Annotated in this window: 51 protein-coding genes (1 of these 51 cut by a window edge); 22 read left to right on the plus strand and 29 right to left on the minus strand. The window is 71.9% G+C overall.

Annotated elements, in window-relative coordinates:
• Positions 1–164: 164 nt before the first annotated feature.
• From ACZ5SK_RS21135 to ACZ5SK_RS21145, 3 genes are read right to left on the minus strand one after another with little or no spacing between them, the layout of a single operon-like run.
• Positions 165–2,126 carry an ABC transporter permease/substrate-binding protein gene (locus ACZ5SK_RS21135; protein WP_334579737.1) on the minus strand — a complete coding sequence of 654 codons (1,962 nt, stop codon included), beginning with the start codon at positions 2,124–2,126 and terminating at the stop codon, positions 165–167.
• Positions 2,116–3,729, minus strand: a complete 1,614-nt coding sequence (locus ACZ5SK_RS21140) for a sugar ABC transporter ATP-binding protein (protein WP_361700696.1) — start codon at positions 3,727–3,729, stop codon at positions 2,116–2,118. The genes ACZ5SK_RS21135 and ACZ5SK_RS21140 overlap by 11 nt, the downstream gene beginning before the upstream one ends.
• Positions 3,726–4,742, minus strand: a complete 1,017-nt coding sequence (locus ACZ5SK_RS21145) for a LacI family DNA-binding transcriptional regulator (protein ID WP_361700693.1) — start codon at positions 4,740–4,742, stop codon at positions 3,726–3,728. The genes ACZ5SK_RS21140 and ACZ5SK_RS21145 overlap by 4 nt, the downstream gene beginning before the upstream one ends.
• Positions 4,743–4,994: 252 nt before the next feature.
• Between ACZ5SK_RS21145 and ACZ5SK_RS21150 the strand changes: the two genes are divergently transcribed.
• From ACZ5SK_RS21150 to ACZ5SK_RS21160, 3 genes are all read left to right on the plus strand, one after another.
• The gene (locus tag ACZ5SK_RS21150; RefSeq protein WP_319676982.1) at positions 4,995–5,288 is read left to right on the plus strand and encodes a hypothetical protein; all 294 of its coding nucleotides are present in this window, start codon (positions 4,995–4,997) and stop codon (positions 5,286–5,288) included.
• A 99-nt stretch (positions 5,289–5,387) separates the two neighbouring features.
• A complete protein-coding gene (recD2, locus tag ACZ5SK_RS21155; protein ID WP_334579740.1) occupies positions 5,388–7,643 on the plus strand; it encodes an SF1B family DNA helicase RecD2 in 2,256 nt (751 codons plus the stop codon).
• Positions 7,644–7,944: 301 nt separating this feature from the next.
• Positions 7,945–9,234, plus strand: a complete 1,290-nt coding sequence (locus ACZ5SK_RS21160; protein WP_319676980.1) for a citrate synthase — start codon at positions 7,945–7,947, stop codon at positions 9,232–9,234.
• A 761-nt stretch (positions 9,235–9,995) separates the two neighbouring features.
• Here ACZ5SK_RS21160 and ACZ5SK_RS21165 read toward each other — a convergent pair.
• Complete coding sequence (locus ACZ5SK_RS21165; protein WP_334579741.1) at positions 9,996–12,239, minus strand: heavy metal translocating P-type ATPase; 2,244 nt, start codon at positions 12,237–12,239, stop codon at positions 9,996–9,998.
• Positions 12,240–12,334: 95 nt separating this feature from the next.
• Positions 12,335–12,574, minus strand: a complete 240-nt coding sequence (locus tag ACZ5SK_RS21170) for a heavy-metal-associated domain-containing protein (protein ID WP_334579742.1) — start codon at positions 12,572–12,574, stop codon at positions 12,335–12,337.
• Positions 12,575–12,770: 196 nt separating this feature from the next.
• Between ACZ5SK_RS21170 and ACZ5SK_RS21175 the strand changes: the two genes are divergently transcribed.
• On the plus strand, positions 12,771–13,814 hold the full coding sequence (locus ACZ5SK_RS21175; protein WP_361701136.1) for a zinc-dependent alcohol dehydrogenase family protein: 1,044 nt from the start codon (positions 12,771–12,773) through the stop codon (positions 13,812–13,814).
• A gap of 36 nt (positions 13,815–13,850) precedes the next feature.
• Here ACZ5SK_RS21175 and ACZ5SK_RS21180 read toward each other — a convergent pair whose 3' ends face one another.
• The 3 genes from ACZ5SK_RS21180 to ACZ5SK_RS21190 form a co-directional block, all read right to left on the minus strand.
• A complete protein-coding gene (locus tag ACZ5SK_RS21180) occupies positions 13,851–14,051 on the minus strand; it encodes a helix-turn-helix transcriptional regulator (protein ID WP_334579744.1) in 201 nt (66 codons plus the stop codon).
• Between the two features lie 336 nt (positions 14,052–14,387).
• Complete coding sequence (locus ACZ5SK_RS21185; RefSeq protein WP_334579745.1) at positions 14,388–15,347, minus strand: helix-turn-helix domain-containing protein; 960 nt, start codon at positions 15,345–15,347, stop codon at positions 14,388–14,390.
• Between the two features lie 105 nt (positions 15,348–15,452).
• The gene (locus ACZ5SK_RS21190; RefSeq protein WP_334579746.1) at positions 15,453–16,019 is read right to left on the minus strand and encodes a class I SAM-dependent methyltransferase; all 567 of its coding nucleotides are present in this window, start codon (positions 16,017–16,019) and stop codon (positions 15,453–15,455) included.
• Positions 16,020–16,163: 144 nt separating this feature from the next.
• Between ACZ5SK_RS21190 and ACZ5SK_RS21195 the strand changes: the two genes are divergently transcribed.
• Both ACZ5SK_RS21195 and ACZ5SK_RS21200 read left to right on the plus strand, forming a co-directional pair.
• On the plus strand, positions 16,164–17,456 hold the full coding sequence (locus ACZ5SK_RS21195; RefSeq protein ID WP_361700686.1) for a sensor histidine kinase: 1,293 nt from the start codon (positions 16,164–16,166) through the stop codon (positions 17,454–17,456).
• 53 nt (positions 17,457–17,509) lie between these two features.
• On the plus strand, positions 17,510–18,169 hold the full coding sequence (locus ACZ5SK_RS21200; RefSeq protein WP_334579748.1) for a response regulator transcription factor: 660 nt from the start codon (positions 17,510–17,512) through the stop codon (positions 18,167–18,169).
• Here the strand turns inward: ACZ5SK_RS21200 and ACZ5SK_RS21205 are convergent.
• The gene (locus tag ACZ5SK_RS21205) at positions 18,136–18,639 is read right to left on the minus strand and encodes a hypothetical protein (RefSeq protein ID WP_334579749.1); all 504 of its coding nucleotides are present in this window, start codon (positions 18,637–18,639) and stop codon (positions 18,136–18,138) included. The genes ACZ5SK_RS21200 and ACZ5SK_RS21205 overlap by 34 nt on opposite strands.
• Before the next feature lie 89 nt (positions 18,640–18,728).
• The gene (locus ACZ5SK_RS21210; protein ID WP_334579750.1) at positions 18,729–19,646 is read right to left on the minus strand and encodes a sugar phosphate isomerase/epimerase family protein; all 918 of its coding nucleotides are present in this window, start codon (positions 19,644–19,646) and stop codon (positions 18,729–18,731) included.
• Between the two features lie 177 nt (positions 19,647–19,823).
• On the opposite strand from ACZ5SK_RS21210, the gene iolC reads away from it, so the two are divergent.
• Genes iolC through mmsA form a run of 5 tightly spaced genes read left to right on the plus strand, consistent with a single transcriptional unit; the run spans position 19,824 to position 25,962 of the window.
• On the plus strand, positions 19,824–20,774 hold the full coding sequence (gene iolC / locus ACZ5SK_RS21215) for a 5-dehydro-2-deoxygluconokinase (protein ID WP_468157524.1): 951 nt from the start codon (positions 19,824–19,826) through the stop codon (positions 20,772–20,774).
• A 50-nt stretch (positions 20,775–20,824) separates the two neighbouring features.
• A complete protein-coding gene (locus ACZ5SK_RS21220) occupies positions 20,825–21,736 on the plus strand; it encodes a Cgl0159 family (beta/alpha)8-fold protein (RefSeq protein WP_334579752.1) in 912 nt (303 codons plus the stop codon).
• 7 nt (positions 21,737–21,743) lie between these two features.
• On the plus strand, positions 21,744–22,571 hold the full coding sequence (gene iolB / locus ACZ5SK_RS21225) for a 5-deoxy-glucuronate isomerase (protein ID WP_334579753.1): 828 nt from the start codon (positions 21,744–21,746) through the stop codon (positions 22,569–22,571).
• Entirely contained in the window at positions 22,568–24,445 is a 1,878-nt protein-coding gene (gene iolD, locus ACZ5SK_RS21230) for a 3D-(3,5/4)-trihydroxycyclohexane-1,2-dione acylhydrolase (decyclizing) (protein WP_334579754.1), read from the plus strand. Before iolB ends, iolD begins: the two co-directional genes overlap by 4 nt.
• A gap of 14 nt (positions 24,446–24,459) precedes the next feature.
• Positions 24,460–25,962 carry a CoA-acylating methylmalonate-semialdehyde dehydrogenase gene (mmsA, locus tag ACZ5SK_RS21235; RefSeq protein ID WP_468576430.1) on the plus strand — a complete coding sequence of 501 codons (1,503 nt, stop codon included), beginning with the start codon at positions 24,460–24,462 and terminating at the stop codon, positions 25,960–25,962.
• A 56-nt stretch (positions 25,963–26,018) separates the two neighbouring features.
• Here the strand turns inward: mmsA and ACZ5SK_RS21240 are convergent, their stop codons facing one another.
• Positions 26,019–26,852 carry an SCO4651 family lipoprotein gene (locus ACZ5SK_RS21240; RefSeq protein WP_468157527.1) on the minus strand — a complete coding sequence of 278 codons (834 nt, stop codon included), beginning with the start codon at positions 26,850–26,852 and terminating at the stop codon, positions 26,019–26,021.
• Positions 26,853–27,080: 228 nt separating this feature from the next.
• Here ACZ5SK_RS21240 and ACZ5SK_RS21245 point away from each other — a divergent pair, with 228 nt between their 5' ends.
• From ACZ5SK_RS21245 to ACZ5SK_RS21255, 3 genes are all read left to right on the plus strand, one after another.
• The gene (locus tag ACZ5SK_RS21245; protein WP_361700676.1) at positions 27,081–29,732 is read left to right on the plus strand and encodes a CocE/NonD family hydrolase; all 2,652 of its coding nucleotides are present in this window, start codon (positions 27,081–27,083) and stop codon (positions 29,730–29,732) included.
• Entirely contained in the window at positions 29,729–30,583 is an 855-nt protein-coding gene (locus tag ACZ5SK_RS21250; RefSeq protein ID WP_334579758.1) for an ABC transporter permease, read from the plus strand. Before ACZ5SK_RS21245 ends, ACZ5SK_RS21250 begins: the two co-directional genes overlap by 4 nt.
• Before the next feature lie 141 nt (positions 30,584–30,724).
• Positions 30,725–32,227, plus strand: a complete 1,503-nt coding sequence (locus tag ACZ5SK_RS21255) for a vWA domain-containing protein (protein WP_468576432.1) — start codon at positions 30,725–30,727, stop codon at positions 32,225–32,227.
• An 82-nt stretch (positions 32,228–32,309) separates the two neighbouring features.
• On the opposite strand, the gene ACZ5SK_RS21260 is transcribed toward ACZ5SK_RS21255, so the two are convergent.
• The 3 genes from ACZ5SK_RS21260 to ACZ5SK_RS21270 form a co-directional block, all read right to left on the minus strand.
• Entirely contained in the window at positions 32,310–32,714 is a 405-nt protein-coding gene (locus ACZ5SK_RS21260; protein WP_334579760.1) for a rodlin, read from the minus strand.
• Between the two features lie 128 nt (positions 32,715–32,842).
• Positions 32,843–33,874, minus strand: a complete 1,032-nt coding sequence (locus tag ACZ5SK_RS21265; RefSeq protein WP_361700670.1) for an LCP family protein — start codon at positions 33,872–33,874, stop codon at positions 32,843–32,845.
• A gap of 107 nt (positions 33,875–33,981) precedes the next feature.
• On the minus strand, positions 33,982–34,389 hold the full coding sequence (locus tag ACZ5SK_RS21270; protein ID WP_361700667.1) for a rodlin: 408 nt from the start codon (positions 34,387–34,389) through the stop codon (positions 33,982–33,984).
• A 286-nt stretch (positions 34,390–34,675) separates the two neighbouring features.
• Between ACZ5SK_RS21270 and ACZ5SK_RS21275 the strand changes: the two genes are divergently transcribed.
• Positions 34,676–34,906, plus strand: a complete 231-nt coding sequence (locus ACZ5SK_RS21275; protein WP_334579763.1) for a chaplin — start codon at positions 34,676–34,678, stop codon at positions 34,904–34,906.
• A gap of 391 nt (positions 34,907–35,297) precedes the next feature.
• Here ACZ5SK_RS21275 and ACZ5SK_RS21280 read toward each other — a convergent pair whose 3' ends face one another.
• Together ACZ5SK_RS21280 and ACZ5SK_RS21285 are read right to left on the minus strand one after the other, a co-directional pair.
• Entirely contained in the window at positions 35,298–36,542 is a 1,245-nt protein-coding gene (locus tag ACZ5SK_RS21280) for an FAD-dependent oxidoreductase (RefSeq protein WP_334579764.1), read from the minus strand.
• On the minus strand, positions 36,542–37,903 hold the full coding sequence (locus tag ACZ5SK_RS21285; RefSeq protein WP_334579765.1) for a carboxylate--amine ligase: 1,362 nt from the start codon (positions 37,901–37,903) through the stop codon (positions 36,542–36,544). Before ACZ5SK_RS21285 ends, ACZ5SK_RS21280 begins: the two co-directional genes overlap by 1 nt.
• A gap of 162 nt (positions 37,904–38,065) precedes the next feature.
• Between ACZ5SK_RS21285 and ACZ5SK_RS21290 the strand changes: the two genes are divergently transcribed.
• Complete coding sequence (locus ACZ5SK_RS21290) at positions 38,066–39,484, plus strand: glycoside hydrolase family 26 protein (protein WP_361700660.1); 1,419 nt, start codon at positions 38,066–38,068, stop codon at positions 39,482–39,484.
• A gap of 28 nt (positions 39,485–39,512) precedes the next feature.
• Here ACZ5SK_RS21290 and ACZ5SK_RS21295 read toward each other — a convergent pair whose 3' ends face one another.
• The 9 genes from ACZ5SK_RS21295 to ACZ5SK_RS21335 all read right to left on the minus strand — a co-directional run bounded on the left by ACZ5SK_RS21295 (position 39,513) and on the right by ACZ5SK_RS21335 (position 50,311).
• Positions 39,513–40,628, minus strand: a complete 1,116-nt coding sequence (locus ACZ5SK_RS21295) for a GNAT family N-acetyltransferase (RefSeq protein ID WP_361700657.1) — start codon at positions 40,626–40,628, stop codon at positions 39,513–39,515.
• Entirely contained in the window at positions 40,625–41,272 is a 648-nt protein-coding gene (locus ACZ5SK_RS21300) for a YveK family protein (RefSeq protein ID WP_334579768.1), read from the minus strand. Before ACZ5SK_RS21300 ends, ACZ5SK_RS21295 begins: the two co-directional genes overlap by 4 nt.
• Entirely contained in the window at positions 41,269–42,435 is a 1,167-nt protein-coding gene (locus tag ACZ5SK_RS21305) for a glycosyltransferase (RefSeq protein WP_334579769.1), read from the minus strand. The genes ACZ5SK_RS21300 and ACZ5SK_RS21305 overlap by 4 nt, the downstream gene beginning before the upstream one ends.
• A complete protein-coding gene (locus ACZ5SK_RS21310; protein ID WP_334579770.1) occupies positions 42,432–43,172 on the minus strand; it encodes a polysaccharide deacetylase family protein in 741 nt (246 codons plus the stop codon). Before ACZ5SK_RS21310 ends, ACZ5SK_RS21305 begins: the two co-directional genes overlap by 4 nt.
• Positions 43,159–44,886: a lipid II flippase MurJ gene (locus ACZ5SK_RS21315; RefSeq protein ID WP_361701130.1), complete on the minus strand. Its 1,728-nt coding sequence runs from the start codon at positions 44,884–44,886 to the stop codon at positions 43,159–43,161. The genes ACZ5SK_RS21310 and ACZ5SK_RS21315 overlap by 14 nt, the downstream gene beginning before the upstream one ends.
• A gap of 326 nt (positions 44,887–45,212) precedes the next feature.
• Positions 45,213–46,535 carry an O-antigen ligase family protein gene (locus tag ACZ5SK_RS21320; RefSeq protein ID WP_334579772.1) on the minus strand — a complete coding sequence of 441 codons (1,323 nt, stop codon included), beginning with the start codon at positions 46,533–46,535 and terminating at the stop codon, positions 45,213–45,215.
• A gap of 7 nt (positions 46,536–46,542) precedes the next feature.
• Positions 46,543–47,958: an exopolysaccharide biosynthesis polyprenyl glycosylphosphotransferase gene (locus ACZ5SK_RS21325; RefSeq protein ID WP_361700652.1), complete on the minus strand. Its 1,416-nt coding sequence runs from the start codon at positions 47,956–47,958 to the stop codon at positions 46,543–46,545.
• A complete protein-coding gene (locus ACZ5SK_RS21330) occupies positions 47,955–49,130 on the minus strand; it encodes a glycosyltransferase (protein WP_334579774.1) in 1,176 nt (391 codons plus the stop codon). The genes ACZ5SK_RS21325 and ACZ5SK_RS21330 overlap by 4 nt, the downstream gene beginning before the upstream one ends.
• Before the next feature lie 53 nt (positions 49,131–49,183).
• Positions 49,184–50,311 (minus strand): DUF3344 domain-containing protein, encoded by a 1,128-nt coding sequence (locus tag ACZ5SK_RS21335; protein ID WP_361700648.1) that lies wholly within the window; start codon positions 50,309–50,311, stop codon positions 49,184–49,186.
• A gap of 285 nt (positions 50,312–50,596) precedes the next feature.
• Here ACZ5SK_RS21335 and ACZ5SK_RS21340 point away from each other — a divergent pair, with 285 nt between their 5' ends.
• The 6 genes from ACZ5SK_RS21340 (at position 50,597) to ACZ5SK_RS21365 (ending at position 54,448) form a co-directional block, all read left to right on the plus strand.
• Complete coding sequence (locus tag ACZ5SK_RS21340; protein ID WP_334579776.1) at positions 50,597–50,836, plus strand: chaplin; 240 nt, start codon at positions 50,597–50,599, stop codon at positions 50,834–50,836.
• A gap of 303 nt (positions 50,837–51,139) precedes the next feature.
• Positions 51,140–51,436: a hypothetical protein gene (locus ACZ5SK_RS21345; protein WP_334579777.1), complete on the plus strand. Its 297-nt coding sequence runs from the start codon at positions 51,140–51,142 to the stop codon at positions 51,434–51,436.
• Positions 51,437–51,604: 168 nt separating this feature from the next.
• Positions 51,605–52,105 carry a DUF5949 family protein gene (locus tag ACZ5SK_RS21350; protein WP_361700645.1) on the plus strand — a complete coding sequence of 167 codons (501 nt, stop codon included), beginning with the start codon at positions 51,605–51,607 and terminating at the stop codon, positions 52,103–52,105.
• Positions 52,105–52,737: a vitamin K epoxide reductase family protein gene (locus ACZ5SK_RS21355; protein WP_361701127.1), complete on the plus strand. Its 633-nt coding sequence runs from the start codon at positions 52,105–52,107 to the stop codon at positions 52,735–52,737. The genes ACZ5SK_RS21350 and ACZ5SK_RS21355 overlap by 1 nt, the downstream gene beginning before the upstream one ends.
• Before the next feature lie 306 nt (positions 52,738–53,043).
• Positions 53,044–53,598: a tyrosinase family oxidase copper chaperone gene (locus tag ACZ5SK_RS21360; RefSeq protein WP_334579779.1), complete on the plus strand. Its 555-nt coding sequence runs from the start codon at positions 53,044–53,046 to the stop codon at positions 53,596–53,598.
• Positions 53,582–54,448: a tyrosinase family protein gene (locus tag ACZ5SK_RS21365; RefSeq protein WP_334579780.1), complete on the plus strand. Its 867-nt coding sequence runs from the start codon at positions 53,582–53,584 to the stop codon at positions 54,446–54,448. Before ACZ5SK_RS21360 ends, ACZ5SK_RS21365 begins: the two co-directional genes overlap by 17 nt.
• An 87-nt stretch (positions 54,449–54,535) precedes the next feature.
• Here ACZ5SK_RS21365 and ACZ5SK_RS21370 read toward each other — a convergent pair whose 3' ends face one another.
• The 4 genes from ACZ5SK_RS21370 to ACZ5SK_RS21385 form a co-directional block, all read right to left on the minus strand.
• Positions 54,536–54,856: a chaplin gene (locus ACZ5SK_RS21370; protein WP_334579781.1), complete on the minus strand. Its 321-nt coding sequence runs from the start codon at positions 54,854–54,856 to the stop codon at positions 54,536–54,538.
• A 141-nt stretch (positions 54,857–54,997) separates the two neighbouring features.
• Positions 54,998–55,276, minus strand: a complete 279-nt coding sequence (locus ACZ5SK_RS21375) for an acyl carrier protein (RefSeq protein WP_468576437.1) — start codon at positions 55,274–55,276, stop codon at positions 54,998–55,000.
• Positions 55,273–56,343 (minus strand): HAD-IIIC family phosphatase, encoded by a 1,071-nt coding sequence (locus tag ACZ5SK_RS21380; RefSeq protein WP_334579783.1) that lies wholly within the window; start codon positions 56,341–56,343, stop codon positions 55,273–55,275. The genes ACZ5SK_RS21375 and ACZ5SK_RS21380 overlap by 4 nt, the downstream gene beginning before the upstream one ends.
• Positions 56,340–56,469 carry the 3' portion of a GNAT family N-acetyltransferase gene (locus ACZ5SK_RS21385; RefSeq protein ID WP_468157538.1) on the minus strand. 1,640 nt of this gene lie beyond the right edge of the window, so the window shows 130 of its 1,770 coding nt (coding positions 1,641–1,770); its start codon lies off the right edge, out of view; it ends in the stop codon at positions 56,340–56,342. Before ACZ5SK_RS21385 ends, ACZ5SK_RS21380 begins: the two co-directional genes overlap by 4 nt.

Consider the following 56,469-nt stretch of genomic DNA (forward strand, 5'->3'; position numbering starts at 1 on the left):
GCCGGTCCCGGAGGCCGGACCCGGGGGTCGGTGCCGGACCCGGCCCCCGGCCCCCGGCCCCCGGCCGCCGAACCCCGGCCGCCGGACCCCGGCCGCCGAACCCCCGGCGCCGGACCCGCACGCCAGCCCCTGGCCCCCGGCCCGGCCCCCGCCCCCGCCGAATGTCAGCCGCTGAACCCGTTCACGTTTTCCTTCGTGACCACCTTCACCGGTACCTTCACCGTCTGCTCGACCTTCTTGCCCTGCAGCGCCTTCAGCGCGTTGTCCACCGCGATCCTGCCCAGCTGGGACGGCTGCTGCGCCACGGACGCGTACAGCGTGCCCTGTTCAACGGCCTTGAGACCGTCGGGGGTTCCGTCGAAGCCGACGACCTGGACCGACTTGCCGGCCTTGGAGCCGAGCGCCTTGATCGCGCCGAGCGCCATCTCGTCGTTGGCGGCGATGACGCCCTGGACGTCCGGGTGGGCCTGGAGCAGGTTCGACATCACGTCGAGTCCCTTGGTGCGGTCGAAGTCGGCCGGCTGCTGGGCCACGACCTGGATGCCGGGGTAGGCCTTCAGCCCCTTGGCGAAACCTTCCGCCCGCTCCCGCGCCGCCGACGTGCCCGCCTGGCCCTGCAAAATCACGATCTTGCCGGCGCCGCCCAGCTTCTCGGCGACCGTCTTGGCGGCGAGCTCGCCGCCCGCCACGTTGTCGGAGGCGACGAGCGCGTCCACCGTGGCCTTGTTGACGCCCCGGTCGACCGCGATGACCGGGATCTTCGCCTTGTCGGCGGCCTTCACCGAGTTGCTCGCCGCGTCCGAGTCCACCGGGTTGACGATGATGGAGTCGTAGCCGGAACTGGTGAAGTTCTGCAGCTGGTTGGCCTGCTGCGAGGCGTCGTTCTGCGCGTCGGTGACGGTCAGGTCCACGCCCAGCTTCTTCGCCTCGGCCTTCGCGCCCGACTGGATCTGCACGAAGAACGGGTTGTTGAGGGTGGACAGGGCGAGCCCGACCTTCGGGTTCGCGGTCGACGAGCTGCCGCTGTGCAGGAAGGAGGTCGCGCCGACGATCGCCACGGTGACCACGGCCGCGAGACCGTACGTCGCCGCCTGCTTCCCCTTGCCGCCGCCGATGCCGACCCCGGCGCCGGCCGCCGCCGGGCTCGCCCCCGCCTTGCGGCGCAGGGTGTCGAGCAGCACGGCCAGCGCGATGACGACACCGATGACGACCTGCTGCCAGAACGCGGAGACGGACAGCAGGTTCAGGCCGTTGCGCAGCACCGCCAGGATCAGCGCGCCGATCAGGGTGCCCGACGCCTTGCCCGTGCCCCCGGCGAGGGAGGCGCCGCCGATGACGACCGCGGCGATCGCGTCCAGCTCGTAGCCGTCGGCCGCCTGCGGCTGCGCGGAGGACAGCCGGGAGGCGAGCACGATGCCCGCCGCGGCGGCGAACACACCGGACAGCGCGTAGATCGCGAGCTTCTGCCGCTTCACCCGCAGACCGGAGAGGCGGGCCGCCTCCTCGTTGCCGCCGATGGCGTACATCGAACGGCCGATGTACGTCCGGCCGAGCACGAACGCGGCGATCAGGCCCATGACGACCATGACCAGCACCGGCACCGGCAGCCAGCCGCCGAGCGTGTCGCCGAGGTGCGAGACGGAGTCGGGGAAGGCGATCGGCGAGCCCTCGGAGATCACCAGCGACAGACCGCGCCCCACCGACAGCATCGCGAGCGTCGCGATGAACGGCGGCAGCTTGCCGTAGGCGATGAGGAAACCGTTCACCAGACCGGCCGCGACACCGGTGGCGACGGCCAGGACCACCGCTATGACCACCGGCACGCCCTGCTGCGTGGCGCTCCACGCCAGCACGGTCGCCGACAGCGCCGCCACCGAGCCGACCGACAGGTCGATGCCCGCCGAGACGATCACGAAGGTCACGCCGAAGGCGAGGATGGCGGTCACGGCCGCCTGGACACCCACGTTGAGCAGGTTGTCCGTGGTCAGGAAGTCGCCCGACAGCGCCGACATGGCGATGACGAGGACGATCAGCGCGGTCAGCGCGCCGTTGTCGAGCAGCAGACGGCGGACCGCCGCGGCGCCGCCACCGGCGCCCGTCGTGCTCAGATGCGTGTCAGCGGCCACGGCCGGCCTCCACTTCAGTGGTCGGAGGGGTGTCAGGGGTGTCAGGGGTGTCAGTGGCACTGGAGGTGCCGGGGGTACTGGAGGTGCCGGGGGTACTGGAGGTGCCGGGAGTGCTGGGGGTGCTCACGGCCAGGGCCATCACGGCGTCCTGGGTCGCGTCCTGCGCCGACAGCTCGCCGGCGATCCGGCCCTGGGCCATCACCAGCACCCGGTCGCTCATGCCGAGCACCTCGGGCAGATCGCTGGAGATCATCAGGACGGCGGCCCCGGCGGCCGTCAGCTCGTTGATCAGCTGGTAGATCTCGACCTTCGCGCCGACGTCGATGCCGCGTGTCGGCTCGTCGAGGATCAGCACCCTGGTGTCGGCCAGCAGCCACTTGCCGATGACGACCTTCTGCTGGTTGCCGCCGGACAGGGTGCGCACCTGCTGGCCGAGCCCGGCCATCCGCACGCCGAGCTGTTCGGCGATCCGCGCCGCCGCCTCGTGCTGGCCCTTGAGGTCGACGAGTCCGCCACGGGTCGCGGTCCGCATGGTCACGAGCCCGAGGTTCTCCTCGACCGACTGGTCGAGCACCAGCCCCTGGCCCTTGCGGTCCTCGGGCACGAGCCCGATCCCGGCGGCCATCGCGGCCGGCACGTCATACCCGGGCAGCCGGTCGCCCCCGACCCGCACGGCTCCCCGGTCGTACGGGTCCGCCCCGAACACGGCCCGTACCACTTCGGTACGGCCCGCGCCGACGAGCCCGGCGATGCCGACGACCTCACCGGCGTGCACCTCGAAGCTGACGTCGTGGAAGACGCCGTCCCGCGTCAGCCCCTCGACGGACAGCAGCGCGGCCCCCGTCCCGGCGCGCTCCCTCGGATACTGCTGCTCGATGGAGCGGCCCACCATGAGCCGCACGAGCTCGTCCTCGGGCGTCGAGGCGGGCACCTGGCCGACCGACTTCCCGTCCCGGATGACCGTGACCCGGTCGCCGAGGGCGGCGATCTCCTCCAGGTGATGCGTGATGAAGACGATGCCGACGCCGTCCTCGCGCAGCCTGCGCACGATGGCGAAGAGTTTCTCGACCTCCTCGGAGGTCAGCACGGCGGTCGGCTCGTCCATGATCAGCACGCGCGCGTTCAGGCTGAGCGCCTTGGCGATCTCGACCATCTGCAGCCAGGCGATGCCGAGTTCACGCACCCGCGCGCGGGGCGACACGTTCACCCCGACCCGCTCCAGCAGGACGGCGGCGTCCGCCTCCATCTTCTTCCGGTCGATCATCCCGAAGCGGCGCGGCTGCCGTCCCAGGAAGATGTTCTCGGCGACCGTCAGATCGGGTACGAGGTTGAACTCCTGGTAGATGGTGGCGATGCCGAGGCGCTCGGAGTCCTGCGCGCCATGGATGCGCACCTCCTCGCCGCCGGCCAGGATCCGCCCGGCGTCGGGCCTGTAGGCGCCGGAGAGCATCTTGATGAGGGTGCTCTTGCCCGCGCCGTTCTCACCGAGCAGCACATGCACCTCGCCCCGGCGCAGGTCGAAGTCGACGCCGTCGAGCGCGACCACCCCGGGGAAGGACTTGCGTATGCCTTCGATGCGCAGCAACTCGTCCGCGTTGCTCACGTCTGGCTCCTGTTCGTTACGGGGGACTCGCCGCACGAGCGGCGTACGACGAGACGGGCGGCGAAGGTGACGGACTGCGGGGGGCGTCCCTCGATGCGGTCGACCAGGGCCCGTACGGCGGCCCGGCCCAGCTCGCCCGTGGGCTGGGCGATGGCGGTGACCGGCGGATCGGTGTGCACGAACCACGGGATGTCGTCGAACGCGGCCAGCGCGAGATCCTGCGGAACCCGCAGCCCACGCGCGCGTACGGCGTCCAGTGCGCCCAGTGCCATCAGGTTGTCGGCCGCGAAGACGACCTCGGGCGGCTCGGGCAGGTCGAGGAAGCCCTCGGTGACCCGGCGTCCGCTCTCGGCCTGGAAGTCGCCCTGCCCTATGTAGGCGTCCGGGAGGGGAAGCCCGTACTCGGCCATGGCGGCCCGGAAGGCCTCCACGCGCTCGCTGCCGGTGGTGGTGGCGGCGGGGCCCGCGATGATGGCGAGCCTGCGGTGCCCGAGCCCGTGCAGATGCGCCACGAGGTCGCGCACGGCGGTCCGGCCGTCGGCCCGTACGACCGGCACGTCGACGCCCGGGATCCACCGGTCGACGAACACCATCGGCGTCCCCGCGCGCGCGGCGTCCAGCATCAGCGGGGAGCCGCCGTCCGTGGGGGAGACCAGCAGGCCGTCGATCCGGCGGTCCAGCAGGGTCCGTACGTGATGGTCCTGAAGGTCGGGCCGCTCGTCGGCGTTGCCGATGATGACGCTGTACCCGAGCGCGCGGGCCTCCTCCTCGACGGAGCGGGCCAGCTCGGTGAAGTAAGGGTTCATCACGTCGCTGATGACCAGACCGAGGGTGCGGGTCTGGTCGGTGCGCAGCGACCGGGCGACGGCGTTCGGGCGGTAGCCCAGCGTCTCGACGGCGGTCAGCACGCGCGTGCGTGCGTCCTCGCTGACCGACGGATGGTCGTTCAGGACGCGCGACACCGTGGCGACGGAGACCCCCGCCTCGGCAGCGACGTCCTTGATGCTCGCCATCGCCGCTCCACCTCCTCGTGGACTCGGTTCATGAACGTCATGAAGTTGTGGAATCGATTACATCGACGTGTATGGAGGATTGGAATCGATTACATGGGGGTTAATCAAGCCTCAGGCGTGGCTGAAACCGGATCGTGATGAACGCCCCGGCGAAGCGATCTAGGCTTCCCCTGTCCGTCACGGGTGGCATGCCCGTGCCAATCAACAGGGGAGATTTCAGTTATGCGCGTTGGGCGGATACTCGGTGCGTCCATGGGTGCGGCCGCCCTGGTCGGGACCTCGTTCGTGGCCGCCACCCCCGCGGCGGCGGCGGGCTGCACGGCCAAGGCCCTCGAGACCGTGATCATTCGGTCCACGACCAGCACCAGCGGCACGGCCCTCGCCCAGATCAACAAGGGTTCGAGCGCGTCGGCGTCCTGCTTGGACTACTTCGGCACCTCCTCGTACGAGAAGTGCGGCATCGTCAGCAAGCGCTGGGTGAAGGTCACGAGGAGCGGTGTCACCGGCTATGTGGTCGGCACCTGCGTGATTCTCGACCAGGTCTGACCGAACTCCCGGCGCCGAGCCCCCCGGCACCGAGCCTCCGGCCGCCGACAGGATCGGCCGCGGGGCGGGCCTGTCGGTGCCGGGCGGTACCGTCGGATCATGACCGATCAGGCGGGGGCCTCCCAGGCGGGAGAACGGCGACTGGCCACCCTCGAAGGCGTGCTCGAACGCATCACGTACGCCAATGAGGACAACGGCTACACGGTCGCCCGGGTCGACACCGGCAGAGGCGCCGGCGACCTTCTCACGGTCGTCGGCGCGCTGCTCGGCGCGCAGGTGGGGGAGTCCCTGCGCATGGAGGGCCGCTGGGGCTCGCACCCCCAGTACGGCAAGCAGTTCACCGTCGAGAACTACACGACCGTGCTGCCCGCCACCGTCCAGGGCATTCGTCGCTACCTGGGATCCGGCCTGGTCAAGGGCATCGGCCCGGTCTTCGCGGACCGCATCACGCAGCACTTCGGCGTGGACACCCTGACGGTCATCGAGGAGGAGCCGAAGCGCCTGATCGAGGTGCCCGGCCTCGGCCCGAAGCGCACCAAGAAGATCGCCGACGCCTGGGAGGAACAGAAGGCGATCAAGGAGGTCATGCTCTTCCTCCAGACCGTCGAGGTGTCCACCTCCATCGCCGTGCGCATCTACAAGAAGTACGGCGACGCCTCCATCTCCGTGGTGAAGAACCAGCCGTACCGGCTGGCGGCCGACGTCTGGGGCATCGGGTTCCTGACCGCCGACAAGATCGCCCAGTCCGTCGGCATTCCGCACGACAGCCCGGAGCGCGTCAAGGCGGGCCTGCAGTACGCGCTGTCCCAGGCCACCGACCAGGGCCACTGCTACCTCCCCGAGGAGCGGCTGATCGCCGACGCGGTGAAGCTGCTGCAGGTCGACACCGGCCTCGTCATCGAGTGCCTGGCCGCTCTCGCGACTCCCCCGGAGGAGGGCGAGGACCCCGGGGTCGTCCGGGAGAAGGTCCCGGCGCCGGACGGCGGGGAGCCCGTCACGGCCGTCTACCTGGTCCCCTTCCACCGTGCCGAACTCTCCCTCTCCGCCCAGCTGTTGCGCCTGCTGCGCACCGGCGAGGACCGGATGCCGGCCTTCCGTGACGTGGCCTGGGACAAGGCGCTGGCCTGGCTGAGGACCCGTACGAAGGCCGAGCTCGCGCCCGAGCAGGAGGCCGCCGTCAGGCTGGCGCTGACCGAGAAGGTCGCCGTGCTCACCGGCGGCCCGGGCTGCGGCAAGTCCTTCACCGTGCGGTCGATCGTGGAGCTGGCCCGCGCGAGGAAGGCCAAGGTGGTGCTGGCGGCCCCCACCGGCCGCGCCGCCAAGCGCCTGGCCGAGCTGACCGGCGCGGAGGCCTCCACCGTCCACCGTCTGCTGGAGCTCAAGCCCGGCGGCGACGCCGCCTACGACCGCGACCGCCCGCTGGACGCCGACCTGGTGGTCGTCGACGAGGCGTCGATGCTGGACCTGCTGCTGGCCAACAAGCTGGTCAAGGCCGTGCCTCCGGGCGCGCACCTGCTCTTCGTCGGGGACGTCGACCAGCTCCCCAGCGTCGGCGCGGGCGAGGTGCTGCGCGACCTGCTCGCCGACGGCAGCCCCGTCCCGGCCGTGCGCCTCACGCGCGTGTTCCGCCAGGCCCAGCAGTCGGGCGTGGTGACCAACGCGCACCGGATCAACGCCGGGCAGCATCCGGTCACTGACGGCATGAAGGACTTCTTCCTGTTCGTCGAGGACGACACGGAGGAGGCGGGCCGCCTCACGGTGGACGTGGCGGCCCGTCGCATTCCGGCCAAGTTCGGTCTCGACCCGCGCCGGGACGTGCAGGTCCTGGCGCCCATGCACCGCGGTCCGGCAGGCGCCGGCGCCCTCAACGGCCTGCTCCAGCAGGCCGTCACGCCCGGCCGCCCCGACGTTCCCGAGAAGCGGTTCGGCGGCCGGGTCTTCCGCGTCGGCGACAAGGTCACCCAGATCCGCAACAATTACGACAAGGGGAAGAACGGTGTCTTCAACGGCACCGTGGGCGTGGTCACCTCGCTCGATCCGGTCGACCAACGCCTCACCGTGCTGACCGACGAGGACGAGGAGGTTCCGTACGAGTTCGACGAACTGGACGAACTGGCCCATGCGTACGCGGTGACGATCCACCGTTCACAGGGAAGTGAATATCCCGCCGTGGTGATCCCCGTCACCACGGGAGCATGGATGATGCTCCAGCGGAACCTTTTGTATACGGCCGTCACCCGCGCGAAGAAGCTGGTCGTGCTCGTCGGGTCACGCAAGGCGATCGGCCAGGCGGTGCGCACGGTGTCCGCGGGCCGCCGCTGCACGGCCCTGGACTTCCGGCTCGCCGGGCAGTGAGCGGGCGGGCGCCGGGTAGTGAGGCTTGTGCGGGTCGGGGTGGGCTTGTCGGGTCGGTGTGGGCTGGTGGGGCCGGTCAATGAGCGGTGGCCACAAAAAATGATCGATCAAATGAGTCACAAAGGTCACAGGGCTCTTCCACAACCGTGACCAAGGCGTCAGGATGGGCTAGTTGGCGGCACTGAGTGCCGCCGATAAGCCCAATGGTCGACCCCGAGTGCACTCTCCTGCGCCAAATGGGGGATGGTAGAGACAGTCAGGGCAACCTCGAAGAAGAGGCACAACGTCGGTGAGGGATGACGTGAGCGACAACTCTGTAGTACTGCGGTACGGCGACGGCGAGTACACCTACCCGGTGATCGACAGCACCGTCGGCGACAAGGGCTTCGACATCGGGAAGCTTCGCGCCCAGACTGGTCTGGTGACCCTGGACAGCGGCTACGGCAACACCGCCGCCTATAAATCCGCCATCACCTACCTTGACGGCGAACAGGGCATCCTCCGGTACCGCGGCTACCCGATCGAGCAGCTGGCCGAGCGTTCGACCTTCCTCGAGGTCGCCTACCTGCTGATCAACGGCGAGCTGCCGACCGTCGACGAGCTCACCGTCTTCAAGAACGACATCACGCAGCACACCCTGCTGCACGAGGACGTCAAGAACTTCTACCGCGGCTTCCCGCGCGACGCGCACCCGATGGCGATGCTGTCGTCGGTCGTCTCGGCGCTGTCCACGTTCTACCAGGACAGCCACAACCCGTTCGACGAGAAGCAGCGCAACCTCTCCACGATCCGGCTGCTCGCCAAGCTTCCGACGATCGCGGCGTACGCCTACAAGAAGTCGATCGGCCACCCGTTCGTCTACCCGCGCAACGACCTCGGCTACGTCGAGAACTTCCTGCGCATGACGTTCTCGGTGCCGGCGCAGGAGTACGTCCCCGACCCGGTCGTCGTCTCGGCGCTCGACAAGCTGCTGATCCTGCACGCGGACCACGAGCAGAACTGTTCGACGTCCACGGTCCGCCTGGTCGGCTCCTCGCAGGCGAACATGTTCGCGTCGATCTCGGCCGGCATCAACGCCCTGTGGGGCCCGCTGCACGGCGGCGCCAACCAGTCCGTCCTGGAGATGCTGGAGGGCATCCAGGCGAACGGCGGCGACGTCGACTCCTTCATCCGCAAGGTGAAGAACAAGGAAGAGGGCGTCCGCCTGATGGGCTTCGGCCACCGGGTGTACAAGTCCTTCGACCCGCGCGCGAAGATCATCAAGGCGGCGGCGCACGACGTCCTCTCGGCCCTCGGCAAGTCCGACGAGCTGCTGGACATCGCGCTGAAGCTGGAGGAGCACGCGCTCTCCGACGACTACTTCGTCTCGCGCAACCTCTACCCGAACGTCGACTTCTACACCGGCCTGATCTACCGGGCCATGGGCTTCCCGACCGAGATGTTCACGGTCCTCTTCGCCCTGGGCCGCCTCCCGGGCTGGATCGCCCAGTGGCACGAGATGATCAAGGAGCCCGGCTCCCGCATCGGCCGCCCGCGCCAGATCTACACCGGCGTGGTGGAGCGCGACTTCGTGCCGGTCGAGCAGCGCTGACACCTGCCGCTGGGGGCGCCGCGTCACGGGGTGCCCGTCACTTGGTTTTCCGACTGCCCGGGATCTGCGTCCCGGGCAGTCGCATGTGCGGGTCCTGGGGTGCGTGTCAGGGTGCGGATGGGTGGGGGCTGGTCGCGCAGTTCCCCGCGCCCCTGAGGCCGGGACGGCCGGCCCGTCTCAAGGGCTCCCGCGTGCGGGCATACGGAAGGCGCCCCGGCGCCAGTCCCCCCACGGGCCGACGACCAGGGCGCCTTCCCATGTCCCGGTGCGGATTCCCCCCACGGGATCCGGCCGGGCGTTGTGAGGACAGCGCCTGAATTCGCTGTTTTCGTAACCATCTTCGGTTGTCGTGCCTGCGGTGAGCAGAACGAGCAGAACTCGCCGTACCACCGTTGTGTGCGATCTGCCGGGACAGCGCACGCTGGGAGGGCCGCTCAAAGCTTCCCGGTGTACTGCCCCGGCAACGCATCTCTGAGGAAGTCCCCCAAGACATCCCCAGATGTCAGGTCACGCCCCCCAAGACGCTTCCTGACATCGTCAACTTAGACCTTCGAGCCCCTTCGATGGTTACGTTCGCATCACTGTGATCTGTGTCTCTTGCATATGTCCGTTAAATGCGCAAGAGACCGGATACAGCGATCGGGGCCCATGCGTAAGGATGATGCGCGAGCCTTGTGAAGAGCTTATGTGAGGCTCGCGCAGGACTCCAGGGGGTCTCTCCTAAAGGCGCGGTATTAGTCGTACGACTCGTTACTCCGCGGTTACTTGAAGGCGCGCAGCCGAAGGCTGTTCGTCACGACGAAAACCGACGAGAACGCCATCGCCGCCCCCGCGATCATCGGGTTCAGCAGTCCGGCCGCGGCCAGCGGCAGCGCGGCCACGTTGTAGCCGAACGCCCACACCAGGTTGCCCTTGATCGTCGTCAGGGTCCGCCGGGACAGCCGGATCGCGTCAGCGGCCACCCGTAGATCCCCGCGTACCAGGGTCAGGTCGCTCGCCTCGATCGCCGCGTCCGTGCCCGTCCCCATGGCCAGCCCCAGGTCGGCGGTGGCGAGCGCCGCCGCGTCGTTGACCCCGTCCCCGACCATCGCGACGACCCGGCCTTCGCCCTGCAGCTCCCGCACGACGTCGACCTTGTCCTCGGGCAGCACCTCGGCGATCACCCGATCGATCCCGACGGCCTCGGCGACCGCCTCCGCGACCGCCCGGTTGTCCCCGGTCAGCAGCACCGGAGTGAGCCCCAGCGCCCGCAGCTCCCGCACCGCCTGCGCGCTGGTCTCCTTCACCGCGTCGGCGACCGCGAGCACTCCGCGCGCCTCGCCGTCCCACCCCACGAGGACGGCCGTACGACCGCCCCGCTCGGCCTCGTCCTTGGCGCGCGCCAACGCGTCCGGGACGGTCTCGAAGAGGCGCCCCACGGCGACCTCCCGGCCCGCCACCCGGCCCCGCACACCCCGCCCGGGCACGTTCTCGAACCGCTCGGCCGCCGGCAGCTCCCCGACCCGCTCCTCGGCGCCGGCCGCCACCGCCCGCGCGAGCGGATGCTCGGAGGCGTGCTCCAGGCCGCCCGCGAGCCGCAGCAGCTCCTGCTCGTCGGTGCCGTCGACGACCGTCACGTCCTGGAGCGTCATGCGTCCCGTGGTGACGGTCCCGGTCTTGTCGAGGACGACCGTGTCGACGCGGCGCGTGGACTCCAGCACCTCGGGGCCCTTGATCAGGATGCCGAGCTGCGCGCCGCGGCCGGTGCCGACCATGAGCGCGGTCGGCGTGGCGAGCCCGAGCGCGCAGGGGCAGGCGATGATCAGGACGGCGACGGCCGCGGTGAACGCGGCGGCCGTGTCACCGGTGGCGACGAGCCAGCCGCCGAAGGTGGCGAGCGCGATCAGCAGCACCACCGGCACGAAGATCCCGGAGATCCGGTCGGCCAGCCGCTGCACCTCGGCCTTGCCGGTCTGCGCCTCCTCGACCAGTTGCGCCATGCGCGCGAGCCGGGTGTCCGCGCCGATCCGGGCGGCCTCGACGACCAGCCGGCCGCCGGCGTTCACGGTGGCCCCGGTGACGGCGTCGCCCGGTCCGACGTCGACCGGCACCGACTCGCCGGTCAGCATCGAGGCGTCCACGGCGGACACGCCCTCCACGACCGTCCCGTCGGTGGCGACCTTCTCCCCGGGCCGCACCACGAACCGGTCCCCGACCGCCAGCCGGTCGACGGGAATCCGCACTTCCCTGCCGTCCCGCAGTACGGCCACGTCCTTCGCGCCCAGCTCCATCAGCGCCCGCAGGGCCGCCCCGGCGCGCCGCTTGGAGCGGGCCTCCAGGTAGCGGCCGAGCAGGATGAAGGCGGTGACGCCGGCGGCGACCTCCAGATAGATCGCCGACGCGCCGTCCGTACGGGAGACCGTGAGCTCGAAGGGGTGGCGCATGCCGGGCATGCCCGCGTCGCCGAAGAACAGCGCCCACAGCGACCAGCCGAGCGCGGCCAGCGTGCCGACGGAGACCAGCGTGTCCATGGTGGCCGCGCCGTGCCGCAGATTCGTCCAGGCGGCCTTGTGCAGCGGGCCGCCGCCCCAGACGACCGCGGGCGCCGCGAGCGTCAGCGAGAGCCACTGCCAGTTGTCGAACTGCAGCGACGGGACCATCGCGAGCAGCACGACGGGCGCGGCGAGCAGCACGCAGACGAGCAGCCGGTGCCGCAGGGAGGCGAGTTCGGGATCCTGTGGGGCGTCGTTGGGGACCGGTTCCGGCGCGCGCACCGGCGCGGGCTCCTCGGCCGTGTAGCCGGTCTTCACGACGGTCGCGATCAGCTCGGCGACCTGGATCCCCGCCGGGTAGCTGACCTTGGCCTTCTCCGTCGCGTAGTTGACCGTCGCGGTGACGCCGTCCATGCGGTTGAGCTTCTTCTCGACGCGGGCCGCGCAGGAGGCGCAGGTCATCCCGCCGATGAGCAGTTCGACCTCGGAGGTCGAAGCGGCTATCGGCGTCTGTGCGGTGGCGGTGCTGGTCATGTCCGTACTCCAGGAAGCGGACCGGACCGTACGGAACCAGTATCAGCTGGTCGGCACGGCCCGGTGGGTGGAGGAAGGGGGGTGTCGAGGGTGCCTCAGGCCTGGCCGACCAGCTCGAAGCCGGCCTCGTCGACGGCGGCGCGGACGGCCTCCTCGTCGAGCGTGCCGACGGAGACGACCGTGACCTCGCCGGTCGAGGCGACGGCCTGCACCGAGGTGACCCCGGAGAGCTCGGAGAGCTCGCCGGAGACGGCGCCCTCGCAGTGGCCACAGCTCATGCCGCTCACCTTGTAGACGGTGGTGACGGAGCCCGGGGTGTCGGTTTGCGCGGTCATGTCGTTCTCCTCGTTGCTGCGCAGGCGGTAGCGGCAGGTGGGGCGGGGGGCTCTTTGAGGGCCTCCCGTCAACCAACACTATACCCCTAGGGGGTATTTCCCAAGGAGGGTCGGCCGTGTCGACGGGCGCGACCGGCGACGATGTACCCGAACAACCGGGCGGAACCCGCGGACGAGAACGGCGATGGGAGCGCAGATGCGAGCGGTGGTCTTCGAGCAATACGGTGAACCCGCCGAAGTGCGTGACCTGCCCGACCCCCGACCGGCTCCCCACGGCGTGGTCGTGCGCGTGGAAGCCACCGGTCTGTGCCGCAGCGACTGGCACGGCTGGATGGGCCACGACCCGGACATCGCACTCCCGCACGTGCCGGGACACGAACTCGCCGGCGTGGTCGAGTCGGTCGGCGCTCGCGTCAGCGGGTGGCAGCCCGGTGACAGGGTCACCGCCCCCTTCGTGTGCGCCTGCGGAACCTGCGGCGCCTGTGCCGCCGGCGACCATCAGGTGTGCGAGCGCCAGACCCAGCCCGGCTTCACGCACTGGGGCTCCTTCGCCCAGTACGTGGCCCTGGACCACGCCGACGTGAACCTCGTCGCGATCCCCGACGACCTGTCGTACGCCACCGCCGCCTCCCTGGGCTGCCGGTTCGCCACCGCGTTCCGGGGGGTCGTGCAGCAGGGCCGGGTCGCCGCGGGGGAGTGGGTGGCGGTGCACGGCTGCGGGGGCGTGGGCCTGTCGGCGGTGATGATCGCGGCGGCCTCGGGAGCGCGGGTGATCGCCGTGGACGTCTCCCCGACGGCGCTGGACCTGGCACGGAAGTTCGGCGCGGCGGGGTGCGTGGACGGGGCGCGGGTGCCGGACACGGCGGAGGCGGTCCGCGAGCTGACCGGAGGCGGCGCCCACCTCTCCCTCGACGCCCTCGGCTCCCCCGCCACCAGCGCCGCCTCGGTCAACGGCCTGCGCCGCCGGGGCCGGCACGTCCAGGTCGGCCTGCTTCCCTCGACGGACGGCACGACCCCCGTCCCGCTGGCCCGCGCCATCGCCCTGGAACTGGAGATCCTGGGCAGCCACGGCATGGCCGCGCACGCCTACCCGCGGATGCTGGAGCTGGTCCGCACAGGGGTGCTGCGCCCCGACCTCCTGGTGACGTCGAAGATCCCCCTGGGCGCCGCCCCGGACGCGCTGGCGGCGCTGGGGACGGCGCCCGGAGCGGGGGTGACGGTCATCGAACCGTGGAGCTGAGGGCCGACCGCCGTCCCTGGGTCCTCCCGGTGGAGGTCAGTCGAGTCTGCGGCCCCGGTTGCCCGGCCGGGAGGCGACCCAGGCGCGGACGGTGTCGGCGTACCAGAAGGGCTTGCCGCCCTCGACGCGGTCGGGCGGGGGCAGCAGTCCGTGCTTGCGGTAGGACCGTACGGTGTCCGGCTGCACCCTGATGTGAGCCGCGATCTCTTTGTAGGACCAGAGCCTTCGGTCGGTCATGAGCTGCACCTCCCTGCGCGCGAGGGGGCGGCGGCCGGGAGGCCGCCCGGGGGAGCCCGGCGCGCGCTGGCGATCACCAAGCCTGTGCCCCGTGAACGACGCTCGGTGACGGTGAGGAAGTGGCTGTTGACCATGTGTGACGCAAGACCCGCGTACACGGGACATGTGTGACGAGAAAGGGGTTTTTGTGACACGAGTGACGCAAAGGCGTACGTGGTGCCCGTCGACAGGGGTCGGGCCGGCCCCGCTGCGACAGGCCCGGCCCGACCCCGTTCCCCGCCGTCCCCCCGGAGCAGCCGGAGCAACCGGATCAACTGGCAGGACCCCAGCGTGTATTCAGCCGGCGTGCCCGGTCTTGGAAAAATGCGCACCCGGTCCGGACCAATCGTCGTGCGGGGCCGGCAGGACCAGACTCGTCGCCTCGCCGCTCACCCGGTCCGCCACCGGCGACACCGCCGCGGGGAGCCGCCTGGCCTGCGTGAACTCCCTGGGGGTGCATCCCGTCATCGCCTTGAACTCGCCGCTGAGATGGGCCTGGTCGTAGAAGCCGCAGAGCGCCGCGGTCTCCGCCGCGCTCTGCCCCTGCGCGAGCAGCCGACGGGCGCGTTGCAGGCGCAGCACGCGGGCCGCCGCCTTGGGGCCGAGGCCGATCTGCTCCCGGAAACGGCTCTCCAGCTGCCGTACGCTCCAGCCGACCTCCTCGGCCAGCCGCGGAACCGGCATCACGCCGTCCGTGCGCACCAGCAGCGACCAGGCCCGCGCCACCCGCTGCGAACACGGCGTCCCGGCCTGCTGCCAGCGGCCGAACACCTCGTCGAGCAACGCGAACCGCCGCTCCCAGCTCGGCAACGCGGCCAGCGCACCGGCGAGTTCACCGAGGGGCGAGCCCAGGGCGTGCGGCAACTCGTCCGGGTCCACGGTGCGGTTGACGAGCTCGTACTGCGGGGTGCCGAACAGCGTGAACGCGGCCCACGGCGCGAGCAACACCTCGATGCCCGACATCCGCCCCCCGTGCTCACCCACGGCCGGCGTGGTCGTGGGCCCGCAGTACAGGGACACCAACGTGTCCGGGGGCCGCCCCGCACGCGTGATGCGAACGGGCTCCCCGAACCCCAACAGCAGGGTCGAGGCCCCGATCGGCGTCTCCAGCCGTCGGCGGGGCCGATTCATCGCAAGCCGGACCCCGCGATAACTCATCACCCCGGGCCGCAGCCGGGGATGGGGCAGGGCGAGGGCGAACTCCCAGGACCCGCCGGTCCCTTGTCCCGCCCGTATGTGCACGGCGCTGGCAACCATGGGCCCCCATGCTAGGAGCGGCGAGCGCGGTTCCCCAGGGGCGCGGCGCCGACGCGCGCGGTGGGGCCCCGGTCGTGGCCCTCGCGCGCGTGGGTCTGCTTCGGGTCAGGGCTTTCGGGTGGCCCGGTGCACGAAGGCGGGCGGCAGGTTCGGCCACACCACCCTCGAACGCTCCAACCGGCCGAAACGGCAGGCGAGTTCGGCGGTGAAGTGACGGGCGGGCGGAGTCCAGGCCGCATGCAGATACGCGAAGGTGGTGAACCGGCCCCCGGGCGCGAGGACTTCGGTCACGGCGTCCAGGATGCGCCCGCGCTGTTCCCTCGGCATGACCGTCCACGGCAGCCCGGAGACCACCGCGTCGACCGGTTCGCCCACCGCGGCGGCCAGCTCGGCGGCCGAACCCTGCACCACGGTCAGCCGTGTGTCACGGCGGGTGTCCGACAGCCGGGCCGCGAGCACCGGGTTGAGCTCGACCGCGACGACCCGTGCGTCGGGCGCGAGCCGGGCGAGGATGGCATCGGTGAACACCCCGGTCCCCGGGCCGAGTTCGGCAACGATCCGGGCCCGTTCCAGACCGATGCCTTCGGTCATCGCGTGCGCCAGCCGCCGTGAACTGGCCGCCACGGCCCCGGTCATGAGGGGCCGCCTGAGGAACTCGGTGGTGATCGACATGGCGGCCATGCTGGAAGTGCCGCGGGGAGCCGCGCGTCCTATCCCCGGCCGGTGCGTGTACGACCGCGGGAGGACCCCGTGACGCCCCGCAGGACGATGTGGGGGAGCGGGCCCCGGCCGTAGCGTGAGGTGGTGCATCGGCTGATGGAGACCCTGCCCCGCTTGCGCCGCGGCCACCCGTGGCTGACGGACCTCCTGCTGGTCGTGCTGGTGGCCGTGCCCCCGGTGATCCGCCCGCAGCCGGGCTGGCGGCCGGTCTGGGTGCAGGCGGGCGTGTACGTGGCTCTGGTACTGCCTCTGCTGTGGCGCCGCCGTCGGCCGGTGCTCGTCGCGGCGTTGGTGACGGCGGCGTTCTGGGCGCAGTTTCTCGGGCAGGTGTGGGGACAGGAGCCGGGACGCGGCACCGTCGCCCTGGCCGCGGTCCTGGCCACCCTCACCGTGCGTGGCCTGCGCCGCGCCGCCGCCGCGACGGTCCTCTGCGCCGCTGTCTGCGTACTGCTGTGGATTCCCGCGTGGCAGCGGGACTACGGGGGCCAGGGCGCCCGCGGCGCCTGGCTCACCCCGCTCGCGGTGGGGCTTCTGCTGGCCGGGGCCTGGGTGTTCGGCGAGTACGTGCGGGCCCGGCGCGCCTATGTCGCCGAGTTCGAGCGGCGGGCCGCGCTGGCCGAGTCGGAGCGCATCGCCCTGGCCCGGGTCGCCGTCGCCGAGGAGCGGGCGCGCATCGCCCGCGAGATCCACGACGTCCTCGCGCACAGCATGAGCGTGATGGTGTTGAACGCCGAGGGCGGCAGGCTGATGCGGCATGTCGACCCCGCTGTCGTCGACCGCACGCTCGGCGTCATCAGCGCGACCGGCCGTGAGGCCCTGGGTGAACTGCGCCGGCTCCTGGAGGTGCTGCGCACACCCGTCGAGGACGCCTCGGCCGCCGGCCCCGGCCCTGGCCCCTATCCAGGACGGGCCACCGAGTCCGCCGAGTCCGTCGGGTCCACCGAGTCCCTCTCGGCCGATCTGCGGCGGCTGGTCGGGCGCCTCAACACGAGTGGTACGCGCGCCCGGCTGGACCTTCGCGGAGAGCGCGGCGGCCTTCCGGCGGATCTCACCGTGCAGACGTACCGCATCGTGCAGGAGGCCCTCACCAACGTCGTCAAGCACGCGTCGCCGGACGCCACGATCCGCATACGGGTCGACACCGGGACCCAGGGGCCCGGGCGGCTGGTCCGCGTCCGAGTGGAGAACTCGGCCGGAGCCGGAGGAGGAGCCGCCGCCGTAGAGCACCCCGCGCCGCTGCTCTCCTGCGGTCACGGACTCACCGGCATGCGCGAACGCGCCGCCCTGTACGGCGGGAGCGTCGACGCCGGGCCCACGCCCGACGGCGGCTACCGGGTCGCCGCCACCCTGTGCCTCACCCGGCCCGAGCCCACCACGGCGACCTCATGACCGACCCGGCCCCGACCCCGGCCCCGCCTCCGACGCCGTCTTCGCCTTCGTCATTGTCCCGAGTGCTGATCTGCGACGACCAGGAGCTGATCCGGATGGGGCTGCGCATGGTCGTCGACAGCCAGCCCGACCTCACCGTGGTCGGCGAGGCCGCCGACGGCGACGCGGCGATCGCGGGCGTGGCCGCCCTGCGGCCGGACCTCGTCCTGATGGACGTACGCATGCCCGGTCTGGACGGGCTCGCCGCGACCGAGCAGCTGTGCGCGCAGCCCCATGCGCCCCGGATCCTCGTCGTCACCACCTTCGACCTCGACGAGTACGCCTACGCGGCGCTGCGGGCCGGCGCCAGCGGCTTCCTCGTCAAGGACGCCCCCGCCGAGGAGATCCTGGTGACCGTCCGGGCGGTGCTGCGGGGCGATGTCATGGTGGCGCCCTCGCTCACCCGGCGCCTGGTCGAACGGTTCGTGCTGAACGCCCCCGCGTCCGTGCCCGCCCAGCGCGGCCGCCTGGCGGCGCTCACCGAGCGGGAACGAGAGGTCCTCGCCCTGGTCGCCCGGGGACTGGCCAATGGTGAGATCGCCGACAGCCTCTTCGTCGGGGAGACGACCGTCAAGACCCACCTCGGCCGCGTCCTGACCAAACTCGGCCTCCGTGACCGTGTCCACGCGGTGATCTTCGCCTACGAGAGCGGACTGGTACGGGTCGGGGACTGACCGGCGCCGGGGTCCAGCAGCCGGCGGATGCGCTCGTACTCGGCGGCCATCTCCGGTGTGGCGAGGAAGTCGTCGAGATCGGCGGAGACCTCGTAGTCGACGTCCTCGATGGAACGGATCGCGAGTTCGTAGAGCTCGCCGCGCAGGTTCTGCTCCAGGTAGCTCTGCCAATGCTCCAACGCGCTGATGACGGTGAGGATTTTGGTGTCCAGACCGTCTTCGACCAGGATGCCGTCGTAGACCGTCGCCAGCTTGTCGTGCAGCTCGGCGGCGCTGATCGTCAGGACGTCTCCGCAGACGGCGGCGAGTGTGGCCTGGGCCTCTTCGGTGAGTTCGTCCTCGGCCGCATCGCGGAGCAGCTCCGGCCGCACCAGACGAGTGACCGTTTCCTCTCCGAAGGCACGAACGCCGTCCTCGGTGGCTTCGACGATCAACTGGTGTATGTCCGCTTCGAGTTCGCTGTAGTTCACGCCCGCAGCCTAGGCAGTCGGGGCGTGTCCGGCGGATCGGGCGTCGCTGTTTTTCTCGCGACCCGATCCGCCGGACAGGCCCCGGGCGGCTACGCCCCGCAGGAGCGGAGGAACGCCCGGGTCCGCTGGGCGATCGGCAACGGCTTGTCCGGCTCGCACGGGTACATGTCCTGCTCGACGATCGCGAACAGATCGACGTCCAGCTTCTGGGCCGCCTGAAGGACGGGCCCGAGCGCCGGCACGCCCGCGGGCGGCTCGCACATCACGCCCCGCGCCACCGCCGGCCCGAACGGCACCTGGTTCGCCCGCACGTCGGCGAGGATCTCCGGGTCGACCTGCTTGAGGTGCAGGTATCCGATCCGCTCCCCGTACGTCTCGATCAGCTTGACGCTGTCGCCGCCGCAGTACGCGTAGTGCCCGGTGTCCAGGCACAGCGACACCAGGTCGGAGTCCGTGCCGTCCAGGAACCGGACGACGTTCTCCTCGCTGTCGATGTGGGTGTCGGCGTGCGGGTGGACGACGATCTGCAGCCCGTACCGCTCCCGCACCTCCTTGCCCAGCCGTTCGGTCAGCGAGGTCAGGTTGCGCCACTGCTCGGGCGTCAGCGTGTCCGGCTCCAGCACCTCACCGGTCTTGTCGTCCCGCCAGAAGGACGGGATGACGACGAGGTGCCTGGCGCCCATGGCCTGGGCGAGCACCGCGTTGTCCGCGACGTGCGCCCAGGTCTTGTCCCAGACGGCCTCGCCGTGGTGCAGCCCGGTGAAGACCGTGCCCGCCGACACCTTCAGGCCACGCCTCGACGTCTCCTCGGTGAGGACTGCGGGATCGGTCGGCAGGTACCCGTAGGGGCCGAGCTCGATCCACTCGTAGCCGGACTGCGCGACCTCGTCGAGGAAGCGCCGCCAGGGAACCTGGGCGGGATCGTCCGGGAACCAGACGCCCCAGCTGTCGGGGGCCGAACCGACCCGGATACGGGAAAGTGAGGACTGAGGTGACAACGACGTCATGGGCGTCAGGGTGCGGTCTCCCCGAAGGGGGTGTCAAGGGCTGGTCCGAATGTCTGGACAAAACATTGACAGGGTCGGTCGACCGGGGCTACAAAGCCGTGAGAGCCGATACGGGGACGTGGGCCGGGACGCGCCACGAGCGGCGTCACGGGGCCGAGCCGATACGAAGGGAACTCGATGGCGTACGACCTGATCACCATGGGGCGGATAGGAGTGGACCTCTATCCGTTGCAGACGGGCGTCCCACTCCCGCAGGTCACGTCCTTCGGGAAGTTCCTGGGGGGATCGGCCACCAACGTCGCCGTCGCCGCAGCGCGGCTCGGCCGGGACACGGCGGTGATCTCCCGTACCGGCGACGACCCCTTCGGCGTCTACCTGCACGAGGCGCTGCGCGGCTTCGGCGTCGACGACCGCTGGGTCACCTCGGTGCCCGGCCTGCCGACGCCCGTCACCTTCTGCGAGGTCTTCCCGCCGGACGACTTCCCGCTGTACTTCTACCGGCAGCCCAAGGCGCCGGACCTGGAGATCGACGCCCATGAGCTCGACCTCGACGCGGTCCGCGAGACCCGCGTCTTCTGGGTCACCGGCACCGGCCTGAGCGAGGAGCCGAGCCGTACGGCGACCCTCGCCGCCCTCGCCCACCGGGCCAAGGCCGCCACCACGGTCTTCGACCTCGACTGGCGGCCGATGTTCTGGTCCGACCCGGACGCGGCCCGCCCGTTCTACGCCGAGGCCCTGAAACACACCACCGTCGCCGTCGGCAACCTCGACGAGGTGGAGGTCGCCACCGGTGTGCGCGAGCCCCAGGCGGCCGCGCAGGCACTGCTGGACGCGGGCGTCGATCTCGCCGTCGTCAAGCAGGGACCCAAGGGCGTCCTGGCCGTCAACAGCAAGGGCGAGTCCGCCGAGGTCCCGCCGCTGCCGGTGACCGTGCTCAACGGTCTCGGCGCCGGTGACGCGTTCGGCGGCTCGCTGTGCCACGGCCTGCTGGAGGGCTGGGACCTGGAGAAGATCATGCGTCATGCCAACGCCGCCGGCGCCATCGTCGCCTCCCGGCTGGAGTGCTCCTCCGCGATGCCGACGCCCGTCGAGATCGAGGACGCGATCGCCGCCGGAGCGGTCCTGTGAAGCGGCGTCGTGGGGCGACGGACGAGACCGACGACACGGGGTGTGCGGGCATGACGGTGGGACCCCGCCGGAGCGACCTGCCGACGGTGGACGTCGCCGAGCTCGTCCGGCTGCGCACACGGCACCCCGAGGCCATCGCCGAGGCGGCCGCCCGCCGCCCGCGCAGGGCGCTCCTCAACGACTCCGGCCGGCTGATGATCGTCGCCGCCGACCACCCGGCCCGGGGCGCGCTCGGCGTCGGCGACCGCAAGCTGGCCATGGCCAACCGCGCCGACCTGCTCGAACGCCTGGTCCTCGCGCTGTCCCGCCCCGGCGTGGACGGCGTCCTCGCGACCGCCGACATCCTCGACGACCTGCTGCTCCTCGGCGCCCTCGACGGCAAGGTCGTCATGGGCTCGCTGAACCGGGGCGGCCTCCAGGGCTCCGTCTTCGAGCTGGACGACCGCTTCACCGGGCACCGCCCCGAGGACATCGAGCGCCTGAACTTCGACGCGGGCAAGCTGCTCCTGCGCATCGACTACGACGACCCGGGCTCCCTCACCACCCTGGAGTCCACGGCCCGCGCCATCGACGACATGGCCGGCCGCAAACTCCCCCTCTTCGTCGAGCCGTTCATCAGCCGGCGCACCCCCGACGGCAAGGTGCGCAACGACCTCTCCGCAGAGGCCGTCACCAAGTCGATCGCGATCGCCTCGGGTCTGGGCGGCACCTCGGCCTACACCTGGCTGAAGCTCCCCGTCACCGACAACCCCGACGACATGGCCGAGGTCATGCAGACGTCCACGCTGCCCGCCGTCCTGCTGGGCGGCGAGGTCGGCGACGACCAGGACGGCGCGTACGAGAAGTGGCGCGGCGCGCTGCAACTCCCCACCGTCCGGGGCCTGGTGGTCGGCCGCTCGCTGCTGTACCCGGCGGACGGGGACGTCACCGCCGCCGTGGACACCGCCGTAGGACTGCTGTGAGGGCCGCATGACGAACCGAGAGCCGCACCACGACCTGTACGTCCCCAAGGGGGCGACCGCCGGCGCGCACTACGCGCTCGACATCGACCCCGAGCGGGCCGGCTGGACGTACAGCAGCCTGCGGATCATCGAGCTGGAGCCGGGGGGCACACACCTCTTCACCACCGGCGACAGCGAGTGGATCGTGCTTCCGCTGGAAGGCGGATGTACGGTGCACACCGCGAATGAAGAGTTCCAACTCCTGGGCAGGGAAAGCGTGTTCGCGTCGGTCACCGACTTCGCGTACGTTCCCCGCGACGCCCGGGCCACGATCGCCTCCGGCGCGGGAGGCCGCTTCGCCCTGGCAGGAGCGAAGTGCGAGCGACAACTCCCCGCCCGCTACGGCCCCGCGCCGGAGGTCCCCGTCGAAGAGCGCGGCAGCGGCACCCAGTTGCGTCAGGTGCGCAACTTCGCCTCCGCCGACGCCTTCGACTGCGACAAGCTGATCGCCGTCGAGGTGATCACCCCGGGCGGCAACTGGTCCTCGTACCCGCCGCACAAGCACGACGAGCACCGGCCGGGTGAGGAGGCCGAGCTCGAGGAGATCTACTACTTCGAGATCGACGGCCCGCACGGCTTCGGCTACCAGCGGGTGTCCCCCTCGCGCGCAGGCGGCGCCGACGTCCTCGCCGAGGTCCGCTCCGGCGACGCCGTCCTCGTCCCCGACGGCTGGCACGGCCCGTCGATCGCCCAGCCCGGGCACGCCATGTACTACCTGAACGTCATGGCCGGACCCGGCGAGACCCGGGAGTGGCGGATCTGCTTCCACCCGGACCACACGGAGGGTTACCGATGACCATCAGGCTTACGGTCGCCCAGGCGCTCGTCCGCTTCCTCGCCGTCCAGTACACGGAGCGCGACGGCGTACGGCAGCGGCTGATCGGCGCGACCTGGGGCATCTTCGGCCACGGCAACGTCGCGGGCCTCGGCCAGGCGCTGATCGAGTACGGCGACGACATGCCGTTCCACCAGGGCCGCAACGAGCAGTCGATGGTGCACGCGGCCGTCGGGTACGCCCGCCAGTCCAACCGCCTGTCCACACACGCCGTGACGACGTCCATCGGCCCCGGCGCGACCAACCTGGTCACCGGCGCCGCCCTGGCCACCGTCAACCACCTGCCGGTCCTGCTCCTGCCCGGCGACATCTTCGCGACCCGCGTCGCCGACCCCGTCCTCCAGCAGCTGGAGGTCCCCTACGCGGGCGACGTGTCGGTCAACGACTCCCTGCGCCCGGTGTCGAGGTACTTCGACCGGATCACCCGGCCCGAGGCCCTGATCCCGGCCGCCCTGCAGGCCATGCGCGTCCTCACCGACCCCGTGGAGACGGGCGCGGTCACCCTGGCGATGCCGCAGGACGTCCAGGCCGAGGCCTACGACTGGCCCGAGGAGTTCTTCGCCGAGCGCACCTGGGCCGTACGACGTCCGGGCGCGGACCCCGCCGAACTCGCCGAGGCGGTCCGGGCGATCAGGTCGGCCAGGCGTCCGCTCCTCGTCGCGGGTGGCGGCGTGCACCACAGCCGCGCCGAGGAGGCTCTGGCCGAGTTCGCCGAGGCCACCGGCATCCCGGTCGCGTCCACCCAGGCCGGCAAGGGCTCCCTGCGCTACGACCATCCGCAGGACGTGGGCGGCGTCGGCCACACCGGCACCGCCACCGCCGACGAACTCGCCCGCACCGCGGACCTGATCATCGGCGTGGGCACCCGCTACACCGACTTCACCACGGCGTCCAACACCCTGTTCCAGGGCGACGGCGTGCGCTTCCTCAACCTCAACATCGCCTCGTTCGACGGCCACAAGCTCGGCGGTCTGCCCCTCGTCGCGGACGCCCGCAGTGGCTTGGGCGAGCTGACCGAGGCCCTCCAGCTGCACGACCACCGGGTCGCGGAGGCGTACGTCAGCGAGTACTCCGAGGACAAGGAGCGCTGGGAGCAGCGCGTCGACGCCTGCTACGAGGCCGACGAGCCCGACGTCCGTCCGACGCAGTCGCAGGTGCTCGGCGCGCTCGACGCCCTCGCCGACGAGTCCGACGTGATCATCAACGCGGCCGGTTCGCTCCCCGGCGACCTGCACAAACTCTGGCGGACGCGCTCCCGGGACCAGTACCACCTGGAGTACGGCTACTCCTGCATGGGGTACGAGATCCCGGCCGCGATCGGCGTGAAGCTGGCCGCTCCCGAGCGCAACGTCTGGGCGCTGGTCGGCGACGGCACCTATCTGATGATGCCGACGGAGATCGTGACGGCCGTGCAGGAGGGGATCGCGATCAAGATCCTGCTCGTGCAGAACCACGGCTACGCCTCGATCGGCGGGCTCTCGGAGTCCGTCGGCGGTGAGCGGTTCGGCACCGCGTACCGGTTCACCTCCGAGGACGGCACCTTCACGGGCGCGCCGCTCCCCGTCGACCTGGCCGCCAACGTGGCGAGCCTGGGCATGCGCGTGCTGCGCGTGAAGACCGTCCGCGAACTGCGTGAGGCCCTCGCCGAGGCACGCCACGCCGACACTCCCACTTGTGTCTACGTCGAGACCGAAACGGCCGACACTGTGTCGGGCCCGCCGCCGGCGCAGGCCTGGTGGGATGTACCTGTCGCCGAAACCGCGACCCGACCGTCCGCGGTGAAGGCACGAGAGCTGTACGAACGGCACGTCTCTACCCGACGCCACCATCTGTGAAGGAGTACTCGGTCATGACGAAGATCGTCAACCACTGGATCGGCGGCAAGCCCGTCGAGGGCGCGTCGGGTACCTACGGACCCGTCACCGACCCGGCGACCGGCGCGGTCACCACGAAGGTCGCGTTCGCGACCGTCGACGAGGTCGACGCGGCCGTGGCCGCCGCCAAGGACGCCTACGCCAGCTGGGGCACGTCCTCGCTGGCCAGGCGCAGCACCATCCTGTTCAAGTTCCGGGCGCTGCTGGACGCCAACCGGGACGCGATCGCCGAGCTGATCACCGCCGAGCACGGCAAGGTGCACAGCGACGCGCTGGGCGAGGTCGCGCGCGGCCTGGAGATCGTCGACCTGGCGTGCGGGATCACCGTGCAGCTGAAGGGCGAGCTGTCGACCGAGGTGGCCAGCCGCGTGGACGTCTCGTCCATCCGCCAGCCGCTGGGCGTCGTCGCCGGCATCACGCCGTTCAACTTCCCGGCGATGGTCCCGATGTGGATGTTCCCGATCGCCATCGCGTGCGGCAACACGTTCGTGCTGAAGCCGTCCGAGAAGGACCCGTCGGCCTCCCTCAAGCTCGCCGAGCTGCTGGCCGAGGCAGGTCTGCCCGACGGCGTGTTCAACGTCGTCAACGGCGACAAGGTGGCCGTCGACCGCCTGCTGGAGCACCCGGACGTCAAGGCCGTGTCCTTCGTCGGCTCGACCCCGATCGCCCGCTACATCCACACCACGGCCTCCGCGAACCACAAGCGGGTCCAGGCCCTCGGCGGCGCGAAGAACCACATGCTGGTCCTCCCGGACGCGGACCTGGACGCGGCCGCCGACGCCGCCGTGTCCGCCGCCTACGGCTCGGCGGGCGAGCGCTGCATGGCGATCTCCGCGGTCGTGGCGGTCGGCGCGATCGGCGACGAGCTGGTGGAGAAGATCCGCGAGCGCGCCGAGAAGATCAAGATCGGTCCGGGCAACGACCCGACGAGCGAGATGGGCCCGCTGATCACCGCCGTCCACCGCGACAAGGTGGCGTCGTACGTGACGGGCGCGGCGGCCGAGGGCGCCGAGGTCGTCCTCGACGGCACCGGCCACACGGTCGAGGGCTTCGAGGACGGCCACTGGATCGGCATCTCGCTCCTCGACAAGGTGCCGACGACCGCGAAGGCCTACGAGGACGAGATCTTCGGCCCGGTGCTGTGCGTGCTCCGCGTGGACACCTACGAAGAGGGCGTGGCGCTGATCAACAGCTCCCCCTTCGGCAACGGCACCGCGATCTTCACCCGGGACGGCGGCGCGGCCCGCCGCTTCCAGCTGGAGATCGAGGCCGGCATGGTCGGCGTGAACGTCCCGATCCCGGTCCCCGTCGGCTACCACAGCTTCGGCGGCTGGAAGGACTCCCTCTTCGGCGACCACCACATCTACGGCAACGACGGCACGCACTTCTACACCCGCGGCAAGGTCGTCACCACCCGCTGGCCCGACCCGGCCGACGCCCCCGCGGGTGTCGACCTGGGCTTCCCGCGCAACCACTGAGGCGGCACGGTGTCCTGCCTCTCCGAAGGGGAGGCAGGACACCGCCGTGTCCGGGTTCAGCTCTGGTGCTTCTGGCTGTTCTTCATCGCCTCGGTGAGGTCGGCGGTCTGCGCGGCCGGCGGGGCCTTGACCGCGGCGGTGGCGCCGAACTTGTCGAAGTCCATGGTCACGTTCACCTTGCCGATCCGCTCCTTCAGGCGGACCGGCAGGTCCTTGCCGTCGAGCCACACGTCCAGCGTCATCGATGCGGCGCCGCCGGTCAGCGAGCTCATGCCCTCACTGCCGTAGGCCTCCTTGAACTTCCCCATCTGCGCCTGGTCGACGACGGCCCGGTAGTGGGTCGTACTGCGCCCGTCGACGGTTTCTTTGCCGAGGTCCTCGACGTCGTTGGCGTACTTGAGGGACTTCATCGAGGCCGCCGGGTTGCCCCCGCCGCTCCCGGTGAACGCCTGGGCGCCCTTGTCGCCGAACAGCACCGACGCGTCGATCCTCATCCACTCCTTGCCCTTGAGCGGGCCGGAGGGCTGGGGGTCGACGTCGTAGTAGTAGGCGCCGTCCACGAACAGCATCCGGATCGTCGCACTGTCCTGGAGCTGCTGCATGTTCGCGCCCTTGGTGTCCATCTGGATGTCCATCGCCACGCCGTCGCCCCAGGAGTAGGTGCCGTTCATGGCGACCGGGGTGCCCGTGCCGACGTCGGTGCTCATCCTCACCTCGGCCGAGCCCAGCTGGTCGGTCCGGTCGGTCGCCCGCGCCAGCGCCGCCCTGATCGCCGCGCTCGGGTCCACGGCCTTGGCCGCCCCCTTGGCAGCCTCCGTGCCGCACCCCGCGGTCGTCACCAGCACCGCCGCCGTGACCCCTGCCCAGGCAGCACCGTACTTCAGCTTCATTCGTCCCCACCCCTGTGTGTCGTCTGTGACCCGGCGACTCTAGTGGGCCACACTGACATGTCCGCGTCCTGAATGTCCGCAGGTTTTCCCGCCGCCCGTCCCCGCGGACGCGCAGGTCCGGTACTGCGGCTGGAGTACGCAGGCGGGGGCGCGTACGCCGCGGGGAGGGCCCGCAGTTCGGTCCCCGGTCGACAACGCCCCGACAGTTTCACCCCGTACCGTTGAAGCATGGATCTTCGACCGCCCCGCCTGCGAGGGCTGCTTCGGGGGCCCCGGAGGCTGCTGGCCGCCGGGGCCGCCGTCGTCGTGCTCGCCGGCGCCGGCACATGGACGGCGGCCGTCGCCTCCGACGACGCACCGCAGGTACACCGCGCCGACCGGGTCATGGCGGTGGACGGCGTACGCCTGGACACCTCCTACTTCACCGCCGGCGGCTCGGGCCGCCGCCCCGCCGTCCTCCTCGGACACGGCTTCGGCGGCAGCAAGGACGACGTCCGGCAGCAGGCCGAGAAGCTCGCCCGCGACGGATACGCGGTGCTGACCTGGTCCGCGCGCGGCTTCGGCGAGTCCACCGGCAAGATCGGCCTGAACGACCCGAAGGGCGAGGTCGCCGACGTCTCGAAGCTGATCGACTGGCTGGCCGAGCAGCCGCAGGTCCAGCTCGACAAGGCCGGCGACCCGCGCGTCGGCGTGGCCGGCGCCTCCTACGGCGGCGCGATCTCCCTGCTCGCCGCCGGGTACGACGCCCGCGTCGACGCCATCGCCCCCTCGATCACCTACTGGAACCTCGCGGACGCGCTGTTCCCCGACGGCGTCTTCAAGAAGCTGTGGGCCGGCATCTTCTTCAACACCGGCGGCGGCGCGGCCCACTTCGAACCCGCGCTGGCCGCGATGTACGACCGGGTGGCCGAGTCCGGCGCCCCCGACGCCGCCGCCCGCAAACTGCTCGAAGAGCGCTCCCCGTCGGCCGTCGCCGACCGCATCAAGGTCCCCACCCTCCTCATCCAGGGCCAGACCGACTCCCTCTTCACCCTCGCCCAGTCCGACGCCGCCGAGAAGGCGATCCGCGCGAACGGCGCGCCCGTCGACGTCGACTGGATCGCGGGCGGCCACGACGGCGGCGACCTGGAGGCGAGCCGCGTACAGAACCGGGTGCGGTCCTGGTTCGACCGGTATCTGAAGGACGACAAGTCCGCCGACACCGGCCCCGCGTTCCGCGTCACCCGCACCGGAGGAGTCGACTCCACCGACGGCGCCGCCCTGCTCAGGGGCGCGAGCGCGGACAGCTACCCCGGCCTGGAGAGCGGCGAGCGCACCTTCGCCCTGACCGGCCGCCGCGAGGAGCAGTCCTTCGCCAACCCGGCCGGCGCGAGCCCGCCCGCCGTCTCCGCCCTGCCCGGACTCGGCGGCGGCGGCCTCTCCCAGCTGTCCTCCCTCGGCGTCGGCGTCTCCCTCGACTTCCCCGGCCAGTTCGCCGCCTTCGACTCCGCGCCGGTCACCGGCGACCTGCGCATCACGGGCGCGCCGACGGTCACCGTCCACGTGCGGTCGACGTCCGACCAGGCCGTCCTCTTCGCCAAGGTCTACGACGTCGGCGCCGACGGCACCCAGCAGGTGCTGCCCTCCCAGCTCGTCGCCCCGGTCCGCGTCGAGGGCGCCAAGGCCGGCAAGGACGTCACGATCACGCTCCCGGCGATCGACCACAAGGTCGACGACGGCCACCGCCTGCGCCTGGTCCTCGCCTCCACCGACCTCGGCTACGCCTCCCCGGTGACCCCGGCGACGTACACCGTGTCCCTGAAGGGCGACCTCGAGGTCCCGACCGCCCGGGCCGTGACGACCGCGGCCGCCCCCCTCCCGTCCTGGGTGTGGTGGCTGCCCCTCGCGGGCGCGGCCGTAGCGCTGGCCCTGCTGCTGACGGCCCGCCGCCGCACCGCCATGCCGGCCCCCGACCCGGCGCTCGCCGAGGTCCCGCTGCAGATCACCGACCTGAGCAAGAAGTACGCGGGCGGCGACCGCTACAGCGTCCGCGACCTCTCCTTCCGCGTCGAGAAGGGCCAGGTCCTCGGCCTGCTCGGCCCGAACGGCGCGGGCAAGACGACGACGCTGCGCATGCTGATGGGCCTGATCAGGCCCGACGGCGGCGAGATCCGCGTCTTCGGCCACGCCATCCGCCCGGGCTCCCCCGTCCTCTCCCGCGTCGGCTCCTTCGTCGAGGGCGCCGGCTTCCTCCCGCACCTCACCGGCCGGGAGAACCTGGAGCTGTACTGGCAGGCCACCGGCCGCCCCGCCGAGGACGCCCACCTCGCGGAAGCCCTGGAGATCGCCGGCCTCGGCGACGCCCTCGCCCGCGCGGTGCGCACCTACTCCCAGGGCATGCGCCAGCGCCTGGCCATCGCCCAGGCCATGCTGGGCCTGCCGGACCTGCTCATCCTCGACGAACCGACCAACGGCCTCGACCCGCCGCAGATCCGCGAGATGCGCGAGGTGATGATCCGCTACGCGGCCGCCGGCCGCACGGTGATCGTCTCCAGCCACCTTCTGTCCGAGGTCGAGCAGACCTGCACGCACCTGGTGGTCATGGACCGCGGAAAGCTGGTCCAGGCCGGCCCGGTCGCCGAGATCGTCGGCTCCGGCGACACCCTCCTCGTCGGCACCGCCACCCCCGTGGACGAGCCGATCGTCGAGAAGATCGCCGCCCTGCCCGGCGTGGCCTCCGCGGCCTCCGCCGACGAGGGCCTGCTGGTCCGGCTGGGCGCCGACGGCACCGCCCAGCGCCTGGTCGCCGAACTCGTCCGGCTCGACGTGCCCGTGACGTCGGTCGGCCCGCACCGCCGCCTGGAGGACGCCTTCCTCACCCTGATCGGAGGTTCCGCATGAGCACGCTCACCGAGGTCGCCTCCGGCTACCAGGCGGGCCACACCCTGCCACTGCGCGTCGAACTGGTCCGCCAGCTCAAACGCCGCCGCACGCTGGTCATGGGCGGCATCCTCGCCGCCCTGCCGTTCGTCCTGCTCATCGCCTTCGCGATCGGCGGCGAGCCCAGCGGCCGCAACGGCCAGGTCACCCTGATGGACACGGCGACGGCCTCCGGCGCCAACTTCGCCGCGGTCAACCTGTTCGTGTCGGCGGGCTTCCTGCTCGTCATCCCGGTCGCCCTGTTCTGCGGGGACACGGTTGCCTCGGAGGCCGGCTGGTCCTCCCTGCGCTACCTCCTCGCCGCACCCGTGCCCCGGGCCCGCCTTCTGTGGTCCAAGCTCGTCGTGGGCCTCGGCCTCAGCCTGGCCGCGATGGTGCTGCTGCCGGTCGTCGCCCTCGCCGTCGGCACCGCCGCCTACGGCTGGGGCCCACTGGAACTCCCCACGGGCGGCTCGCTCGACTCGGGCACGGCGGCCGGACGGCTCGTGGTCGTCGTCGGGTACGTCTTCGTCTCCCAACTGGTCACCGCGGGGCTGGCGTTCTGGCTCTCGACGAAGACCGACGCCCCCCTCGGCGCGGTCGGCGGCGCGGTCGGCCTGACCATCGTCGGCAACGTCCTGGACGCCGTCACCGCCCTCGGCGACTGGCGCGACTTCCTGCCCGCCCACTGGCAGTTCGCCTGGGCCGACGCCGTCCAGCCCACCCCCGAGTGGTCCGGCATGATCCAGGGCACCGCAGTCTCCGTAACGTACGCCCTGGTCCTGTTCGCCCTGGCCTTCCGCGGTTTCGCCCGCAAGGACGTCGTCTCCTAGGTCACCGGAGGATCACCCACCGGTCTCGAAGGCGGGCCTTCGTGCCCACTTCGAGACATATCCGAAACACCCCGTGGCGCACGTTCCGGCCCCCTGCCCCGTCACAGTCACAGACGTCGACGGAAACAGGGGGCACAGGACATGAAGACGCACCGCACGGCACGACTGCTCGCGTTCACGGCGGCCACCGCCCTGCTCCTCACCGGCTGCGGCGCGGGCGACTCCAGCGGCAGCAAGGCCTCGGACGGGGCGCGGGGCGGCCGGGCCCTCCCCGCGCCGAGCGCACCCCGCGGCACCGAGGACGACGCGGCCGAGAACGACAGGGCCGACCCCGACCACCTCTCCACCTTCGCCCTCGACGTCGACACGGCGTCCTACGGCTACGCCCGCCGCACCCTCGCCGACGGCCGCCGCCCCGAGCCCTCGACCATCCGCCCCGAGGAGTTCGTCAACAGCTTCCGCCAGGACTACGAACGCCCCGACGGCAACGGGTTCTCGGTCACCGTCGACGGCGCCCGCACCGGCGACGACGACTGGTCCCTGGTCCGCGTGGGCCTCGCCACCCGCCCCGCCAAGAAGCAGGGCGAACGCCCGCCCGCCGCCCTCACCTTCGTCATCGACGTCTCCGGCTCGATGGGCGAACCCGGCCGCCTGGACCTGGCCAAGTCCTCCCTGGACACGATGACGGACCGCCTGCGCGACGACGACTCCGTCGCGATCGTCACCTTCAGCGGCGAGGCCGAGACCGTCCTGCCCATGACCCGCCTCGGCGACCACGGCCGCGACCGCGTCCACCACGCCGTCGACGGCCTGGAACCCGACGACTCCACCAACCTCGGCGCCGGCGTCGAGACCGGCTACGCCACCGCCGTCGAGGGCCTGCGCAAGGGCGCCACCAACCGCGTCGTCCTCATCTCCGACGCCCTCGCCAACACCGGCGACACCGACGCCGACGCCATCCTGGAACGCATCGACATCGCCCGCCGCGAACACGGCATCACCCTCTTCGGCGTCGGCGTCGGCAGCGACTACGGCGACGCCCTGATGGAACGCCTCGCCGACAAGGGCGACGGCCACACCGCCTACGTCGCCACCGAGGCCGACGCGACCAAGGTCTTCTCCACCGACCTTCCGCAGAACGTCGATCTCACCGCCCGCGACGCCAAGGCCCAGGTCGCCTTCGACCCCGAGACGGTCGCCGACTTCCGCCTCGTCGGCTACGACGACCGCCGCGTCGCCGACGACGACTTCCGCGACGACCGCGTCGACGGCGGCGAGATCGGCCCGGGCCACACGGTCACCGCCCTCTACGCCGTCCGCACCAAGCCGGACGCCGACGGCCACCTCGCCACCGCCACCGTCCGCTGGCTCGACCCCGACACCCGCACCCCGCACGAGACCACCGGACAGCTGGAGACCGGCGCCCTGCACGACGATCTCGCCGACGCGTCCGCCCGCTTCCAGGTCACCGCCACCGCCGCCTACTTCGCCGACGCCCTGCGCGGGGGCGACCACCGCCTCCCGGACGCCCCCGGCCTGTCCGAACTCGCCGACCGCGCCGACGCGTTGGCGAGGAAGACCGAGGACAAGCAGGTGAGCGACCTCGCGAGCGCCATCGGCCGCGCCCGCCAACTCGGGGTCTAGCCGCACGCGGGACGACACGCGAAACGGCGGGTCATCGGAAAACCGATGACCCGCCGTCTCGCGGTACGCCAGGTGCGGTGGCTCAGCCGTTGTGCACGCCATTGGCCGAGAGGAACGAAATGTCGTCCAGGACGTGCGAGAGCGGGTCGTCGCCCTTGGCCTGGGTGGAGTTCTCGGCACACTGCTGGTTCTGCGACGACGACAGGATCGGGACGTCCTGGAGCAGCGCCCCGGGGCCCGGGCTCGTGGCAGTGTTGATCTTGCTCGGCAAGGCGAGGCAGGGCTTGTTCAGCGAACCCTGAATCAGCGAGAGCTGCGGGCTCTCGTCACCGAACGTAGCCGAGTTGCCGAACTGCGACGAGGCGCCGTTGCCACTGGCGGAGGTGGTGCCGCTGTCGTCGCCGACGGCCAGGGCCTGAGGCGCGGCCGCGACCGCGATACCGGCCAGGGATGCGGCGACCGCCGCGGTTGCCCACAGCTTCTTCATGTTCTTTCCCTTCGAAAAAGCGGACTCCGGGGGAGGAGCTGCGTGATCACCAACGCGCCGCCCCCGCCCGGGGTTGCGTGCTGTGCCCCGATCGGCCCAGCGCATGGCGTGCGACGGCGGCGCGCCCCTCACACGCACGCGTACGAGCTCCCGCGCACCGCCACCGTGCTGCCGAGGACGGTCGGCGGGTCGTTCGGCGCCGGGTCCGCACCCTTCGCCATCAGCGGCCGGTCCTCGCGCACCTGCGCGAAGAGCGCGTCCGTGCGCTTGCGGTCCCAGACCAGCGCCGCGCCGATGCCCAGCTCGGGCGGGGTGAACCCGGAGATCGGCACCGTCGTGAACTCCGTCGCCGAGGCAGGCAGTCGGTGCAGTACGGCCGCCAGCTCCACGAGCTCGGCCACATTGAAGCCCTGGGGACCCGACCCGAGCAGGGTGCGCACCAGGTGCCCCGTGCGCACCGGGTCGGTGAGCAGCCTGCCCGCCTGGAGCCCCCGCAACGTCTGGACGAGGAACCGCTGCTGACGCTGGATCCGGCCCAGGTCGGCACTGTCGTCGACATGCCGCGAGCGGACGTACTGCAGGGCCTGCCCGCCGCGGAGCCGGTGCGTGCCGGGTGCGAGGTCGAGCTTGGTCGCGGAGTCCTTGAGCCGCCGCGGTGTGCACACCTCGACGCCGCCGACCTCGTCCACGCTGTCGATGAACCGCCGGAAGTCCACCTGGACGAACCGGTCGATGTTCACCCTGGTCATCGACTCGACGGTCCGGATCGCGAGCTCCGCACCGCCCTCGTGATAGGCCGCGTTGATCTTCGCCGGATGCGCAGGCCGTTGCACGCCGCCCGCCCCGGCGGGGTGCGGCGGGATCTCCGCGGCGGAGTCGCGGGGAATGCCGATCACGCTGACGCGGTCCCGGCGGGCCGAGAGATGGATCAGCATGAGGACGTCCGTGCAGCCGCAGGGCTGTCCACCGGCGTGGAACTCGTGCTTCTCGGTGGCGCTGATGGTGTCCCGTTCGTCAGTGCCCATCAGCAGGATGTTCATAGCGCCCGGAGCGTGTTCCCGGCCCGGGAGTGCGGAACTGCCGAGCAGCACGCCGGTCGTGATCAGGACGATTCCCGGAATCATCAGACGGCGTGGCCAAAGGTTCTTCTTCGTTGTCACACGCCGCACGCTAGAACAGCGGGCCGCCGATGATTCGGCGGCCCGCTGTCCGGGCGGAGAAAATACCCCGGGGGCCGGGAAAAAAAGACCCCGTTCAACGCTTGGGGTCAGTGGTTGCCCGCGCCATTGGCCGAGAGGAGCGCGATGTCGTCCAGAATGTGCGAGAGCGGGTCGTCGCCCTTGGCCTGGGTGGAGTTCTCGGCACACTGCTGGTTCTGCGACGACGACAGGATCGGGACGTCCTGGAGCAGCGCCCCGGGGCCCGGGGACGTGGCGGTGTTGATCTTGGTCGGCAGGGCGAGGCAGGGCTTGTTGAGGGAGCCCTGGATGAGCGCCATCTGCGGGCTCATGTTGCCGAAGGTGGCCGAGTTGCCGAACGACTGGCTGGCGCCGTTGCCGCTGGCGGAGGTGGTGCCGCTGTCGTTGCCGGTGGCGAGCGCGGGGGCGGCGGCAGCGGCGGAGGCGCCGACGACGGAAACGGCGACCGCGGCAGCGGCCAGTACCTTCTTGATCACTTGACTAAGTCCCTTCGATGAGAAGCCCCGTCCACCGGAGCGTGCTGACCAACTTCCGGCCGCCCTCTTTGGTTCCTCGACTTCACCCCAATGGCCCATTGAAAAAAAATGTTTCCACCCCACCTCCGAAGGCGTTCGAGTGATCTCTCCTCGTCACGCGTTTGTCCGTTTATCGCAGCGTCTATCTCTCGTCCGTAGCCTGCAGGTCATGGTGCGAGCTCTTCCGGTTGTGCTCGCTCGGTTCTTTCGACCGTCATCACGGCATGACCGCAGAGAAGGGAAAGACATGAAGAAGACCGCTGCAGTTGTCGCAGGTCTTGTCCTGGCCCTCGGAGGAGCCGCCCCGGCCTTCGCCGACGCCGACGCCAACGCTGCTGCCGTCGGTTCCTCGGGATTCCTCTCCGGCAACATTTTCCAGATGCCGATTCATCATCAGGTCAACGTGTGCGGCAACAGCGCGTCGGGCCTTTTCGGTCTGCTGAGCCCGAGTATCGGCACCGTCTGCGTCAACGACTGACGACGCCGTCACTCCAGCCGTCCGGCTGGGTCGAGGTCGGCCTTGGACAACCTGCTGTGCGTTCCAAGGCCGGCTTCCTCCTGTGCGGTGCCGCCGCCCTCGCCGACTCGTGCGGAGCGCAGTACGGCGACGACGACTCGGGCTACCGCGACGACGGGCCGGGGGGCGACTGCGGAGGCTGCTGCGACACGTGCAGCCGGTGGGCACGCCCCGCCGGCTGCACGTGTCGCACACCGGCGGTGACCGCGCAACGCTGCCGGCCGCCTCGGATGTCAGCGCGTTGCTCATCGGGGGCGGCGCCGTCCTGTACCGGCGAGGCAGGGCAGCGTCCCGTCGCTGAACGTGCCGGGTGCCGGACGCCCTCGCGGCCGGCACCCGTGCGCAACCTCGCTCAGCCCCGTACGGCCTTCGTCGCCCCGTGTCGGCCCGGCGCCGGGATCACGCCGCTCGGCACGCCGGTGCGCAGCCGGCGCCGGACGCCTCGGACGAGGGCGCCCGCGGTGAACGTCGCGCCGTGGACGAAGCGCATCGCCGGGCCGAAGCCGGCCGCCGTCACCAGGCCGGCCATGAACAGGCCGGGGTGGGACGACTCGAAGTCCCGGCCCACCTCGGGGGAGCCGTCGGCCACCGTGGCCAGCGCGCCGCGCAGATCGCCGGAGAGCAGCCCGAGCCGGTCGCGGGTCGCCTTGAAGCCGGTGGCCGCGATCACATGCTCGGTCTCGAAGGAGTCCGCTCCCGTCACCTCCAGCCGTACCCCGCCCGACACGGCCCGCGCCGCCGTCACCTCGTGGTCGAGGCGCACCTCCACGGAGCCCTCGACCCGGTCCCGCACCCACCACGCGCCGGCGGGTCCGAGTGCCGTCGCCGCGATCCGCGCCCGGGTCGGCTCCGGCAGCCGGCGGTAGAGGCCGGGGCGCTCGGCGTAGAACCAGTTGCGCCAGCCGGGGCCCAGACCGCTGTGCGGGGAGCGGGCCGACTGCCACCACGGGCGCTCCCAGGGCGGCGGCACATCGTTCCAGCACAGCCGGTCGGCGCGGGCCAACACCCTTACCCGGGTGTCCTGTTCGGCGAGCAGGGCGGCCGTCTCCAGGGCCGCCTGGCCGCCGCCGATCACCGTGACGTCCCGGCCGCGGAAGCGCCCGAGGTCGCCGTGGTGGCTGCTGTGCGTGACCAGGTCGGGGGCAAGGCCGCGCAGGGCGGCCGGGATCTCGACGAACGGCATCACACCGATGGCGAGGGCGACGGTCCGGGCCTGGACGCTCTCGCCGTCCTCGGTGACCGCCTCGAAGCCGCCCGGCACTGCGGCGATCCGGGTGACCGTGCGCTCGTCGACGTCCGGGACGGCGTTGCGGGCGAACCACAGGCCGTACTCGGCGAACATCTCGACCGGGATGGGCTCCCCGTGCCGGGCTGTGACGCCCTGGGTCTCGCAGTAGACGTCGAGCCGCCAGCGGGCGGCGGGGTCGGAGAGGTTGGAGGCCCACGGCTCGGACTTGAGGAACATCCCGCCCGGCATGTTGTCGCGCCAGGAGGCCATCGGCCGGCCGAAGACGCGCAGGCTCAGCCCGGCGGCCGCGGCGTGGGACGCGATGGACAGGCCGTACGGGCCCGCACCCACCACCAGCAGGTCGTACATCAGCAACTGCTCGCTTTCTCGTCGTCGGTCGGTTCGGTCGGTTCGGTCGTTTTGGCCAGGTCGGCCAGGTCGGCCAGATCAGCCAGGCCGGTCAGATCGGTCAGGTCGGTCCGGGACGCCGGGGGCGGGGGTGCCTGGCGGATGACGCGAGGGCCTGCTCCGACCGTGCTCGGCGGGCCGAGCCGGCGCGCCCGGTCGAGCAGTCGGCGGGCGACATGGGCGCCCCACAGGCCCCACATGGCCCGGCCCGGTGCGGTGTCGTCGGCCGCGTGCCAGGCCAGCTCGCGGCCGGCGCGCGCCCGCCGCAGTGCGGCCAGCGGCGCGTAGTTCTCCACCACGAACGACCGCCCCGGCAGCGGCGCTCCGGCGGGTAGCGGACGGTGCGTCAGATCCAGATGCTGGGCGCGTACGACGTCCAGCCCCGCGCCGTCGGCGAAGAGCCGGAACTGGGCGCCGGGGCGCGGGTTGAAGTCGAGCAGGTGGTAGTCGCCCGTCTGGCCGCAGCGGCGGAAGTCGAGATCGAAGATGCCCCGGTAGCCGAGGTGGCCGGTGAGCCGCTCGGCCAGCGTCCGCACCTGCGGGTTCTCGGTCCACTCGCCCACCGCGGTGAGCCCCGCCCCACGCGGCCAGGCGCACAGCTTGCGGCCCGGACCGCCGCCGCCGACCGCGCCGGAGCGGTCGACGTACCCGTGGAAGAACCAGTCGCGGTCCGGCCCCGGCGGCAGGAAGGTCTGCAGCAGCAGCCGGCTGCCGGCGTCCTCGGTGCGCAGGAACAGATCGCGCGCCTCCTGTGGGGAGCGCACCACGACCGTGCTGCGCAGTCCCGAGTCGGCGGGCAGCAGCCAGGGGCGGCTCCATTTCGCCACCACAGGCAGGCCGAGCCGCCAGGCGGCGGAGGCGGCCTGCGTCGCGCTGTCGGGGACGACCGTGAGCGGGTGCGGCACGTCCGCCGCCGCGCACAGATCGGCCAGTTCCGCTTTGTCGGCGACCCGTTCGGGCACCGCGCCGGGCTGTTGCGGCAGCAGGTAGGCGGGCGCCAGCTCCGCGCGCAGCCGGCCCACCGCGACCGCGCCCGCGTCGTCCATGGGGATCAGGACGGCGGGCCGTTCGATGCGGGCGGCCACCCGCATCAGGACGGCGGCGATGTCGTCGTCGGCGGCGCCGGGGGGCGGCGGGGGATGCAACTGGCGGACGAAACGGGATGTGCGTACGGGGCTTCCCGTGGAGTCGGCGACCACGTGCACGTCGATTCCGGCTCTGCCGAGCGAGCGCACGGCACCCAGCGTTCCGTGGTGAAAGGGATTCCGGTCGATCCGCAGGAGAACGGCGGGGACGCGGGTGTCGAGCAGCGACTCGGGCATTTTTCTCCGGGTCCTTCGGTTCGGTTCACCGATTCGGGCGATCGAGGCGCTCGAAAGCCCTAATGGCGGTGGCGAGATTCCTTTTCTTGTGACTTTCATATGACTGTATGTCAGTAATGCGCGGGCAGTGCGCGTTACGCGAGAGTGGAGAAGGGAGCAGGCATGGCCCCACAGCAGCGATGCGCGCGCACCCGGCGGCTGGCCGTCGTCGCGGCGGCGGTCGCGGCCTCGGCCGCCCTGGCGTCCGGACCTGGATTCGCCGTGGGCGCGGGGGTGGTGCGGGTCGCCGATCCTCCCGCTCCCACCCCGACCGTCCCGAACATCCCGGCGCCCGCGGCCGTCGCACCGGCGCCCGTGGCGGCCGACCCGGTCGTCCCCGTGCCGAGTGCGACGCCTGCGGCCCAGGTCACCCCGGCCGCACCGGTGACACCGGTGGCCCCGGCGTCCGCGTCCCTTCAGGCGTCGGCGACCCCGGCGGAGACCTCCACCCCGGCCCCCACCGCCACCACCCTGCCGGCGAAGGTCGCCCCCGCCTTCGGCGCCTACCTCGACTACGACGCCCGGGGCGTGGCCCGCATCGCCCAGCTCAGCGCCTGGCTGGGCGGCGCTGAGCTGCGAGTCGCCCACACCTACCTGCCGGGCGACCGCTGGCGCAACATCGAGGGCCCGCCCGGCTTCCTCGACGCGTGGGCGCGCTGGCGGCTGGCGAAGGACGACCGGATGTTCGTCCTCAACGTGCCCATGATGGAGCGCAACGAGGAGGGCGTGTCCGACACCGAGGTGCGCAGACTGCTGCGGCTGGGCGCGGCCGGGGAGTTCGATCACCACTTCAGGGCTCTCGCCGAACGGCTCGTCGCGCTGAAGGTGCCGGACACGGTGATCGTGCTCGGCTGGGAGATGAACGGCATCACGTACACCCATCGCTGCGGGCCGGACCCGGAGGCATGGAAGAAGTACTGGAACAGGATCGTCTCCACGATGCGTTCGGTGCCGGGCCAGAAATTCAGGTTCGACTTCACGCCGACCCGCGGCAAGGACGCCGTTCCCTGGACCCAGTGCTATCCGGGAGACGACACCGTCGACATCATCGGAATGGACTCGTACGACCAGCCGACCGGGCTGTCCTTCGACGAGCAGGTGAAAGAGCCCTACGGGCTCCAGGAACACGTGGAATTCGCCAGATCCCACGGCAAGCCGATTTCCTATCCCGAATGGGGCCTCTTCCGCAACGGTGACAACTCCGAATACATGCGGCGCATGCTCGCCTGGATGGACGAGCACAAACCGCTGTACAACACGCTGACCGACTACTGCCCGCACGGCGTCTGGCAGTGCCGGCAGAACCCGCGGTCTTCCGAGGTGTACCGCTCGTTCCTGTCCGGCCGCACCGACGACCCGACCCCGGTGCCCACGGACCCCATCACACAACCGCCCACGACCGAGCCCACCACCGAGCCCTCGACCGAGCCCACCACCGAACCCCCGGTGAACTGCGCGCCGATGGACCTCGGCGACTGGGTCGAGTACTGGCTCGGCGGCAAGCTCTGCGTCCGCCTGGACTGGTGGTCGCGCAACTGGTGAACCGCGGTGCGGTGGCGGCCGGCCCACGTCAGGACCCGCCGCCACCGTCACGCTCCTTCCGCTGCTCCAGCCGCAGCAGCAGCTCCTTGCCCCGCCGCCGGGCGGCCACGTCGCAGACGACCGCCGACAGCAGCGGCGCGGTACGCCGACGGGCCAGCAGCAGCCGCTGGTTGACGACGGGCTCGGGCCGCCAGTGATGCTTGTACGGCTCGTTGCCCCGCAGCAGGCTCAGCGCGGCGCGGCCGCCGCCCCGGGTGTGCTCGGCGCAGGCGTCGAGCAGCATCACCGCCACGTCCGCCTTGCGTTCCCGCAGCCGTGGATGGGCGCCGTAGAGATAGCCCCCGGCCAGGCGGCGCGACAGCAGCGTCAGATCGACGGCCACCACGTCGTCGTCCAGCCGGAACTCGGTGACCACCGCGTCCCCGGAACGCACCATTGGGCCGACCGAGCGCACCAGGTGCTCACAGAAGCGGGAGCGCAGGTGCTCGCCGGTCACCTTCCGGCCCTGCCACTGCAACTGGTGCAGTTCCAGGAGCCGGCGCAGCGCCGAGTCGACGTCCTCCGGGCGGACGACCTGACGCTCCACGCCCAGCGCGGTCAGCTTGCGCAGCTTGGCGCGCACCCGCTGGGCCTTCGCCGACGGCAGCCGGGCCACCAACTCGTCCATGGGGACGGCCGGCAGCTCCAGGCACACCGAGTCGCTCACCCGGCGCCGCGGCCCGTGCCAGCGCTCGTAGACCTGCTCCACCGCGCCGCCCGGCCGCACCTCGCGGAAGTCGATCAGCGCGGTGCGGGCGGCCGTCGCGAGGCCCTCGGTGAGCGCGGCGACGGCCCGCTCGCCGTGTGCGTCGTCGACGAGGACGTCCCCGTAGTCGGAGATCGCCCCGCCGAGCGGCACCAGCGCCGGCAGCGGCCGGCGGACGGCCGTCAGCGGGGCGGCTGCGACGAGGTCACCGCCGTCGCGGACCAGCAGCAGACGCAGTCGCCCGCGCCGGCCGTACGACAGCCACCACGAGTGCAGCCAGGCGTGACTCTGGAACGGCGTGGCCGTCGCGCACCTCTGGTACAGGCGCCCCCAGGCGGGCGCGAGGGCGGTGAAGGCCTGTTCGTCCGTGACGAGTTCGGTGGTGAACGTCGGTTTCACAGCGTTCCGTGGGCGTCGGCGGCGACGGCTGGGCCGGGGACGGCGGCAGGACGTGCGGCCTCCTCCTCCCGGGCCCGCTTCGGCCGCACCAGCAGCACCAGAGCGCCGAGCAGCCCGCCCGCGCTCGCCCCCACCGAAGCGGTCACCGCCCAGGACGCCGAGGAGGGGGCGGTCGGCTTGACCGCCCGGGCGAACTGCTGGAGCTCGACGTTGGTGGTGGCCCGGGAGCTCTTCGCGTGCTGGGTCAGCGAGCGGGAGACCGCGTTGGCCATGTCGGCGGCCAGGTCGGGACGCGAGGAGGTCGCCGTGATCGAGACCATCGGGGCGTCCGGCGAGGTCGCCGTCTGCACACTCTGCTGAAGCGTCTTCACCGGCACGCCCGCCCACACCTGCGCGTCCCCGAGCACCGCGAGCTGGGTGGCGACCCGGCCGTAGGCCTGCGCGAAGCCGAGCGCGGACGCCGGGTCGGACTTCTCGGTGGGGACGGCGACGACATAGGCGGTGGCCGTGTACACGGGCGGCTCGACGGCCCCGTACACGCCGCCGAGCAGGCCGCCGGCGACGGCGCCGGCCGCGAGCAGGGACCACGGCGGGAGCGTCCTGGCGCGGCGCAGGGCGGCAGGACGACGGGGGTTCTCGGTCATGGGGAACTGACTCCCTGGGGTGTCGGGGTAGTTGGGGAGAGCAGGGGCGGTCCGGACACGGTGGCCGCGTACACGTCCATGAGCTGGGCGGCGCTGCGGGTGATGTCGTAGTGGCGGGCTGCCTCGGGCGCGGTGCGCGGGCCGGAGGGATGCGCGCGCGCCTCGGTGAGCGCGCGGACGAACGCCTCGGCGCCGCCGCTCACCCGGCGGGCGCCCGCCGTCGCCCGGGCGGGCAGGTGTTCGATCGCGGGGCAGGAGGCGTAGAGCACGGGCAGTCCGCAGGCCAGCGCCTCCACGATCGCCAGGCCGAAGGTCTCCTCGGGGGAGGGGGAGACGAACAGGTCCATGGCGCAGGTGAGGGAGGGCAGGTCGGGGCCGGGGGTGCCGTCCGCGACGCTGGGGCGTTCGCCGGTGAACAGGACGCGGTCGGCGACCCCCGCCTCGTGCGCGGTGCGCCGCAGCACGTTCTCCTCGGGGCCGCCGCCGACCAGCAACAGCCAGTGGTCGGCGGGGAGCCGGGCGAGGGCGTGGAGGACGACGTCGAAGCGTTTGGCGGCCGTGAGGCGTCCGATGCCGCCGATGACGCAGGCGTCGTCGGGCAGGCCGAGGCGCCGTCGGGTGCGGTGCCGGGCTTCGGGGTCGAAGCGGAAGCGGGCCAGGTCGATGCCGTTGGGGACGACCTCGATCCGGGGGGCCGGGACGCCCCAGCTGCGCAGCCGGTCGGCGACGGTCGGGGAGACGGCGACCGTGGTGCGGCCCAGCCGCTCGCTGGCGAGGTAGAGCGCACGCACCCCGGAGGTCAGCTTCCGGCCCTCCAACTGCGAAGCGCCCAGGGAGTGTTCGGTGGCGACGACGGCGCGCACTCCCGCGAGCCGCGCCGCCAGCCGGCCGTAGACGCAGGCCCGGTAGAGGTGGGTGTGGACGAGGTCGTAGCCGCCGGAGCGGATGAGCCGGACCAGCCGTGGCAGCGCGCCGAGGTCGCGGTTGCCGGCCATGCCGAGGTGCACGACCCGCACCCCGTCCGCGGTCAGCCCGTCGGCGACCGACCCCGGGTTCGTCAGCGTCACCACGTCGCAGTCGACCGGCAGGTGGCGCAGCAGCAGCCGCAGTTGCTGCTCGGCGCCGCCGACGCCCAGCCCCGTGATGATGTGCAGCGCCTTCACCGCAGCCCCTCGACGGGACGCCGGCGCAACCGGTGCAGCCGGTACTTCAGCAGCAGGCGCAGCGCGTTGTCGTTCTCCCCGATGTGTACCCGGGGCAGGGCGTGCAGGCCGTTCAGCTTTCCGGGGTCGATCGCACAGGCGTAGCTGTAACCGGCTTCGCGTACGGCGTCCATGGCGCGCCGGTCGATCGTCCCGTACGGGTAGCAGAAGCCGGCGATCTCGGTGCCGAGGAGTGCGGTGAGGGCGGCGCGGCTCTCGACGGTCTCCGCCTTGAGGGTGAGGTCGTCGGCCCGGGTGAGGTCGACGTGGGTGAGGCCGTGCGAGCCGATCTCGACGCCCTCGTAGGCCGCGCGGCAGATGCCGTCGGCGGTCAGCAGGGGCTTGCGCGGGCCCAGCGGGTCCCAGGCGTTGTCGCCGCCGAGCCGGCCGGGCAGCACGAAGAGGGTGGCGTTGCAGCGGTGGCGGCGCAGCACGGGCAGAGCGTCGGTGAGGAAGTCGGCGTAGCCGTCGTCGAAGGTGAGACCGACGAGATTCTGGCCCTTGCCCTCCGCGCGGGCGGCGAGGAGCCGGCTCATGGAGACGCCGCGCAGTCCGTGCCGGCGCAGCCACATCAGCTGCTTCTCCAGCCGTTCGGGGGTGACGGTGATCTGGTACGGGTCCTCGGGGCAGTCGTCGACGGAGTGGTACATCGCCACCCACGGGACGGACGTGCGTCTGCTGGTGTCAGAAGCGGCCATGGGAGAGCCTTCGGGTCGCGGAACGTACGGAACGGAGGGCGGAGACGATGCCCTGGGCGCCCAGGGCACGGCCGAGCAGCAGATAGACGGCGGTCACGGTGAGAGCGCCGGCGGCGAGACCGGCGAGCGGGTCGGCGAACCGCGCGGCGGCGAAGCCCCCGGCCAGGGCCGCCGCCAGGGCCGCCGACACCGGCCGGCTCAGCTCGCGCAGCACGCCCGGGACACTGACCGGGACGCTGCGCGGACCCATCCCGGCCAGCAGCACCAGCGCGGAGACGGTGATGCCGGTCGCGTTGGCGGCGGCGATCCCGTACACGCCCCAGGCGTGGACGCTCAGCGCGCCGATCAAGGAGGTCACGGCGATCCCGGCGGCCATCGAGCCCACCGGGTACCAGGAGCCGCGGCCCGCCGAGAAGTAGGAGCGGACCAGGACGCCCACCAGGGTCTGGCCGAGCAGTCCGAGCGCGTACACGCGCATCACGCCGGCCGTCGCCGCCGTGTCCCGCGCGGTGAACGCGCCCCGCTGGAACAGCACCTCGACGATCTGCGGCGCGCACGCCACCACGGCGGCCGCGCCCAGCAGCACGATGCACGCGGCCAGCGCCAGATCCCGCTCCACGCGGCCGCGGGCCCGCTCGGTGTCGCCCTCGGCCAGTGCCCGCGCGACCACCGGGAAGGTGACCGTGCACACCATCACCGACAGGATCATCGGCATCTGCGCGACCTTCTGCGCGTAGTTCAGGTGCGAGATCGCCCCGGCCGGGAGGTGCGAGGCGAGAAAGCGTTCGATGAGGACCTGGGACTGCCGGCACAGGGCGAACAGGAGCACCGTCGTCAGCAGCGCGGTGTCCAGCGGCCGCGGCTCCGCCTGCCCGGCGGCCACCTCCCCACCCGCCTCCGCGCCCACCTCCCGTTTCCTCAACTGCCCGAGTAGAGACGGCAGTTGTACGACGACCATCAGCAGTCCGCCCACCGCGACCCCGACCGCCGCCGACCGCACCCCCCAGCGCCCGCCGAGCACGAACATCCCGGCGACGATGCCTACGTTGTAGGCCACGTAGATCGCCGCGGGCGCCAGGTACCTGCGGTGTGCGCGCAGGGCCGCGCTGCAGTACCCGGCGAGCCCGAAACTCACCACGCAGGTCGCGGTGAGCCGTGTGCAGTCGACGGCGAGCGCGGGGTCGGGCAGACCGGGCGCGAGGGCCCCGACCAGCTGCGGGGCGATGCCGATGAGCAGGGCGCCGACCGCGACGAACGCCAGCGACAGCCGGGGGAGCGTGCCGGCGACCAGCGCGCGGACCGGGTCGCCCGGGGCGCCCTGGGAGCGGCGGGCCAACGCCATGCTGAACGCGGGGATCAGGGCGAACGCAAGGCCGTCCTCGATGAGCAGCGTGGCCGCGAACTCGGGCACGGTCCACGCGACGAGGAACGCGTCGGTGTCCCTGCCCGCCCCGAACAACCGGGCCAACGCCTGATCCCGCACCAGCCCGAGCAGCGCCCCGGCCACGGAGAGCACGGCGGTGACAAGAGCGGCCCTGGCGAGAAATCCCCGCGGGGGCGAAGAAACACCGGCACCGCCCGCGCCCTCGACCGCGACCGCGCCCGCGTTGCTGCTCACGTCCTCGCCCGCGTCGCCGCCCGCGACCTCGCCCACGTTGCCGTCCGCGTCGCCGCTCACGTCCTCGCCCGCGTCGCCGCCCGCGACCCCGCTCATGTCGCCGCCCGCGACCTCGCCCACGCCCCCGCCCGCGACCCCGCTCACGTCCTCGGCCGTGTTCCCGCGCCGAGCCACCTCCCCTGTACCGCCTGCTCCTCGGGCTGCTCCTCGGGTCGGCTCTCCGCCGGGGTTCCCGAGTACCTTCGCGGCCACTTCTTCAGCTGCCGCGCCGACCGTGCTCCCGATCGTCTCCGCGGCCGTGTCCCTGGCCGTCGCCGTCTTCCTGGTCGTTCTCTTGGACGCGCCTTTCGGCCGGGGTGCGGGTCGTGCGGGTGGGACGGTGGTGGGGTCGGTCGGGTGGGGGGGCCGGGAAGGCGTCGGGTTCATCGGGTGCGGGCCTCCTCGCGGGGGCTGCCGCCGGCATCGGCGCCGACCAGCGCCCACCAGGCCGCCACCCCGAAGACGACCGCGGTCAGGACGGTGGAGGGGCCGCCGATGTCGGCGTACATGAAGTCGATCAGCTGCCAGAGCAGCAGTCCGCAGGCGACGAGCGCGCAGTCGAGGCCGGGGCCGCCGCGCCGGACGCGGAACCAGCCGCGCAGCCCGCACGCCAGCAGCGCCAGCCAGCCGCCCGCGAGGGCGAGCAGTCCGATCAGGCCCTGCTCGGCGAGGACCAGCAGGTACATGTTGTGCGGGGAGAGCAGCGGCTGCCGTACGAAGGCCGAGCCCGCGCCCTCGGTGTCGCTGCCGGAGGACAGTGCGAGAGAGGCGTGCGTGTCGCGGTGTTCGGGGAAGTCCTTCAACCCGACGCCGGTGAGCGGCTGTTCGCGCCACATGCCGACCGCCGCCGCCCACATCGTGTACCGGTCGGTGACCGACTGGTCGGGAGCGTTCGTGACCCGGGTGATGCTGCTGACGCGCTGCTGGAGCATCGCCGAGCCGACGCCGAAGCCGCCGACCAGGATCACGCCGGCCGCGACGGCGACCGCGCCCACCTTCAGCGCGCGCCGCAACCCGGCGAGGACCAGCTGGATCGTGCAGGTCAGCGCGGTCGCGATCCACGCGCCCCGGCTGAAGGACAGCGCGAGCGGCGTCAGCAGCGCGAGCGCGCAAGCCGCGGCGATCGCCCGCTGCCGCAGCGAGGTCCGGCCGAGCGCCAGCCCGACCGCGCAGATCAGCCCGAACGACACGACGGTCGCCATGCCCATCACGTCCTGCGGTCCGAACGTGCCGACCGCCCGGATGTCCTCACCCTGGTAGGAGGCGCCGGTCCCGGTGACGAACTGATGGACGCCGACCGCCCCCTGCCACCCCGCGAGCCCGACGAACGACCAGGCCAGCACCCGGAAGTCGGAGCGGTCACGGACGAGGAGGACGACGGCCGCGGGGACCAGCACGAAGATCTGCAGATAGCGGCCGAGCCCGGTGAGCCCCGCGCCCGCCGGGGTCGCGCCCAGCGCGGCGAGCGCGACCCCGACGACCGGCAGCCCGAGGATCACGGCGGCCCTCCGTGACAGGGGGCGCCGCCGCTGCCGCAGCAGCCGTACCGCGCAGAACAGCACGACCAGCGCGGACAGCGCGTCGGCCGGCCCGGCGCCGCCCTCGGTGCCGGGGGCGGGCGGCAGTCCGAGCAGGGCGACCACCACGACCAGGGGCAGGACCGGTGACAGGGCCCGGGCGCGCGGCACGGACAGGGCGAGGGTCATCGGCGGGTCAGCTCCCGGTCGGTCGCACGAGGGAGGCCGCGGTGCGCAGCAGGATGCAGACGTCCTGCCACAGCGACCAGTTGTCGATGTAGGCGTTGTCGAAGCGGGCCCGGTCCTCGATGGAGGTGTCGCCGCGCAGTCCGTGGACCTGGGCGAGGCCGGTGATGCCGGTCTGCATCCGGTGGCGGGCCGCGTAGCCCGGGTAGGTCTGGCTGAACTGGCCGACGAAGAAAGGGCGTTCGGGTCGCGGCCCGACCAGGCTCATGTCGCCGCACAGGACGTTCCACAGCTGGAGCAGCTCGTCCAGCGAGGTCCGGCGCAGGAAGCGGCAGAAGGGGCTCATCTCCCGCTCGCCGGCCACGCTCCAGCGGGTCGCGGCCTCGTGCTCGTCGACCGGGCGGTGGGTGCGGAACTTCAGCAGCGTGAAGGGCCGGCCGTCCTTGCCGATGCGCTCCTGCCGGAAGACGATCCCCGGCCCGTCCGTCAGCCGCAGCACCGCCGCGCACACCAGCAGCAGGGGGCTCACCAGCAGCAGCAGCGTCCCGGAGGCCGTGACGTCCAGCAGCCGCTTGCCTAGGCTGCCCCGGCGCCTGGCGCCCAGGTCGAGGCGTCGGCAGGAGAACCCGGCGAGCTGCTCACGGCTCGCGTACGAGGGGATGTCGGCGTCGACCTCCCACACCGTGCAGCCCGACTCGGCGAGCGCCCGCAGCAGCGGGCCCTGCACGGTGCGCACGGCCGGGTGGACGCACAGGACGTCGCGGACGCCGTTCTGGATGAGGGCCCGCTGCACCTCCTGACCGGTGGTCAGCACCGGCAGTCCGTCGGCGCCGTCGGGGCGCTCGGCGACGATCCCCACCGGCCGCACCCCGCAGCGCGGGTGGCGCAGCACGGCGGCGGCGACGCGCTGCGCGGTCGTGGCGGGGCCGATGACGAGCGCGGCGTGCGGGCGGCGCAGCAGCGCCCGGTGGCGGCGCCAATGCACGACCGCGCGGCCGGCGCACGCGGCCACGGCCTGCGCCGTGCACCCGAGGAGCAGGGTGTGGGCCGAGAGCGCGTGCGCGGGGATCCACGCCGCGACGAACGCCCCCAGCGCCAGCCAGGCGACGGCGATCCGGCCGCAGACGGCGGGCAGTTCGTCCAGCACTCCCGTCACCGGGCGCGGACGCTGCGGGCGCAGCAGCATCGTGGCGGCGACCAGCAGGGCCACCAGTAACGGGCGGCGCTGCGCCCCGGTCAGTGCCAGGGCGCCCAGCGACGCGGCGAGGCCGTCGGCGAGCAGGAGCGGCAGCGGCGACACGGGCCGCGCGGAGGGCCGCCGGGTGGGGAACCGGAATCCCGCTGCGCTCTCCAGCCGCGGAATGACCGAGACGGGTGAGTATCCGGGCTGCGCGCCCGGGGAGGGGACGGTGCTTTCCGCAGTCACGAGTGGATGGACTCCCTGCACTCAGGGGGCGCGACGCGCGCCCCTTCCGTGGTCGTGAGCAGCTCTCGGTACACGTCCGCGACCGCCTCGGCGGTGCGCCGCACGTCGTGCGCGGCCAGGACGTGAGCGCGTCCCCGATGGCCGAGCGACTCGCGCAGCAGCGGGTCGAGGAGCAGTGCGGTGAGGGTGTCGGCCAGCGCCGCGGGGTTCTCGGCGGGCACCAGACAGCGGGCGGCGAGCGGGTCGGGCAGGCTCTCCCGGGCGCCGTCCACGTCGGTCACCACGACGGGCCGCCCGCAGGCGAGCGCTTCGAGCGGGGCTAGCGCCATGCCTTCCCAGCGCGAGGGGAGTACGACGAGGTCGGCGGCCTGGTACCAGGGCACGGCGTCGGCGACGGCGCCGGTGAACAGCACGGACTCCGGTGCTCGGGAGCGCAGTTGCTCCCCGTCCGGTCCGTCGCCGACCAGCACGAGCCGGGCCCCGGGCACCTTCCGTGCCACGTCCGCCCACGCCGCCAGCAGCACGTCCTGTCCCTTCTGCCGGCACAGCCGCCCCACGCACACCACCAGGGGTGCGGCCGGGGCGAGCAGCGGGAGGAGGCCGGCCCGTACGGTGTCGACGGGGGCCGGGTGGAAGCGCTCGGGGTCGATGCCGTTGGGGACGACGCTCCACCGCCCGGCGATCCGGGCGCGTTGCCCGGTCGCGCGCTCCGCCTCGCTCACACAGAGCAGCCGGTCGGCCCAACGGGCCCCGTACCGTTCCCAGGTGAGTGCGAGGGCCGCGGTGGGGCCGCCGACCGCCTCGAAGGACCAGGCGTGCGGCTGGAACACGGTCGGGATCCGCCCGCGCACCGCGAGCCGTCCGGCGAGTCCGGCCTTGGCGCTGTGCGCGTGCAGCAGATCGGGGCGTACCTCGTCGAGCAGGCGTTTGAGCCGCCGTACCTCACCGGGGAGCGAGGGTCCCGGAGCCCGCGTCGCCGCCCAGTGCCGTACGTTCGCGCCCAGCGCGCGCAGGTTCTCGGAGAGGGGGCTGTCGGGGCAGGCCACGGTGAGGTGCAGGCCGGCCGCGAGCTGGGCCCGCGCCAGGTCCGTGACGACCCGGGCGACCCCGCCGTCCACGGGCTGGGTGAGGTGCAGGACCCGGGGTCTGTCGTCGGGTTCTGGCTGGTGCATGGCGCGGTTTCCTCGCTCACGGTGGCACTCGGGACGTGCGGGAACGCGCTTGACTACTTCTTTCGTGTGTCGACGGCGACGAAGAGCGCCCCGGCCCACGCCGCGTCCCGGGTGGCAACGAGCCGAACGGCCAGCTGGTCACCGCCACGCCGCAAAGCCCGGCCGAGATCGAACACGTCGGAGTCGTAGCCGAGGGTGTTGACGTACGCCGGTACACGCGCCGCCGGAGCCGCCCCCGGCTCGCTGATCGTGGAGTTCAACACATCGTCAGATGGATTGACCGGGTTCGTGAGCGCGGTGGCCGCCCGTCCACCGGTCGAGAACATGAGCGAATCACCCGTTCGGCCGCGGTCGCCGTCGTACCCGACGAGCCCGGCCCGGCCGCCCGCACCCGCGGGGATGTCGAGCCCGCGCAGCCGGATCTCCTTCGGGGCGGTGGCGCCGGCGGCGGAGCCGGAGGGGGAGCCGAGGGTGTCGAAGCCGTCCCACAGGGCCAGATGACGCAGCGGCTCCGCCGGGTTCTCGTACGCCACCACCAGCGTCCAGCCGCCCCAGGCGCCGGCCGCCGACCTGCCCATGGCCACGTTGATCTGCGCGACCGTGTACAGGCCCTGACCGCTGTCGCGCACCAGGTCGGTGACGTCGGCGGAGGCCTGGAAGGCGTCGGCGCCCTGGGCCACCCGGTGGCCGACGACCGTGTCCGCGAGCACCGCCTTGTACTGTCCGCCCGGCTCGGCGATCAGCACGCGCGCGTTGTCCGCGGGCGGCTTCTGCTCGCCGACGCGCAGGTTGCCGCCCCAGTACAGCCGCGCGTACGACACCCGCGCGCCCCGGGGGAGACGGACCTCGGCGCTGGAGGAGTTGTAGGTGTTCGGGTCGTCGTCGACGTCGACGTAGAACATGTCGAAGCCGCTGTTGACGCCGGTGCCGCCCTTGCGCACGGCCGGGCAGGCACGGGCGGCCCGAGGGGCCGGCGAGGTGCGGCAGCTGATCGCCGCGTTGGCCGCCCGGACGATCCCGCCGTGCTGTGTCGCACGGTAGCGCTGCGCGAAGTGGATGCTCTCCGCCTCGGTGATGGGCGGGGCGCCGATCGCCCGCGCGCTGCCCAGCGCCCAGACCGAGGCGAGGGCGAGAACTCCGGCCGTCGTGCCGCGCAGCAGCGGACCCAGGGAAATGCGCATGACCGGCGGTGCCCTTTCGAAAAGACCGTGGAGTCGGTGTCTGTCGATGTCCATCGATGTCTGCGGTGCTATTTGCTGGCCGTAGGAGTGCAGCGGGCGAGGCGCAACTCTAACCAGTATCTGGACTAATGCACTGATACCGGTCAAGTGTGTCGGAATCGTGAAGTCCGGCCCGTCGTGGCGTCACTCGAATGGCTGCGCAACTCCGGGGAATCGCGTGCGTTGACCTCAGTGCCGGGCACCCCGCCCGGGTGTTTGTGTCAAAACCTCAAGGAGCACCTCTCCATGTCGCGTATCGCGAAGGGCCTGGTCCTGACCTCCGTTGCCACCGCGGCCATCGCCGGCGCCTCTGGCATCGCCGTTGCCGACAGTGGCGCGGAGGCCGTCGCCGCGCACTCCCCTGGCCTGCTGTCCGGCAATGTCATCCAGCTGCCGCTGCACCACCAGACCAACATCTGCGGCAACTCGACCGACGTAACCGGCCTGCTGAACCCGGCGTTCGGCAGCATCTGCGTCAACGACTGACGCCACGCCGCGCTTCTTCGAGCGGCCGTCCTCCCCCAGGAGGGCGGCCGTTGGCGTTGTCCCGAAGGGCGGCGGAGCCAGGACCCCGGCCGAGAATCCTCGACGGGCCGCTCATGGCAGGCCTTCTGACCGCTCCTTGAATTCAGCACCCGGCAGGGCCTTCTCGCTTGGGGAGGGGGCCTTTGCCGGGGGTGCTCGAGATTTCCCGCACACGGGGTTTCCGCTTCCGGCGGGACTCGTTGTGCATGGCGTCAGACTTCCCCCGGTGACTTGAGTTGCCGAGTCGCCGAAGAAAGGAACCCGATGAAGTCCCTGAAGGCCGCCGCTGTCATTGCCGGGTCCATGGTCCTCGCCGGTGCCGCCGCGCCCGCGTTCGCCAACAGCACCGCCGATCTCACGCCCACCAGCCTCACTGGCGCAGTGAACACGCTCACCAAGGGTCCCCTCGCCCTCGACGGGGCGGACGTGACGCGGCTGCAGCACCAGTCGAACGCGCTCGACACTGAGAACAAGGACTCCGTGCTCAGCACCGTCAAGGGCGCGACCGGCGCTCTCAACAGCCCCAAGCCGCTCCTTGGCGGACTGCCCCTGAAGAGCTGAGACGTTCTTCCCGCAGGGCCGGCGCCGTGTCGTACGGGCCGGCCCTCGGTGCGCTGTTCGAGCCGGGTCGGGAGACCGTCCCTCGTTCGTGTGGAGCACTGGTGGGGCGTCCTCCGTACGGGTGAGAACGCGCCCGGCCGCCCCCCGGGCCGTCGATAAAGTCGCGCGGTGACCCCAACCCCAAGCGCAACCCTCCCCTTCCGCGCGGCCGACCTGGGCACCCTCGTCGTGATGCCATGGAGTGGCGAGGCCCCGGACGGCGGCGACATGCCCTACCTCCTCGCCTACTCCCTCGGCGACGCCGCGGACGGCCCCGAGGCGACGACCGCGGCTATCGAACGTCTGCTCACCGACCACGGCTTGCCCGTCGGAGGAGACCTGGTCGACGGTGCCGTCCGGCCGAGCCTGCCGGTGACCCTCCTCGTCGAAGCGGGCCAGGCCGTCCTGAACGCGCCGAGCTTCAACGCCCAGTGCCTTCCGCCGCCCGAGTGGCTCGCGGCCGTCGAGAAACGCGGCTACGCCTATCTCGTCTTCACCACCCGGCCGTGGCCCGAGGCTGTGCCCGGCAAGCCCGTCGAGCCCGAGGAGCTGGCCGCGTTCGCGGGGGCCGAGGAGACTCTCACGGCCGCGGCACACGCCGTCCTGCCGGCCCGCAGCCTGCGTAGATGATGACGGGAACCGGGGGTGACAGCAGGGCGGAAGACGCGGGCGGCAGCCGCGCGCGCATCGCCGGGAGCCGTCGAGCGTACGCCCTGTTCCTCGTCCTCACCGGCGCGGCGGGGCTTCTGGCCTCCTGGGTCATCACCATCGACGAGTTCAAGCTGCTGCAGGAACCCGGATTCACCCCGGGCTGCAGTCTGAACCCGGTGGTGTCCTGCGGCAGCGTCATGAAGAGCGACCAGGCCTCGGCGTTCGGCTTCCCCAACCCGATGCTGGGCTTGGTGGCCTACGGCGTCGTCGTCTGCGTCGGCATGAGTCTGTCGGCCCGTGCAGCCTTCCCCCGCTGGTACTGGCTGACCTTCACGGCCGGCTGCCTCTTCGGTGTGGGGTTCGTGTCCTGGCTGCAGTTCGAGTCCCTGTACCGGATCAACGCGCTGTGCCTGTGGTGCTGCCTGGCGTGGGTCGCCACGATCCTGCTGTTCTGGTACGCCGTCTCCTTCGACGTACGCCACGGGTTCCTGCCGGCGCCGGCAGGGTTGCGGACGTTCTTCGACGAGTTCACCTGGGTGCCGCCCCTTCTGCACCTCGGGGTCGTCGGCATGCTGGTCCTGACCCGATGGTGGGATTTCTGGACGGGCTGACCATTCGGCCGTTGCCCTGCCGATGCGGGAGCGCCCGAGGAGCCGCACCCTGTCGAGGGCCGTCTGATCCCGGAGCGTGTCGTCCGGCAGTTGCCTGTCGGCGCCGGAACGCCGGGGGCGGGCCTTGCGTCCGGCGCGGACCTCGGCGTGGCTGAGGGACTGTCGCGAGACCCGGAGCACAGCGGCCCGGACGTCCTGTCCGGGCGGTCCGCGCGCTTCTGACGGGTGATCGGGCGCCGGGTGGTGACCAGACGGACCGCCAAGCGGTTACCGCTACGGACAACCGAACAGGACGAGGAGCACACCATGGTCGCCAACGCCGACGGAGTACCCGTCACCGCGGTTCCGCTGGGGGCGGTGAGACAGCGCCGGGCCCGCGGCACTCGACGGAACCTGCTGCGCGGGCTGCTCGGCGCCGGCGCCGCACTCGCGCTCGCCCCGGTCGTCGCCGCGTTCCAGTCCCCCGGCCCGCAGGACGGGTCCGCGGACATCCCGCCCGGCTCCTTCGAGGAGATGTACCGCGGCAGGCGCCTCCGCGGCGTCCTCACGCCGGCGGATCGCGCGCCCGGCGACGGCCCCCGGTGGGAGGTCACGGTCGACGGCCGTCCGCTGCATCTCATGCGTCGCGCGGACGGCACCTGGCTGAGCACGGTGGACCACTACCGCTCGTACGCCACCCCACTGGAGGCGGCCCGCGCCGCCGTCGACGAACTGGGCCCGGGAGAACAGCTGCGCGCCACCGGCGCCCCGAGGGACCGCCCGCACCACGGACCGGACGGAACACGAGGGGCAGACGGGAAACGCGGGACAGACAGGACGGACGGATCGCACATGGGGGGACACCATGGTCTACACGCGTAAGGACGTCAGCACGCTCACCGGCGCCGAGCGGCGGCGGTTCGTGAAGGCGCTGCTGGAGATCAAACGACGGGGCGAGTACGACGAGTTCGTCCGAATGCACATCGAGTACTACGTCTCCGACGGCGAAAACGGCCTGCGCACGGCCCACATGGCGCCCTCCTTCCTGCCCTGGCACCGGCGGTTCCTGCTGGAGCTGGAGAAGGCGCTGCGCCGGGTCGACTCCTCGGTGACGGTGCCGTACTGGGACTGGACGCGTGACCGTTCCAAAACCTCCGCGCCGTGGACCGATGACCTGCTCGGCGGTGACGGTCGGCGCTCCGATCGCCAGGTGACGACCGGGCCGTTCGCCTACCCCGCCGGCAACTGGACGATCAAGGAGGGCGTTACGGACGGGGAGTTCCTCACCCGGGACCTCGGCCGCGCCCGCGACCCGATCGAACTGCCCACCAAGAGCGAACTGGAGTGGGCGCTGAAGGACCCGGTCTACGACACCGCGCCCTGGGGGTCGACGGTCACACAGGGGTTCCGCAACAAGCTGGAGGGGTGGGGGACCGGCCGGGGAAGCGTCGCCTGGCGTAACCACAACCGGGTGCACCGGTGGGTCGGCGGGGCGATGCTCGGCGGCGCCTCCGTCAACGACCCTGTGTTCTGGCTGCACCACGCCTTCGTGGACCTGGTGTGGACCCGCTGGCAGCAACGCCACCGCGACCACCGCTACATGCCCGCTGAGCCGCCGGGACCGGGCGACGGGCAGTACCGCCGGGTCGTCGCCCGGCACGAGAAGCTGCCTCCGTGGGACGTGACGCCGGACCAGTTGGAGGAGATCGGCAGGATCTACCGGTACGCGTGACGTGCCGTGTTCACGCTGTGCCGTGCGCACCACAAGAGCCCCGGCGCCTTGAGCGCCGGGGCTCTTGTGGTGCGCACAACGGGCTGGTCAGTCGCCGTAGCCCGAACCGCTGCTGTGCCGACCGCCCTTGTCCTCGTAGCCCTTGTCATGGTGGCCCTTGCCGAGGCCGCCGCCGTTGACGCAGGTGTGGCCGAAGGTCGGGTTCAGCAGACCGGAGACGCCGGTGCTGTTGCCGCAGACGTTGAGCTGCGTGTTGACCGGAATCTGGACGACGTTGCCAGAAAGGACACCCGGCGAGCCCACAGCCGCGCCCTGCGCACCCGCGTCCGCCATGGCCAGGCCGGCCCCGGTGACGACCACGGCGCTGGTGCCGAGGGCAACTGCGGCTGCCTTCGCGATGCGAGACATCACGTTCTCCTTAGTGAATTCGGATCGTGCGGCAGCAGGACTCGCCGCCGCACTCCCCGTTCAACGCCGCCGCCCTGGACGAGTCACGGCATGTCCGTATGGATCACCCATTTTGAACAAGGAGGACGTACAACCGGATGCCTATGTGGGCTGGAGGTGTGTCGTGACGAATTCGGCGAGGGTGGCGATGGACTGCAGGCTGTCCAGGTTCAGGTCCAGGGCGGCCACGTCGACGCCGTAGCGTTCGTCGATCGTGCCGAGCAGGGTCACGCCGGCCAGCGAGGTGAGGCCGATCTGCGGGCCGAACAGGTCGGTGTCGGCGGGGAGTTCGGCGACGACCGCCTCGTCCAGGCGGGCGGCCTCGGCGATCAGCGAACGGAGCTCTTGTTCCACCGTCGCCCGGTCTCGGGTCTGCGTCACGCGTCGGCGTCCTCTCGGTCGGATACGTGCAGCCAGGCCGGCGGCGCCGGCAGATCGCCGTGGAGGGTCCTGCCCAGGACCGCGGAATCGGCGTGGGCCGAGTGGGCGTCGTCCGTGCGGCGCAGACCCGCCTGGCGGAGCAGGATGCGCATCTCCAGGTTGGCGTCGGTCGGGCGCAGGGTCACCCGGAATTCCTCGGCGCCCGCCGCACGGGCCCGCTCCATCAGCCGGAACAGGAAGGCCGCCGCCGCGCCCCGGCCGGCGACCCGGCAGGACAGCGCGAGCAGCGGGACGGACCGGACGGCGGGGGCGGTGCGGTCGACGAGGGCGGCGCCGATGATGCCGTACGCGCCGAAACGGTCCGTCATGCGGGCCGTGTACAGCTCGTGTCCTGCCGAGGCGGCCAGCTCGCGCAGCCCGTCGGGGGTGAGGCCGGAGGAGTTCAGGCGGTGGGTGCGGGCGGCGAGTTCCAGGGCGCGGGGGATCTCGTCGGGCGTGGCCAAGCCGACCGTGAGGCGCATGTCGCACCAGCGCAGGAACTCCTCGCGCGAGCCCTGGAAGCGCTCGCCCTCGGCCCGGCGGGTCTCCTCGGTGCGGTAGCGGTGCACGCGCTCACGGGACTCGGGGGTGACCTCCCGGCCCTCGAACGCGGCCGCCAGCGCGGGCACGTCCTCGGGGGCGAGGGTGCGCACGCCCGGCAGCAGGGCCTCGACCTCGGCGCGCTCGTACGGGGAGTCGTCGACCAGGACCAGGGCGTCCACCGCGATGCCGAGGTCCTTCGCGATCCTGCGCAGCGACTCGCTCTTGTCCTGCCAGGACACCTGCGGGGCGAGGAAGCGCGCACGCAGCTCCGGTACGGCGTCCAGCCGGTCGAGCACCGACGGCGCGCTGCGGCTCGCGATGCTGCTGAGCACGCCGTGGGCGGCCAGCGCGTCGACCGCGGCGAGCATCCCGGGGCGGGGCGTGGGCAGCTCGTCGGTGGGGGACTCGACGGCGATCCCGTCCCACAGGGTCCCGTCGAGGTCCCATACGACGCACTTGACGCGGTCGGGGTCGAATGCGGTCACCGGTCCCCCTCGGGCAGGAACAGCTTCATGGACAGGCTGGTGGGGTCGAAGCCGAACTTGCGGTAGACCGTGCGCATCGGGACGTTGCCCACATGCACCCGGCCGACGACCTCCGTGATGCCGTTC

The sequence above is a fragment of the Streptomyces sp. NPDC031474 genome, assembly GCF_055581185.1.

Coding starts and splice junctions, on each gene's coding strand:
- ACZ5SK_RS21275 (WP_334579763.1), top strand. CDS start 34,676: ATGAAGAAGACCGCTGCAGTTGTCGCAGGTCTTGTCCTGGCCCTCGGA.
- ACZ5SK_RS21220 (WP_334579752.1), top strand. CDS start 20,825: ATGACGGTGGGACCCCGCCGGAGCGACCTGCCGACGGTGGACGTCGCC.
- ACZ5SK_RS21365 (WP_334579780.1), top strand. CDS start 53,582: ATGGTCTACACGCGTAAGGACGTCAGCACGCTCACCGGCGCCGAGCGG.
- iolD (WP_334579754.1), top strand. CDS start 22,568: ATGACCATCAGGCTTACGGTCGCCCAGGCGCTCGTCCGCTTCCTCGCC.
- ACZ5SK_RS21310 (WP_334579770.1), bottom strand. CDS start 43,172: ATGGCCGCTTCTGACACCAGCAGACGCACGTCCGTCCCGTGGGTGGCG.
- iolC (WP_468157524.1), top strand. CDS start 19,824: ATGGCGTACGACCTGATCACCATGGGGCGGATAGGAGTGGACCTCTAT.
- ACZ5SK_RS21355 (WP_361701127.1), top strand. CDS start 52,105: ATGACGGGAACCGGGGGTGACAGCAGGGCGGAAGACGCGGGCGGCAGC.
- ACZ5SK_RS21360 (WP_334579779.1), top strand. CDS start 53,044: ATGGTCGCCAACGCCGACGGAGTACCCGTCACCGCGGTTCCGCTGGGG.
- ACZ5SK_RS21245 (WP_361700676.1), top strand. CDS start 27,081: ATGGATCTTCGACCGCCCCGCCTGCGAGGGCTGCTTCGGGGGCCCCGG.
- ACZ5SK_RS21240 (WP_468157527.1), bottom strand. CDS start 26,852: ATGAAGCTGAAGTACGGTGCTGCCTGGGCAGGGGTCACGGCGGCGGTG.
- ACZ5SK_RS21190 (WP_334579746.1), bottom strand. CDS start 16,019: ATGTCGATCACCACCGAGTTCCTCAGGCGGCCCCTCATGACCGGGGCC.
- ACZ5SK_RS21165 (WP_334579741.1), bottom strand. CDS start 12,239: ATGACCAGCACCGCCACCGCACAGACGCCGATAGCCGCTTCGACCTCC.
- ACZ5SK_RS21210 (WP_334579750.1), bottom strand. CDS start 19,646: ATGACGTCGTTGTCACCTCAGTCCTCACTTTCCCGTATCCGGGTCGGT.
- ACZ5SK_RS21370 (WP_334579781.1), bottom strand. CDS start 54,856: ATGTCTCGCATCGCGAAGGCAGCCGCAGTTGCCCTCGGCACCAGCGCC.
- ACZ5SK_RS21285 (WP_334579765.1), bottom strand. CDS start 37,903: ATGCCCGAGTCGCTGCTCGACACCCGCGTCCCCGCCGTTCTCCTGCGG.
- ACZ5SK_RS21185 (WP_334579745.1), bottom strand. CDS start 15,347: ATGGTTGCCAGCGCCGTGCACATACGGGCGGGACAAGGGACCGGCGGG.
- recD2 (WP_334579740.1), top strand. CDS start 5,388: ATGACCGATCAGGCGGGGGCCTCCCAGGCGGGAGAACGGCGACTGGCC.
- ACZ5SK_RS21150 (WP_319676982.1), top strand. CDS start 4,995: ATGGGTGCGGCCGCCCTGGTCGGGACCTCGTTCGTGGCCGCCACCCCC.
- ACZ5SK_RS21300 (WP_334579768.1), bottom strand. CDS start 41,272: ATGACCGAGAACCCCCGTCGTCCTGCCGCCCTGCGCCGCGCCAGGACG.
- ACZ5SK_RS21315 (WP_361701130.1), bottom strand. CDS start 44,886: ATGAGCGGGGTCGCGGGCGGCGACGCGGGCGAGGACGTGAGCGGCGAC.
- ACZ5SK_RS21255 (WP_468576432.1), top strand. CDS start 30,725: ATGAAGACGCACCGCACGGCACGACTGCTCGCGTTCACGGCGGCCACC.
- ACZ5SK_RS21280 (WP_334579764.1), bottom strand. CDS start 36,542: ATGTACGACCTGCTGGTGGTGGGTGCGGGCCCGTACGGCCTGTCCATC.
- ACZ5SK_RS21330 (WP_334579774.1), bottom strand. CDS start 49,130: ATGCACCAGCCAGAACCCGACGACAGACCCCGGGTCCTGCACCTCACC.
- ACZ5SK_RS21335 (WP_361700648.1), bottom strand. CDS start 50,311: ATGCGCATTTCCCTGGGTCCGCTGCTGCGCGGCACGACGGCCGGAGTT.
- mmsA (WP_468576430.1), top strand. CDS start 24,460: ATGACGAAGATCGTCAACCACTGGATCGGCGGCAAGCCCGTCGAGGGC.
- iolB (WP_334579753.1), top strand. CDS start 21,744: ATGACGAACCGAGAGCCGCACCACGACCTGTACGTCCCCAAGGGGGCG.
- ACZ5SK_RS21290 (WP_361700660.1), top strand. CDS start 38,066: ATGGCCCCACAGCAGCGATGCGCGCGCACCCGGCGGCTGGCCGTCGTC.
- ACZ5SK_RS21320 (WP_334579772.1), bottom strand. CDS start 46,535: ATGACCCTCGCCCTGTCCGTGCCGCGCGCCCGGGCCCTGTCACCGGTC.
- ACZ5SK_RS21260 (WP_334579760.1), bottom strand. CDS start 32,714: ATGAAGAAGCTGTGGGCAACCGCGGCGGTCGCCGCATCCCTGGCCGGT.
- ACZ5SK_RS21180 (WP_334579744.1), bottom strand. CDS start 14,051: ATGACCGACCGAAGGCTCTGGTCCTACAAAGAGATCGCGGCTCACATC.
- ACZ5SK_RS21170 (WP_334579742.1), bottom strand. CDS start 12,574: ATGACCGCGCAAACCGACACCCCGGGCTCCGTCACCACCGTCTACAAG.
- ACZ5SK_RS21195 (WP_361700686.1), top strand. CDS start 16,164: ATGGAGACCCTGCCCCGCTTGCGCCGCGGCCACCCGTGGCTGACGGAC.
- ACZ5SK_RS21175 (WP_361701136.1), top strand. CDS start 12,771: ATGCGAGCGGTGGTCTTCGAGCAATACGGTGAACCCGCCGAAGTGCGT.
- ACZ5SK_RS21340 (WP_334579776.1), top strand. CDS start 50,597: ATGTCGCGTATCGCGAAGGGCCTGGTCCTGACCTCCGTTGCCACCGCG.
- ACZ5SK_RS21345 (WP_334579777.1), top strand. CDS start 51,140: ATGAAGTCCCTGAAGGCCGCCGCTGTCATTGCCGGGTCCATGGTCCTC.
- ACZ5SK_RS21145 (WP_361700693.1), bottom strand. CDS start 4,742: ATGGCGAGCATCAAGGACGTCGCTGCCGAGGCGGGGGTCTCCGTCGCC.
- ACZ5SK_RS21250 (WP_334579758.1), top strand. CDS start 29,729: ATGAGCACGCTCACCGAGGTCGCCTCCGGCTACCAGGCGGGCCACACC.